This is a genomic window from Streptomyces sp. NPDC059861 (assembly GCF_042731435.1).
In the GTDB taxonomy this organism is placed as follows: domain Bacteria; phylum Actinomycetota; class Actinomycetes; order Streptomycetales; family Streptomycetaceae; genus Streptomyces.
This window is the reverse complement of the sequence record NZ_JBHWJQ010000033.1, coordinates 1-56142: the sequence shown is the minus strand read 5'-3', so window position 1 is coordinate 56142 and position 56142 is coordinate 1. Positions and strand designations below refer to the sequence as shown.

Genomic DNA, 56142 nt, shown 5'->3' with positions numbered 1-56142 from the left:
GCTGGTCGAACTTCTGCATTCCGATGCAGTGTCCGTCACCGACGGTGGTGGCAGGTCTACGCGGCGCGCAAGGGCATGCACGGTGGGACACGCATCGCCGACGTCATGATGCACGTGGCGACCTTGTGTCACCCGGACCGCATTGACTTCCCAGAGATGGGCGCGAAGCGGCGTTCGTGTACCGCCGGCAGGGCCGCGTGCACTCCGTCGACACCGTGCAGGCCGAGACCGGTCTCCTCACCGCCTACCGCAGGTCATCAACCCAGACGAACTCCGCGACATCGAGGCCACTGCATCAGCGGTACTCACGCTGATTCGTGCCTGACAAAGGCTTGCGTGCAGCGTGCCACCCCGGAGCCGGATGCGGGGACGGCGATGCGGTCACGCCACTGCGTCGCGTTCGGTGACATGCTCTCCGACGTTGTCGGCCACGCTCGCGGACAGCAAGGCCGACAGCAGGCCGGGAAAACGGGCGTCAAGAATATCGCGTCGCAATTTCACAAAGCACCGCGTACCCTCCTCGCGGGTCTGCGTCACACCAGCCTCACGCAGCACCTTCAGGTGATGACTCAAAGTGGACTTGGCGACAGGGGCACACAACTGACCCCATCCGCGCTCACGGCCGTCGGACAGCACGCGCACGATCCCCAACCGCGTCGGATCACTCAGCGCCCCCAACAAGCGCGGAAGCTCGATCTCACGGTCGGCGGGTGACGAATGATTGCGCATGTCAACCATGCTACCGCCCGTTCGGCGCAGGCCGAAGGCCGCGGCCGCTGGTCAGACACCACCCTGTGCTGTCACATCCCACAGGGCTGTCCAGTCTGAAGTACGTACCGGCCGCGCGAACCGGAGACTGTCATGGGGCCAGTGGTCATCGGGCAAGTGGCGGTGTCCCGCGCCAGGGTGGCCCACGCTGCCGCCGGCATCCTGCGGCGGACACCTCGGTGTCGTCCCGGGCCTGATGTCGGCATACGGTGTCACACGCCGCCGATCGACGCGTACACATGCTGTGTAAGGTGCCATATGCCGGATCAGGCGGATCCACGAGTGCGTGGCCGCCCTCGGCGCGATCCCACAGGAGACGGGAAAGACGGCACATGAACACGGTTCGACTGGGCAGCCAGGGACTGACGGTATCGGCGCAGGGCTTCGGCGCGATGAGCATGAGCGGGGCGTACGGCGCGAGTGACGACGAGAAGGAGTCCATCGCCACCCTCAACCACGCCGCGGACCTCGGCATCACCCTGTTCGACACGGCCGAGTCCTACGGCCCCTTCGAGAACGAGCGGTTGCTGGGCCGCGCGCTGGGACACCGGCGTGATGAGATCGTCCTGGCGACCAAGTTCGGTCTCGACTTCACCGACGACGGACAGCCCGGCCCGCTGGACGGCCGGCCGGAACACATACGCCGCGCCGTGGAGCGCTCGCTGCGCCACCTGAACACGGACCGTATAGACCTGTATTACATGCACCGCCTCGACCCGGACACCCCGGTGGAGGAGACGATCGGTGGCATGGCCGAGTTGGTCGCCGCTGGGAAGGTCCGCTACATCGGCTTGTCGGAGGTCTCCTCGGACACGATCCGCCGTGCCCACGCGGTGCATCCGCTCACCGCGGTCCAGTCGGAGATGTCGCTCTTCAGCCGGGACCTGCTGGAGTCGGGCATCAAGCAGACCCTGGAAGACCTGGGCATCGGCCTGGTGGCCTATTCGCCCATTGGACGGGGGTTCCTCTCGGGCGCCATCCGCAGCGTGGACGACATGGACCCCGACGACTCCCGCCGAGGGCTTCCCCGGTTCTCTCCCGAGAACATCGCCGCCAACCTGGAACTCGTCGATTACGTGCGGGGCATCGCCGAGCGCCATGGCGCCACCCCGGCCCAGGTCGCGCTGGCCTGGGTGGCCGCGCAGCGGGCGGTGCCCATCCCGGGCACCAAGCGCCGCAGCTACCTCGCCGAGAACGCCGCCGCCACCGACCTGATGCTCACCGAGGAAGATCTGACCTCCCTGGACGCGGTGGTCCGCCCCGACACCGTCCACGGCGCCCGCTACACACCGCAGCAGCTCGCCTCGACCAACCGCTGACTCCGAGGCGACGCGCCGGCTCGCCACTGCGACGTAACGGTCCCGCGTCTGGGACATCCCGGCCGTACCGGGTGTCACGGCCGCGGGGCGTCTCGTTGCGGCGCCCACTCCACGAAGTACGAGTCGTGCTTGTCGAAGAACGCGGCCCGCTCCTCCTCCGGGGCATGGCCACCTGCGACACCTGCTCGAAATACTCCTCACGCGGCGCGCCCGGGGTGAACAGCAGCAGCCCACCCGACGGCGCGTGCACCGCCCACCCGGATGTCAGTCGACGGCGCGAGCCGCGAACCACTCCTCGGCGAGCAGGCATAGAGGCCGGACGCATAGTCCGGCCCTGAACTATGTTGTCCCACCACATGTGCGCCTGACCTGCGTCTTCCTACGGTGTGCCGACACGTACCGTCCCCACCGCACACGAGGAAGTGGCGCACATGGCCTCCGCAGCATCCGCTCCACCGACGCAGAACAACCTGAAGCGCATCGTCGCCGCGTCCCTCATCGGAACCACCATCGAGTGGTACGACTTCTTCCTGTACGGCTCCGCCGCCGCGCTGGTGTTCAACCAGTTGTTCTTCCCGGACTCCGACCCGCTCGTCGGCACGCTCCTGTCGTTCCTGACCTACGCCGTCGGCTTCGCGGCCCGGCCGCTCGGCGCGCTGGTCTTCGGGCACTACGGCGACCGGCTCGGGCGCAAGAAGCTGCTGGTGCTGAGCCTGTTGCTGATGGGTGGCGCGACCTTCGCGATCGGCCTGCTGCCCACGCACGCCACGATCGGCAGCGCGGCGCCCGTGCTGCTGACGGTGCTGCGGCTCGTACAGGGCTTCGCGCTCGGTGGTGAGTGGGGCGGCGCCGTCCTGCTGGTCTCGGAACACGGCGACGCCCGACGCCGTGGCTTCTGGGCGTCGTGGCCGCAGACCGGCGCGCCCGCGGGGCAGTTGCTCGCCACCGGTGTGCTGTCCTTCCTGACCGCCGTCCTGTCCGAGAGCGCCTTCAACAGCTGGGGCTGGCGGATTCCCTTCCTGCTCTCCGGTGTGCTGGTGATCGTGGGTCTGTGGATCCGGCTGTCCGTCGACGAGTCGCCCGTGTTCCAGCAGGCGCTCGCCCAGGCCGAGGCGCGCAAGGCCGACCGCACCGCGCAGGCCGAGAAGATGCCGCTCGTCGCCGTGCTGCGCCACCACTGGCGTGACGTCCTGGTGGCGATGGGCGCCCGCATGGCCGAGAACATCAGCTACTACGTCATCACCGCCTTCATCCTCGTCTACGCCACCACCGCCGCCGGCATCTCCAAGCAGACCGCCCTCAACGCCGTGCTCATCGCGTCGGCCGTGCACTTCGCGGTGATCCCGCTGTGGGGCGCGCTCTCCGACCGGATCGGCCGCCGTCCCGTCTATATGATCGGCGCGGTCGGCGTCGGCCTGTGGATGTTCCCGTTCTTCTCGCTCATCGACACCGGCGGCTTCGGCAACCTGATCCTCGCCGTGACCGTGGGCCTCGTGCTGCACGGGGCGATGTACGCGCCGCAGGCCGCCTTCTTCTCCGAGATGTTCGCGACCCGGATGCGCTACTCCGGCGCCTCCATCGGCGCCCAGTTCGCCTCCGTCGCCGCGGGGGCCCCGGCCCCGCTGATCGCCACTGCCCTGCTGTCCGAATACGACAGCTCGACACCGATCGCCCTGTACGTGATCGCCGCCGCGCTCCTCACGGTCGTCGCCGTCGCGGTGGCCAAGGAGACCCGTCACCGGGATCTGGCCGACTTCGAGCCCGACACCGGCACGGCGTCCTCCACGGTCAAGGCAGCCGACGCGCACACCGTCTGACCCGCCCACCCGGGCCCCCGTACGCCGCGTGCGTGCGGGGGTCAGGTGCGTATCGGGGAGGCCGCCAAGCGGTGCAGGCGCAGGGCGAGCTGGATCTCCAGGGCGCGCGAGGGGGTCTGCCAGTCGTCGCCCAGGAGGCGGCCGACGCGCTCCAGACGCTGGGCCACCGTGTTGACGTGGACGTGGAGTTCGTCCTTGGTGCGGGCCGGGCTCATCCCGCACGCGAAGTAGGCGTCGAGCGTACGCAGCAGGTCGGTGCCACGGCGTTCGTCGTACGCGACCACCTGGCCGATCGTGCGGTCGACGAAGCCACCGATGTCCCGGTCGCCTGCCAGCAGCAGGCCGAGGAAGCCGAAGTCCTCGGCGGCGGCGCCGTCCCCTCTGCGCCCGAGCAGGCGCAGGGCGTCCAGGCAGCGCCGTCCCTCGTCATAGGCGGCGGCGACCGCGTCCGGGTGGGCGGTGAGGTCCTCGACCGGCGCGGACGCGCCCACCGTGACCGCCTCGTGGACGGCCGTGCCCAGTTGCCGGGCGGCGCGGCGGGCCAGGCCCGTCGCGGTGTCACCGGCGTCCAGGGGCAGCAGCAGGACAGTGCCGCCGTCACGGGCGGCGGCCAGGCCGTGCCGGGTGGCGGCGAGGTGGGACGCGGCGGACCACAGGCGCCGTCGGGCGTCCGCCTCCTGGTCGGCGTCGGCCGCGGGGCCGTCGAGGCGGGCGGCGAGCACGACATGGGTGGCGTCCAGGTCGGCGTGCAGCCGGGTTGCGCGTTCGCGCAGCAGGCGCGGGTCACGGTCGCGGGCGTCGAGCAGGTCGTCGAGGAGTTCGCCCCGGACGCGCTGCTCGGCCTCGGCCGCGGACCGCCGGGCGAGGAGCAGCAGCGAGGTGACCATCGCGGCGCGCTCCAGGGTGCGCTGGTCGACGGGGTCGAGGCCGGGATGGCCGCGCAGCACGAGCGCGCCGAACAGTTCACCGCCGGCGGCGACGGCGGCGATCCAGTCGTCGCCGTGCCGTACCGCGTGTCCTTCCGTGCGGAAGGCCTCCAGGGCCTGCGCGGGTGCCGCGGTGGCGTCGGTGAACTCGACCGTGCCGTCCAGGACTTCGGAGACGGCGGCGGCCACGTCGTGCACCCCGCCGCCGCGCAGCACCAGTTCGGCGAGCCGGTCGTGCACGTCGGAGGCGCGTTCGATCACGCCGCTGCGGTCGCGGATGATCTCGTTGGCGCGCTCCAGGCCGGCGAGCGCCGAGCGGGTCTCGGTGAGCAGGTTGGCGGTGTCGATCGCGGCGGCGGCCAGGGCGGCGAAGGAGCCAAGCAGCGCGATCTGCTCCCGCTCGAAGACCCGGGCGCGCCGGTCCGCTGCGAAGAGCACGCCGATCACGTGGTGCCCGAGCATCAGCGGCACGCCGAGGATGGCGACGAGGCCCTCGTCACGCACACCCGTGTCGATGGAGTCGGTGTGCTGGAAGCGGTCGTCCTTGAAGTAGTCGTCGGTGACGTACGGCCGGGCCGTCTGCGCGACCAGGCCGCCCAGGCCCTCCCCCATGCCGAGCCGCAGCTGCTGGAAGCGGGCGGCGACCGAGCCCTCGGTCACCCGCATGTAGGTGTCGCCGCGGGCCGGGTCGTTCAGGCTGAGGTAGGCGACATCGGTGCCGAGCAGCGACCGGGCGCGCTGCACGATCGCCTGCAGCACGGCGTCCAGGTCACGCAGTCCGGCCAGGTCGTGGGCGGTCTCGAAGAGCGCCGACAGCTCGGCCTCCCGGCGCCGCCGCCCCTCGAGCTCCGACCGCACGCGCAGCGCGAGCAGCTTGGCGTGTTCGAGCGCCGCGATCCACGATGCCGGCCGGCCCTGGGCGCGGGCCAGCAGCACGGGCTGCTCGTAGGCGTCGGCGGACGCGCCACGGGCCAGGAGCTTCAGGAACGGCGCCTCGGCACCGTCCAGGAATGCCTCAGGGGCGCCGGTGGGGCGCTCGGCGGACTGCACGTGATCGCGGGACATGGTCACAGGATTCCTCATCGCCGGGCCGCCCCGTCAGCCCTGTGGAAAACTCCGGGCACCCCGAACACGGGTCGAACTAGTGCGCGGTCCAGCCGCCGTCGAGCACGAGCGACGCACCGGTCATGAAGGACGCCTGGGGTCCGCACAGGTAGGCCACGGCCTCCGCGACCTCCTCGGGCTCGATGAGCCGCTTGACCGCGCTGTCCTGGAGCATGACCTCCGAGAGCACGCGCTCATGAGGGATGCCGTGCGCCCGGGCCTGGTCGGCAATCTGCTTCTCGACCAGGGGCGTGCGCACATAGCCGGGGTTCACGCAGTTCGAGGTCACACCGTGCGGTGCGCCTTCCAGGGCGGCGGTCTTGGAGAGCCCCTCCAGGCCGTGCTTGGCGGCCACGTACGCCGACTTGAAGGCCGAGGCGCGCAGGCCATGCACCGAGGAGATGTTCACGACGCGGCCCCAGCCCTGCCCGTACATGTGCGGCAGCGCCCCCCGGATGAGCCGGAAGGGTGCCTCCAGCATCACGGTGAGCACGGTGTGGAAGACCTCGGGCGGAAAGTCCTCGATGGGTCGGACCAGCTGCAGTCCGGCGTTGTTCACCAGCACGTCGGTGCCGGCGGCCGCGGCCTCGGCGGCGTCCAGGTCGGTGAGGTCGAGGACGCGCGGTTCGAGGCTGCCCGGCAGGCCCGCCGCCTGCTCGGCCAGCGCCTCCAGGCCGGCGTCGTCCCGGTCGACCGCTCTGACCTTGGCGCCGGCGGCCGCGAGCCGCAGGGCACAGGCACGGCCGATACCACTGGCGGCGCCGGTGACGAGGGCCGTGCGGCCGCCGAGGTCGAGCAGAGGGGCGTGGGGGCCCGGGAGGGCACGGGACGCGGTCATGGGACCGACCCTAGGCAGCCCTCGCCCCCCGACCCATGTGGTCATCCCCCATACTTCGCTAGAAAGCCGTGGGGTCGAACCATGTGGGGGAGTCCGACAGGGACTGCTTGATCCGCTGCAGCCCGAACTCGTGGAGATCCGGCAGGGCGTCGACGTCGAACCACGCGACGTCCAGTGACTCGTCGTCGTTCACGCGTGCCTCGCCGCCGACGGCCCGGCAGCGGAACGTGATGTCCATGTACTGGCAGATGTCGTCGTTGTCGTACGTGACCGCCTGCAGCGCCTGGACCATCACCACCCGCTCGGGCCGGCAGTGCACCGCGGTCTCCTCGTGGACCTCCCGCACGGCGCAGGCGGCGGGCTGCTCCCCGGGGTCCGGGATGCCGCCGATCAGCGACCACCGTCCGGTGTCGGAGCGGCGGTTCAGCAGCACTCGGCCGTCGTCGTCGAAGACGACCGCGGTGACCCCGGGGAGCCACAGCAGCTGGTGCCCGGCGGACGCCCGCAGGGTGCGGATGAAGTCAGGAGTAGCCATGGGGCGACCCTAACGGGCGGTATCCGCGGTCCCGGACGGACTCCGGGAGAGTACGGCGGGCTTACCGCTAGACATCACCGGCGCGCCGTCCGCGCGCGACGGTCGCGCTCACCCATCCGAGGCCACCCGCCGCGACCAGCACCAGGGCGATCTCCGGCAGGATGCCGAACCGGGTCGCGGGCGTCTGGGAGGAGCGCAGCGGCACCTCCTGGACCAGCGAGTCGGCGACGAACATGCCGGTTCGCCGGGTGATCGTCCCGTCCGGCATGATGATCGCGCTGACGCCGCTGGTCACCGGCACCGCGACGGTCCGACTGTGCTCGACGGCGCGGACGCGGGACATGGCGAGCTGCTGGTAGGTCATCTCGCTGCGGTCGAAGGTCGCGTTGTTGCTCGGCACGGAGATCAGCTGCGCGCCGTCGACGACCTCGGAGCGCACGGCCCAGTCGAACGCCGCCTCGTAGCAGGTGACGAGGCCGACCTTGGCGCCGTCCATGGCGAACACGCCCGGCTCGCTGCCCCGGCTGAAGTCCTGGCGGACCATCGACGTCCAGCTCTCGTTGATCATGTCGAGCACCGAGCGCAGCGGCAGGTACTCGCCGAACGGCTGGATCTGCCGCTTGTCGTAGGTGTCGACGGGCCCCTTCTGCGGGTCCCACAGGATCTGCTCGTTGAGGAGCTTGCCGTCGCGCTCGACGACACCGCCGACCGAGATGGGCACACCGATCGACTTGGCCGCCGCGTCGATCACCGCGTAGGCGTCGGGGTTGGCGAAGGGGTCGATGTCGGAGGAGTTCTCCGGCCAGAGCACGAAGTCCGGCTTGGCCACCTTGCCCGCCTCGACCTCGGCCGCCAGGCGCTCGGTCTCGCGCGCGTGGTAGTCGAGTACGGCCCGCCGCTGGGAGTTGAAGTCGAGTCCCGCGCGCGGCACGTTGCCCTGGACGACGGCGACGGTGGTGGTGCCGTCCTCGGCCCGGTCGCTCACCAGGGAGCGCGCCGCGAAGGCACCGATCAACGGCACGGCCACACTGAGCAGCGCCACGGCCGCCGCACCCCGCCGTACCACGCGCGTGCGCCGCGCCTTCAGGCCCAGGCGTACGACGTCGTACAGGCCGAAGCCGCACAGGACCACCGCGAAGCCGAGCACCGGTGTGCCGCCGACCGCGGCCAGCGGCAGGAAGACGCCGTCCGCCTGCCCGAAGGCGATCCTGCCCCAGGGGAAGCCGTTGAAGGGCACGCGCGCGCGTGCCGCCTCACCGGCGATCCACACGGCGGCCGCCCATACGGGCCAGCCGGGCAGCCTGGACACCGCCGCGACACCCACGCCCACCAGGGCGACGAAGATCGCCTCGATCACCACCAGGGCGAGCCAGGGGCCGGGACCGACCTCCACGCCGGTCCACACCAGCAGCGGCAGCAGGAAGCCGAGGCCGAAGACGTAGCCGAGACCCAGGGCCGCCTTCCAGCTCCGGCCGCGCAGCACCCAGCCGAAGACGGCGAAGGCCGGCAGGGCCAGCCACCACAGGGTGCGCGGCGGGAAGCTGACGTAGAGGAGCACTCCGGAGAGCGCCGCGGCGGCGGCCGGGACGAGGCGGCGCAGCGACCGCGCGGCGCGCGAGTCGGGCGCGGTTCGCGGGGTGGGGGCGTCCGACTCGTCCACGGAGGTTGCGGTGACGGTCACTCCGGGAGTCTACGGCGGCCCGCCGCGCAGCCGACAACGCGGTCGGGACGCTCCGGACGCCGCCGCCACATCGTTTCTGCACAAGTCGGTGACACACATCCACAAACCGCCCACAAGCGGTTACGGTGTGGCCGAGCCCAGGTCGCGCGGCGGGACGGCCCGGGCCCGTACAGGTCGAGAACGGCCGGTTGCGGGGGGACGGGTGGGGTCCACGGGAGTGACGTCTGTGGCCGATGCGCATGCCGACGGCGGAAGACGCAGCGCGTCCGACGCGGCGGGTGTCGTCGCGCTCGGCGCCTGTGCCCTCTGGTCGCTGATCACGGCGGCCGTGCACGGCGGGCGCCCCGAAGGCGTGCTGCTGGCGGTGCTGGCCGTGACGGCCGGTTACGCCGCGGGCCGCATCTGCGGGGCGATCGCGCCGGTCGCCGCGCCCTTGACGGGGGCGCTGGCGGGAGCCGTGCTGACGATCACCGTTCCGCACCTCTCCCCGGGGCCGCCGCCCGGTGTGCCGTTGGGACACGCAGGTGCCACGGCCGCCCTGCTCACGCTCGCGACCGGCGCCGCGTGCTGCGCCGCCTGGTCCACGGCCGTACCGGCGCTGCGTCCGGCCCTGTGGGCGCTGGCGGCCGGCATCGTGGCGACCGCGGCCGTGCTCGGCACGATCACCGGGGTCGTCGCCTGTGCCGGAGTCCTGCTCTGCTCGCTGGCGGCCGGGCGCATGGGTCACCGTGGGATCGGCCTCGCCGGCCTGGCCGCGGTGGCGGCGTCGGTGACCGGCCTGACCTGGGCGGTCGCGCGCGGCGTGCTGCCCGCGGGGCTCGCCTCCGCCCTGGAGGGTCCGCTGACCGGGCACCGGGTGGAGCTGTGGCGCGACGCGCTGGCGATGGCCCGCCGGGACCCCACCCTCGGGGCCGGCCCGGGGCGGTTCGGGGAGCTCAGCACGACCTCGGCGGCGTCGCCGCTGTCCGACGGCAAACCGCACTCCGCGGTGCTTCAGCAGGCCGCCGAACAGGGGGCCATTGGAGTGACGCTGCTCGCGGCGGCCTTCTGCTGGCTGCTGTACGCCCTGTGGCGCACCGCGCGGCCGACGCCGGTCGCGCTGAGCGCGGGCGCGGCACTGACGGTGCTCGCGGCCATCGCCGCGGTGGGCAACGCGCTCAGCTTCACGGCGGTGTCGGTGGGAGCCGGTCTGCTCGCGGGGCTGGCCACCGCACGACCGCTGATGGCGGAGCCGACGCACCAGGTGGACGTCGTACCCACGGATCGTCCGGTGCCGTGATCCTCGCCACGCTGTCCGCGAGGTCGCCACGCCGCACCGGCGTCGTGAACAGGGCAGCCGCTCACGGCGGCCCTCGGCCTCAGCGCACGGCCCCCGGCGTGGTCGGCCGCAGGCGCTCCTTGATGACCCGGACCGCCGCCTCCGCGTCGTCCACGGTGATCGTGAACGTGTGGCCGTCCCACAGCCGCAGTTCCACGCCCTCGCCGCGCCGCACGACGACCGCGGTGCCCTTCTCGGGCCGCCAGCGGTAGCCCCAGCCGCCCCAGTGGCGCGGGGTGACGTGCGGCACGAACTCCGCGCCTGCGACCTGCGACAACGGGATGCGGCGGCGCGGCACTCCGATGTGGCCGCAGCGCACTTCGAGGCACTCCTTGTCCACCCGCAGGGCGACGTGCACGAAGGCGAGCGTGCCGAACAGCACCAGCAGTCCGGCGGCGATGCAGCCGACCACGGACATCACCAGCGGTGCCAGACCCTCGTCCGTCCACGCGGAAGCGACGGCCAGCTGGATGCCGAGCGCCAGGCAGGCGGCGCCGACGAGCGCCAGCAACCACTGGACCCGGTTGGTCGCCCGGCCGGTCCAGATGTCGGGATGCGAGGTGCGCTTGCCGTGGGGGTGGTGCCTCATGCCATCGAGACTACTCAGGTTTCGCTGAGCGGGTAGGGGGTCGCACACAGTGACGAGCAAGGGCAGGGCTCGGTGCGGACCGAGGGATTCCGGTCAGTGACCGGCGGTCACCGTACGGGGCTGGCGGCGGCGAGCAGGCGGCCTTCCTCGTACGTCAGGGCGGCTGCCGGCAACGCGCCCTCGCGGCCGCTCAGCAGCACCGTCACTGCGCCGAGAGGCGTGGCCGACGGGTCGGGACGCGTGCCGATCCGCCGCAGCGCCTGGGCGGCCACCGCCCCGGCGGAGCCGTGCAGGACGAGCGGGGGCAGACCGGGGCGCTGCACGGCGGCGCGGATGCGCTCGGCGACCAGTTCGTAGTGGGTGCAGCCCAGCACGACGGTCGTGACGTCGTCCGGTGTCAGCGCCGCGGCGGCGGCGACGGCGGCGTCGACGGCCGTCTCGTCGGCGCGTTCCACCGCCTCCGCGAGTCCCCAGCAGGGCACCTCGGCGACGTCGACGCCGTCGGCGAAGTTCTCGATGAGCCCGCGCTGGTAGGGGCTGCCGGTGGTGGCGGGCGTCGCCCAGATCGCGACCGGTCCCCCGCCCGCCGCCGCCGGCTTGATCGCCGGGACCGTGCCGACGACCGGCAGGGCGGGCTCCAGGCGGGCGCGCAGGGCGGTCAGGGCGTGCACGGTGGCGGTGTTGCAGCCGACGATGAGCGCGTCGGGACGGTGGGCGGCGGCCGCCTCGGCGACGGCCAGGGCGCGCTCGGTGAGGTCCTGTGGCGTGCGGGGTCCCCAGGGCATGCCGTCGGGGTCGAGGGAGAGCACGAGATCGGCGTCGGGTCGCAGGCGCCGTACCGCTGCGGTGGCCGCCAGCAGACCGATTCCGGAGTCCATGAGCGCGATCTTCACCCGGTCACGATAGACGATGGCCCTCCTGCGGCCGGTCCGGTGGGGCAGACTGCGCGGGTGAGCGCCCTCCTGTGGATCGTCGCCGGATCTCTCGCCGCCTGGCTGTGGCTGCTGCTCTGTCAGGGCTTCTTCTGGCGCACGGACGTTCGTCTGCCACCCCGGACGCCACCCGCCGTCTGGCCGTCCGTCTGCGTCGTCGTACCCGCGCGCGACGAGGCCGCGGTGCTCCCGGCGGGCCTGCCGTCCCTGCTCACGCAGGACTATCCCGGGCGGGCCGAGATCTTCCTGGTGGACGACGGCAGCACGGACGGCACCGGGGAGCTGGCGCGCGCGCTGTCACGCCGGTACGGGGGGCTGCCGCTGACCGTGGACTCACCGGGCGAACCGCCCGCAGGCTGGACCGGCAAGCTCTGGGCGGTGCGTCACGGCATCGGCCTCGCCCGCGCGCGTGACCCCGAGTACCTGCTGCTCACCGACGCCGACATCGCGCACGCGCCGGACAGTCTGCGCGAGCTGGTGGCGGCGGCGCGCACCGGCGGCTTCGACGTCGTCTCCCAGATGGCCCGGCTGCGCGTCGAAAGCCTGTGGGAGCGGCTCGTCGTACCGGCCTTCGTCTACTTCTTCGCGCAGCTGTATCCGTTCCGCCGGATCGGCCGGGAGCGCGCGCGGACCTCGGCCGCGGCGGGCGGCTGTGTGCTGCTGCGCACCGAGGCCGCCGAGCGGGCGCGGATCCCCGACGCCATCCGGCACGCCGTCATCGACGACGTGGCTCTCGCGCGGGCGGTCCGGAGCGGCGGCGGGCGGATCTGGCTGGGGCTCGCCGAGCGGGTGGACAGCGTGCGCCCCTGTCCCCGGCTGCACGATCTGTGGCGCATGGTCTCGCGCAGTGCCTACGCGCAGCTGCGGCACAACCCCCTGGTGCTGGCCGGGACGGTCGCCGGGCTCGCGGTGGTGTACCTGGTGCCGCCCGTCGCGCTCGTCGCGGGCCTGGCCCTGGGGAGTACCGCGACCGCGGTGCTGGGCGCCCTGGCCTGGCTCGTGATGACGGGGACGTACCTCCCCATGCTCCGCTACTACGCGCAGCCGCCGTGGCTCGCTCCGCTGCTGCCGTTCACCGCGTCCCTGTACCTCCTCATGACGGTCGACTCGGCGGTGCAGCACTACAGGGGACGGGGTGCGGCCTGGAAGGGCCGCACCTACACGCGTCCGGACGCCGTTCCCGACGAGGGGTGAGCCGGCCGCGGGCTCACTTGCGGCCGGGCGTCCAGTTCATGCCCCACCCGTAGGCGTGGTCGACGGCGCGCTGCATGCTCACCCCGCGGTCGGGGACCAGGTAGCGGGCCTCGCGCCGGACGACCAGGTCCTGGCCGGTGTTGGTGATGAGCGCGAGCGCGCACACCGGGGAGGGGACCGTGCACTCGTCAAGGGAGAACTCGATCGGCGCGCCGAACTGCGGATGCAGGGTGACGGTGGCGTGCAGGTCGGCGAAGGAGCGGGCGCCCTCGTAGATGGTGACGAAGACGAGGATGCGCCGGAACGCCTGCTTGTGGTCGAGGTTGATGGTGAGGTTCTCACCGCTCGCCACGGCACCGGTGCGGTCGTCGCCGTCCAGGTGGATGTACGGCGGCTGGTGCAGCGACCCAAAGGTGTTGCCGAGGGCCTGCACGACGCCCTTGCTGCCGTCGTTGAGTTCGAACAGGGCGCACAGGTCGAGGTCGAGGTCCGCGTGCAGGGCGACCGCCCGGCCGCGCTTGCTGCCCCACCCCGAGAACTGTTTGCGCACCTGCCAGTTGAGGTTCACACGCATGGCACCCGACGTTCCGCCCTGCTTGGTGAGCGAGACCGACGGGGACGCCTTGGTGAGCGTGACCTTGGTGAGCTGGACGGGCGCGGGTGGGGCGGGAGGAGCCGGACGGGAGACCGGCGGCGCCGCCGGGACGGGCCGGGGGACGGTCGCCGGCCGGACCGGGGTGACCGGCGGCGCGCTGGGCGCGGTGTGCTGCGGCTCGTCCACCGTGATGCCGTAGTCCGTCGCCAGGCCCTCCAGGCCGCTGCTGTACCCCTGCCCGACGGCACGGAACTTCCAGGCGCCCTGGCGCCGGTAGAACTCGCCGAGCACGAACGCCGTTTCGACGGTCGCGCCCGCGCTGTCGAAGCGCGCCGCCACCGTTCCCCGGCCGGCGTCCTTGACCTCGATGTACAGGCCCGGCACCTGCGCGAACGTCCCGCCGTCGGCGGACGCGACGAGCACCACCGTCTCGATGGCCGGCTCCACGCGCGTGAGGTCGACGATCAGGGTGTCCGTGACCTGGCCGCCGGCCTCCCGCTTGCCCTCGTGCCGGATCGCTCCGGAGGAGTGCTGTGGCTGGTTGTAGAAGATGAAGTCCGCGTCCGAGCGGACCTTGCCGCCGACCAGCAGCAGTGCCGAGGCGTCGGTGTCGGGCACTCCGGGCCCGGAGCGCCACCCCAGTTCGACCCGCAGCGCCGTCGTCGGCACCGGGACGTTCGATCCCTTCGGCATTGGCATGTCCGCCCCCATCAGCTGTCACCACGCCAGGTCTCGCGCCCCGGCATCCCGTCGCGTTCTTCGTCTCCCAACGTATTGCCCAGGACGCCGGACGCCCATGAGGAGTGCGAGAAGACGAGTGGTCAACCGCCGGTAACCCCCTGGGAACTGAGCTTTTACACGATCCGACCACCGTCTGGTGCCCTTTTTTCCCAAGTTCGCTCGCATTGGGGATCCCACGTCACCGCCGACACGGAAAACAACCCTCTTATCGGTCTCCCCAACCAGCACATCGTGGGCTTAACTTATGTGCCATGACCTCCCCCCGCTCCACCTATGGCGGCGGCTACTACTCCGCCTCCTTCCCGGACACCCCGATCTACGACTCGCTCGTCGCCGAACGGGGCACCCCGCAGATCGCCCCGATCCGGGTCCCCGCCGCGTACGACACCCCGGGCGGCCACCTGCCCGCCCTCCCGTCCGCGCTGCCCGCCCTCCCGGCGGCCCCCTCCCAGCCCGCGTACGGCTACCCGCAGGCGCAGCACCACGCTCCGCTGCAGCAGGCGCCGACGGCGTACATCCCGCAGCAGGCCGGCCCGCCGCGCGGTTATCCCGGCCCGCAGCAGCCGCGCCCCGCGGCGCCCGGCGGCACGGGTTACGAGGCGATGCGCCCGGCGGCTCCCCGGCCCAACCCGGCGCCGTACCAGGACCCGTACAACAACCAGCAGTACCGGGGTTACTGATCTCTCGGTGAGGCCGTCGGCGCCGACTGGCACGATGGCCTCATGGGGAACGCGGAGCTGCTGTCGATTCATGTCCATCCGGTCAAGGCGTTCCGGGGCCTGGCGCCCCGTGAGGCCGTCGTGGAGCCCTGGGGGCTGGCCGGGGACAGACGCTGGGTGCTGATCGACGACGGGGGAAAGGTCGTCACCCAACGTCAGCAACCGCGCCTCGCGCTGGCCGCCGCCGAGCTCGTGCCCGGCGGCGTCCGGCTGTGCGGCCCCGGCCTGGAGCCGCTGATCGTGCCCGTCCCGGAGGCGGCGGGCACGGTCACGCTGGACATCTTCGGCAACAAGGTGGAGGGGGTCCTCGCCGGCGAGTCCGCACACGCCTGGTGCAGCGCGTACCTCGGTGTGCCCGCGCGTCTGGTCCACATGGACGACCCGGCCACGCGCCGGCCGGTCGACCCGGACTACGCGCTGCCCGGCGAGACGGTCTCGTTCGCCGACGCCTGCCCGCTGCTGCTCACCTCGGCCGCCTCGCTCGACGCCCTGAACTCGCTGATCGCCGAGGACGGTCCGGCCGAGGAGGGCCCCCTGCCGATGAACCGGTTCCGGCCGAACGTGGTCGTCGGGGGCACCGCGCCCTGGGCCGAGGACCACTGGAGGGGCATCGCCGTCGGCGAGGTCGAGTTCCGTGTCGCCAAGATGTGCGGCCGGTGCGTCGTGACGACGACCGACCAGGACACCGCCGAGCGCGGCCGGGAGCCCCTGCGCACCCTCGGGCGGCACCGCCGGATCGGCGGCAGCCTGGTCTTCGGACAGCATCTCGTGCCCCGGTCCCTGGGCACGATCCGCGTCGGTGACCCGGTGCGCGTCCTCGAATGAGCGATGCCGCCGGGCAGTGCGGCCGGTCGGGAACCCGGTGGCGCGACCCGGGCGTTGGATTCTTCGTGAGGCGTTCGTGCGGCGTTCGTGAGGGGTCCGGGGCACAGGTGATGTCGCTCTCTCTTCGACCGGTACCGCGGGTGAACGGCTCCGCCGGGGGTTGTCATGGAGCGGGAAGGGGGGTGGGCGGAAGATGCGCGCTGTTCGCGGCCTGTGGCGCTGGCGGCACAATCCGCTGTGCCGCACGACCGATCTCATGGAGGCCTGGGTGGCACTGGCCGCCCTGCTGCTGATACTCCTCGTCGCGCCCGTGATCGGCACCCTCTCCGGATCCGCCGCCCAGGACGACCTGCGGCGGTCCGTCCGGGAGCAGGAGGAGTCCCGGCACCTGGTGACGGCCACGGTGGTCCGGGAGCTGGAGCGGTCCACACTCGCCGCCGACCCCGAGACGGCCGTGCGGGACAACAGGACGCGGGTGCAGGCCCACTGGACCGCCCCGGACGGCACCGGGCGCAGCGGTCCGGTCGTCGCCCGGCTCAAGGACCCCGAGCCGGGCGACCGGTTCGCGCTCTGGACCGACGAGCAGGGGCGCACGGTGGCCCGTCCGCTGGACCCCGCCACGGCGACGACCCACGCCGTGCTCGCCGGTGTCGGCGCGGCACTGCTGACCATGTGCCTGGCCGAGGGCGGCAGACGGCTCGTCGTGCGGCGCATGCTCCTCCGCCGGTACGCGCGTTGGGACCAGGCATGGGACCGGGCGGGCCCGGACTGGGGCAGGACCGGCACAGGCAGCTGACGGCCTTCCGGCTCCGGTCAACCCGGCGTCCGCGCGCACGCTACGGTGGACCGGCCGAAGCGAATTTCGGCATCGACCTGCGCGCGAGCTAGCTTCAGGGGCGCGCCGGTGTCGAGCGCGCGAGCGCGCGACGGCTTCAGCGGCCGGGCGCGATCGCGGGTCGGCACCGGCTGTGGTGCCCCGAGGGCGAACGAGCCATCAGTACGACCGAGGTGGGGGCACAGCAACGCCATGGCACAGGGCACGGTCCAGGTGACGCACGCCGGCACCTCGCGGTGGCGGCGCCGCACAGGTGAGTACGCCTCGCTCGCCGCCGCCCTGGAGGCCGCGGCCGACGGTGACGTCCTCACCGTCGCCCCGGGGACCTACCGGGAGAACCTCGTCGTCCAGCGGGCGGTGACCCTGCGCGGACCCGAGGGTTCCCCGGGCTCGGTGCGGATCGCGCCCGTCGACGGGGTGCCGCTCACCGTGCGCGCCTCCGCGGTGATCCAGGACCTGCACGTGGAGGGCCAGGACGCGGCGGCGCCCGCGCTGCTCGTCGAGGAGGGCACACCGGAGCTGACCGACGTCCGGGTCGTCACCCGGTCCGCCGCCGGCATCGAGGTGCGCGGCAGCGCCCGGCCGACCGTGCGGCGGTGCACCGTCGACAACCCGGCGGGCATCGGGATCGCCGTGGTCGACGGCGGCGCCGGGGTGTTCGAGGACTGCGAGGTCGTCGCCGCCGGGCAGGCCGGCGTGGCCGTGCGCGGGGGCGCGCATCCGCGTCTGGAGCGCTGCCGGGTGCACCACGCCGCCGGTTCGGGCCTCACCGCGACCGGGGAGAACTCCGCGCTGGAGGCGGTGGGTTGCGAGGTGTACGAGGTCCGCGGCAGCGGTGTGCAGATCACCGGCCGGGCCACGGCCCACCTCACCGACTGCGACGTCCACCGCACCACGGCCGACGGTGTCACCCTCGACACGGACGCCGTGCTCACCCTCGCCGACTGCCGTATCCACGACATCCCGGAGAACGCGGTCGACCTGCGCTCCCGCTCCGTCCTGACACTGACCCGCACCAGCGTGCGGCAGTTCGGACGCAACGGCCTGTCGGTGTGGGACCCGGGCACCCGCGTGGACGCCAACCAGTGCGAGATCTTCGACAGCACCGGCGACTACCCGGCGGTCTGGGTCAGCGACGGCGCCACGGCGGTGCTGGACTCCTGCCAGGTGCACGACGTGCCCGACGCGCTGTTCGTCCTCGACCGCGGCTCGCGCGTGGACGTCGTCGACAGCGACCTCTTCCAGGTGCGCAACACGGCCGTGTCGGTGAGCGACGGGGCGACGGCGCAGCTCGACGACTGCCGGATCAGGGACGCCGCGACCGGCGCGTGGTTCCGCGACCACGGCAGCGGCGGCACCCTCGGCAACTGCACGCTGGACGGCACCCAGACCGGCGTGATCGTCACCAAGGGCGCCGACCCCACCATCGAGCGGTGCACCGTCGACTCCCCCGCCGAGGCCGGGTTCTACGTCTCGGCCGGCGGCCGCGGCAGCTTCCTCGACTGCCGGGTGCGGGGCAGCGGCGGCTACGGCTTCCACGTGCTCGACGGCTGCCGTACGACGCTCCGCAAGTGCCGCACGGAGCGGTGCGCGCGTGGCGGTTACGAGTTCGCGGACGGCGGACCCGACACCGAGTCGGGCACGGGACCGGTCGTGGAGGACTGCACCAGCGACGAGAGCGCGGGACTGCGCACCCCCACGGCGCCCCCCGAGCCCGCCGTACAGAGCGCCGGTCAGACGCCGGGGCTGCTGGGCACGATCCCCGGCCAGCGCACGACCGAGCAGGAGCCGCTCGTCACCTCCGAGCAACCGAAGACACCTGCCCGGACCTCCAAGGCCGTCATGGGTGAACTGGACGCCCTGGTGGGCCTGGACAGCGTCAAGCGCGAGGTGCGGGCGCTCACCGACATGATCGAGGTGGGCCGGCGCCGGCAGCAGGCGGGCCTGAAGGCCGCGTCGGTCAAGCGGCACCTGGTCTTCACGGGCTCCCCCGGCACCGGCAAGACCACGGTCGCGCGGCTGTACGGCGAGATCCTCGCCTCGCTCGGGGTGCTGGACAAGGGCCACCTGGTCGAGGTGTCCCGTGTCGATCTGGTCGGCGAGCACATCGGCTCGACGGCCATCCGCACCCAGGAGGCGTTCGAACGGGCCCGGGGCGGCGTGCTCTTCATCGACGAGGCGTACGCGCTGTCCCCCGAGGACGCGGGCCGGGACTTCGGCAAGGAGGCCATCGACACGCTGGTGAAGCTGATGGAGGACCACCGGGACGCGGTCGTGGTGATCGTCGCGGGCTACACGGCCGAGATGGAGCGCTTCCTGTCCACCAACCCCGGGGTGGCGTCCCGCTTCTCACGCACCATCACCTTCAGCGACTACGGCCCCGAGGAGATGCTGCGGATCGTGGAGCAGCAGGCGGAGGAGCACGAGTACCGGCTGGCGCCGGGTGCCGCGGAGGCCCTGCTGAAGTACTTCACGGATATCCCGAAGGGCCCTGCGTTCGGCAACGGCCGGACCGCGCGGCAGACCTTCGAGGCGATGGTGGAACGCCACGCGAGCCGCGTCGCCCAGGTCGACGAGCCGAGCACGGACGAGTTGACCCTGCTGTACGCGGAGGATCTGCCCGACCTCACCTGAGCGTGGGCGGTCGGAGCGTGTCCCCGGGGCGCTGGCCCGGCAGCCCTGGGTGGAGCCGGTCGAGCAGGTGGCCACGCTCCCGGTCGAAGGTCGGGTCGGCCTGGTAGTCGGAGTGGCCGAGGATCGGGGCGGGCAGCGGATGGAGCTCACTGCGGGCGTGGGCCAGGGGATCCCGCATCGGCTCGCAGTCGACCTGCGGACCGTCGCCGTCGGACACCTGCACGGGGCCGCCGATCGGGTCGGTGAGCCGGTACAGGTTGCGCCAGCAGTCGACCTCCTCGTGCAGCGCGGCGAGCGAGGCCGGGCCGAAGTGGGCCGGGAACCAGCGGCCGTACAGGCGCTCCAGCGGTGAGCCGTACGTCAGCAGCGCGACCCGTCCGCGCACGGCCGGCGGCAACTGCCAGGCAGCGGCGGCGGCGAGGACGCTGCCCTGGGAGTGGCCCGAGATCACCAGCCGGCCGCCCGTCGTGCGGGTCCAGGTGGTGATCCGCCAGGTCAGGTCGGGCACCGCGCGCTCGGCGTAGCAGGGCGGTGCGAAGGGATGGGCGGCGCGCGGCCAGAAGGTGCCGACGTCCCACAGGACTCCGACGGTGCGCCGCGCGGACATGTCCTTGTAGGCGCGCCGGCCCAGGGTGACGAACAGTATGAAGCCGAAGCCGACCAGCCAGGAGCCGAGCGCCTGGGCGGTGTCCGCGGCGCCGTGGACGAACGGGTGGGTGTGCTGGGCGGCCGCGCTGGGGGTCTTGTCCGTCGCCATCGCGCCGACCAGCGCGGCCGTGCCGAGGATCAGGGAGACGGTGGAGACTGCCGCGATGAAGAGGGGGCCGCGGTCGGTGAGCGTGGCCATCGCGCGCGTGCGGGCGATCCGGCGGGTGCGGTCGGGGTCCGTGGCCTCTCCCGCGTAGTCCTCCTCCACGACGGCGCGTTCGGCGCGAGCCAGCCGCAGGGTGCGCCAGGCCTGCCCGCCGGCGAGCAGCAACAGGACCACGAGCAGGGGCGGGATCACCGACGCCTGCCAGGTCAGCACGACCGGCGGGCCGGGAAGGGAGGCCCGGGTGCCGTCCACCCAGTCGGCGACGCGTTGGGACACGCCGCCGGACATCACGCCGCCCAGCGCGCAGGCCAGCATCGCGACGGCGGGCCCGGCGAGGCCCCGCATCGCGGCGCGGGGGTCGGGGTCGCTGCGGTACAGCAGGTGGGCGACGACGGCGAGGACGATCACCAGCAGGCCCTGGGCCAGGGCGATGCCGCCGAAGGCCGCGTCGCCCGGCAGCCGGCCGCCCGACTCCCATGCCGGGCGGTCCCAGCAGGCGTAGGCCAGGGTGATGGCGAGCAGGACGAGGGTGGCGAGCGGCAGGTGCCGTACGAAGGTGGCGTCGATCTCCCGGTCGAGGTGCTTCTCGGTGCGGCCGCGCCGGCAGACCACCACGACCACCGCGACCGCGGCGAGGACGAGCGCCGCCTCCAGCACCCGGCCCACCGTCGCCAGGGCGGCCGGGCCGCCCGACTCGCGGTCGTACCGGGCGGCGGCCTGGACGACGGCGGCGGCGACCGTGAGCAGACCGGCGGCGGTGTGGGCGCCGCGCAGCCGCGCCACCAGGCGCCTGCCGTACCAGAAGCCGGGACGGCCGAGCGCGCTGCGGGCGGGGTCCTCGTCGGGTTCACGGACGAGCGGCTGCTCGGACTCGTACGCGCTCCAGGTGCGCCGGGAGAGGTACCAGAGCAGGCCGACGAGGGCGGCGGGCACCAGGGACGCGAGGGCCAGGCGGCGGCCCGGCGGGCTCCACCAGCCGTCGCCCGACGCGGTGGGCGACAGGAAGCCCAGCCAGGTGTGCCGTTCCGCGCACGCGCGCGTGCCCGCGCACTGCCAGGCCGTGAGGTCCAGGGCGACCTCGCACGCGGCCGCGGCCAGCAGCACGGTCAGGCTGAGCCCGACGAGACGCACCAGCAGCCCGTAGAGACGGATCGTGCGGGCGCGGTCGCGGGCCGAGGGACGCATCCAGTGGGCGAGGTTGGCCACCATGAACGGCAGTAACAGCAGCCACAGGGCTCGGGCGCCGTTCCCGGAGGTGAGGTTGCACCAGACGTACGCCTCGGGCACCGGGCGGCCGTCGGTGCCGGTCTCGTGGTCGGCGGGGCGGTTCTCCGCGTCCACGTCGTCGGCCCGGCGGAAGACGGCCGCCGTGTCGTCGCCGGAGACCCGCACGGTGCGCGGATCGTCCAGCATGTGCTCGGGCGTGGCGCCGCCCACGCCGTGGACCAGAAGTTCCAGGGTGGCCCCGGTTCCCGCCGGCCGTGCCGTGGGGCCCGTCGCCCCGGCGTCCAGGCCACTTTCCTGCGCGCTTTCCACTCTCCGCACTTCCCCCGTGTCTTCCGCACTTCCCCCGGGACGCGCCGTCGGCATGTCCATGCGGCACCAGGATCTCCCGTGGAGAGGCGTTGCACACCCCTCGTCACGGAATCTCCCCGATCCGTGTGAGGGGCGAGCAACGGATGAGACCGAGGTGACATGTGCGCGTCGGGCAACCGGTGGCGCGACTCGGGCCAAGCCGTGCGAATATGGGACGCCCACGCACCGGGGGCGCGAGAACGTCCTAGTGGGAGCAGGTGCGAGGGTGTGCAGGACGGCTTGAGGAAAGGACCGGAGCGTACGTGAGTGAGAATCAGAACCTCCTCGCGGAGCAGCGGCGCGCCCTGATCCTGGACGAGGTGCGGCGGCGCGGCGGCGTACGCGTCAACGAGCTGACCCGCAAGCTCGGCGTGTCCGACATGACCGTGCGCCGCGATCTGGACGCGCTGGCCCGCCAGGGCGTCCTGGAGAAGGTGCACGGCGGTGCGGTGCCGGTGCTGGAGGCGAGCACCCACGAGCCGGGCTTCGAGGCCAAGTCGGGTCTGGAGCTGAGCGCCAAGGAGGACATCGCGAAGGCCGCCGCCCAGCTGGTGGCTCCGGGTTCCGCGATCGCGCTGTCGGGCGGTACGACGACGTACGCGCTGGCGCATCATCTGCAGGAGGTCGCCGACCTCACCGTGGTCACGAACTCGGTGCGGGTGGCCGACGTCTTCCACGCGGCGCAACGTTCCTCGGGCCAGCGGCAGGGCGCCGCCACCGTCGTACTGACCGGCGGGGTGCGCACGCCCTCCGACTCCCTGGTGGGGCCGGTCGCCGACCAGGCCATCGCCACGCTCCACTTCGACGTGCTGTTCCTCGGCGTGCACGGGATATCGGCGGAGGCCGGTCTGTCGACGCCGAACCTCGCGGAGGCCGAGACCAACCGGCGCCTGGTGCAGTCGGCGCGGCGGGTCGTGGTGGTCGCCGACCACACCAAGTGGGGCACGGTGGGGCTGAGTTCGTTCGCGACGCTGGACCAGGTCGACACGCTGGTGACCGACTCCGGGCTGGCCGAGGAGGCGCGCGAGGAGATAGCGGAGCATCTGCGGCAGCTGATCGTGGCGGGTGAGGACGAGAGCGCCGACGAGCTCTGATCCCGTGCGCGGCGCAGACACGCGGCGGAGCGCCGACTAGGGTGAGCGGCCCTGTCCCTGCCCGACGCACAGGGGGTTCCGCATGGCGCGCCGACTGCTTCCGGTGGACGTCGACTTCGTCCGGTCCGCTCCGGTACGGCTGGTCTTCGTACGGCAGCTCGCCGCTTCCCCCGCGTCCGTCTTCCGCGCGCTGGCAGAGGACGTGACCGACTGGCCGCAGTGGTTCTCGGCGGTGACGCTGGCCCGGCCGGCCGGCGACGGGACCGGGCGGGAGATCAGGCTGCGGGGCGGTACGCGGTTCGCGGAGACGATCCTGGTGGCGAAGGGGCCCGAGGTGTACGCGTACCGCATCGACGAGACCAACGCCCCGGGCATCCGTGCGCTGGTCGAGGAGTGGCGGCTGACACCCGCCGGCACCGGTACGCGGGTGCAGTGGACGTTCGCGGCCGACGGACCGCCGCCCTTCCGCGCGGCGCTGAGGCTGGCGCGGCCGGGCTTGGGACGGGCGTTCCGCAACGCGGTGGCGGCACTGGACCGGCGGCTGACGCGGTAGGGAGCCTCGGCCGGACCGGACGCGCTGGACCGGCGGCCGGCGCGACAGGGCGCCTCGGCCGGACCGGCAGCGGCGACGGCGACAGCGACGGCCTGGGCGGTACACCTCAGTCCGGCCGGACGCCCGTGGCCGGCAGGGGGCCGAAGGCCGGGGGCACGGCCGCCGCGCTACGCCTCAGTCCAGGCCGGACACCCATGACCCGCAATGGGTCGAAGACCGCGGCGGCACGCCTTCCGGACCGGACACCGGTGGCCGGCGCGTCGAAGGCCGCGGGGCACGGCCGCCGCGCTACGCCTCAGTCCAGGCCGGACACCCATGACCCGCCGTGGCGGTACGCCTCACTCCGGCCAGACGCCCGTGGCCAGCAGTGATTCGATGGCCGCGCTGTACGGGGCGATGTCCAGGCCCTGATCGGCCAGCCAGACGTCCGAGTAGTACTTGTCGAGGTAGCGGTCGCCCGGGTCGCACAGCAGGGTGACGACGCTGCCGGTACGGCCCTCGTCGACCATCTCCGCGACGATCTTCAGAGCGCTCCACAGCCCGGTGCCCGTCGAGCCGCCCGCCTTGCGGCCGATGCCCTGCTCCAGGGCGCGGACGGCGGCGACGCTCGCCGCGTCCGGCACCTTCATCATCCGGTCGATCGCGCCGGGCACGAAGCTCGGTTCCATCCGGGGGCGCCCGATGCCCTCGATACGGGAGCCGCAGTCACACGTGACGTCCGGATCGCCGGTCGTCCAGCCTTCGAAGAAGCAGGAGTTGTCCGGGTCGGCGACGCAGACACGCGTGTCGTACTGCATGTAGTGCACGTAGCGCGCGATGGTCGCGGAGGTGCCGCCGGTGCCGGCCGTGGCGACGATCCACGCGGGCTCCGGGAACCGCTCCAACTCCAGCTGGCGAAAGATGGATTCGGCGATGTTGTTGTTCCCGCGCCAGTCCGTGGCCCGTTCCGCGTAGGTGAACTGGTCCATGTAGTGGCCGCCGGTCTCGGCCGCGAGGCGGGCGGATTCCTCGTACATCCTGCGGGAGTCGTCCACGAAGTGGCAGCGGCCGCCATGGAATTCGATCAGGCGGCACTTCTCGGCGCTCGTCGTGCGGGGCATCACCGCGATGAAGGGGACGCCGATCAGCTTCGCGAAGTACGCCTCGGAGACGGCCGTCGAGCCGCTGGACGCCTCGATCACCGGGCGGTCCGGACGGATCCAGCCGTTGCAGAGGCCGTAGAGGAACAGCGAGCGGGCGAGGCGGTGCTTGAGGCTGCCGGTGGGGTGGGTCGACTCGTCCTTGAGGTAGAGGTCTATGCCCCAGTGTTCCGGCAGCGGGAAGCGGAGGAGGTGCGTGTCGGCCGAGCGGTTGGCATCGGCCTGGACCTTGCGGACGGCGTCCTTCAGCCAGGCGCGGTAGGCGGAGTCGGTGCGGTCGACGTCGAGGGTGGCGCCGGTCCGGGTCTGCTGGGGGGTGGTCACGGCGGAACTCCTTAGGGCTGCGCGCCGACGGCGGGTCGCGCGGCCGACACACCGATCATAAGCAGCTTGCGCACGCTTCTCACCTGCATAAACGCATCTTTGGGGCACTCAAAGGGGGCCATGGGGGCGGGGCATCAGCGCGCCGCGGGCCGTCCGCCCGGGCATCTCCCCTCGGGCCGGCGTCATTCACCGCACCCGCGGCGGACCGTGACCGCACCCCACCCACGGCGGCCGGGAACGCCTCCCCGCCGACCGCGCCCGGGGGCGCATTCGCGTGAGTGCACCGGGTGGCCTATGCCTCGGTGACGTGCGCACTGGTGCGCGACTGCGGGGCCGTGCAGACTGCACCGGGTGGGACGGACACCCGGAAGAGGACCCGCGGGCGACGAGGGGGCGGGAGGGCATGGCGGAGCCGGAGTTCACGGCCTTGGGCGTGCGGATCGGGAAGGGCCTGCGCTCCCTCACCCGGGCCGGGCAGGTCCGGATCAGCGGCGGCCGGGTGGAACTGCTCACCAGCTACGGCAGCGAGATCGACAGCGCGCCGGTACAGGCCGTGCGGGCGTCGAAGCCGTGGTTCGCCTCAGGGGACCGCGCGCTGGCCGACCTCAACGGCAAGCGCTACGTGCTGACCCTGGGCGAGCAGGACCCCGCCCCCGGCGAGCCGGGGCCGCCTGCGGCACGCCGGTTCATCGAGGCCGTCCGCAGGGCGGCGGGGCGTGGCACCTGACGGGTGACGCAGGCACCGCGCCGAGGCGGACCAGCTCCTACGGGCGGCACCGGCCGGGACGAACCGGCTCCGACGGGCGGCGCGAGCCAGGGCGGACCGGCTCAGACGGGCGGCGCGCACCGAAGTGGCCGAGACCCAACCGTGCCACCCCCGTCCGGAACACCGCGAGTTGCGGCCCCACACCCCTTGCGCCACTCTGGTCTCACGTCACTCTGGGTTTACCGGCGATAACGCTGCGAACCAGCCCGCCGGACACGACAGCAGGCGGCCGTTTTCACGCAGGCGCTGCTGGATCCGAACTCCGTGTTCTTCCGGACCTCACGTCGGGGAGTCGCAGCCGTGATCAGTCACCCAAGCAGGCACTGCACGGTGGAGCTCCAAGCCCTGCCGTCGCGGATCGGCCAGGTCCGCAGAATCGTATCTGCGCAGTTGCGCTACTGGCATCTGGATCCCCTGATAGACCGAGCGGCGCTCGGTGTGACGGAGTTGCTCTCCAACGTCCACCGGCATGCGCAACCCGACAAGACATGCACCGTCGAGATCGAGCTCCTGCTCGACCGGCTCACCGTGTCGGTGCACGACCGCGACCCCCGTCTGCCCGTCGTGGCCGACGCGGATCCGCTGGCCACCTGCGGACGCGGGCTCGCCATGGTGGCGGCGCTGAGCGAGAGCTGGGGCGTTCGGCCGGACGGCGACAACGGGAAGATCGTGTGGTTCACGCTGCCCACGACGGCCCCCGCCATGAAGGCACCGCCGCACCCGGCCCGCCGTACGGTCACGGAACCGGTGCGCCGGTTCGCGGAGGTCGAGCCTGTCGGCCGCGCGCCCGAACACACTCCCGCCCGGTCGGCCGTTGCCGGCTGACCGGGCGGTGAGCGAGTCACGCGGGACGCGCTGAACGGCGTCGCTCCGTGGCACCGTCCCGCCGTACGTCGCGCCGGGCCGGACACTCACCCCGTCCGGGCCCGCACGGCCGCGCCCCCGGAGCCGTGCGGGCGGACGGCGTTCTGAACGGCGGCACGGATCGAGGTGGTCACGCTGCTCCGCCCTTGCCGGTGCGGCCGAACTGCTCGTCCAGGACGCACAGTCGGCGCCAGTACTCGTCCTCGTCGATCTCGCCGGAGGCGAAGCGCCGGCCGATGATGGCGATGGGCGAGTCGCCGGTCGGGCGGCCGTCGTCCGTCGCGCGCCACGGCGCCCGGCGGCCGCGCCCCAGGGTGCGACGCACCATGGTGACGAACCCGAGGATCACGGCGGCCCAGATCAGCGGGAAGAGCGGGATCCACGGGCCGGGGCCGCCGTCCCAGTGTGCGAGGGTCTGCATCGCGAGTCATCTCCAGTCGTCTCGGCGGTCGTTCGTCGACGCCTCCGAGACTCGCGCGCCAGGGGGGTCCGGGTCGTCGTGCGGCCGGCGGCAGTGTGGGTACCCCGCGGGGAGTGGATGAGCGTCCGGCGGCTGCTTCCGCACGGCGTCGGGCGGGGCCTGGCAGGGTGGCGCCCCGCCGCTGCGACCGGCCGGTCTAGGCCTCGGCCAGGGCTCCCAGCGGATCGTCCAGTACCGGCTGCCACGCCAACTCGGCGGCTCCCACGAGGCTGTTGTGGTCCAGGGAACAGGCGAGGATCGGCACCCCCCCGCTCTGGCCCCACAGGCTGCGATCGGCGACCACCGCCCGCAGCCGCTCGGGGTCGGCGTCGAGGAGGGTGCGGTGCAGGCCGCCCAGGATGATCCGGTCGGGGTTGAGGATGTTCACCAGACCGGCGAGACCCAGTCCCAGCCGGTCGATGAGGGCCTCGGTGGCCGTGCGGACGGCGGGATCCGTGTACTCGTGCCGGATCAGGTCGTCGGCCTGCTTCAGCAGGGACACCTCGGGGCCGGGTTCGAGGCCGGCCGTGGTGAGGAAGGCGAGCGGGTCGGCCTCGACGTCGAGGCAGCCGCGGCTGCCGCAGTGGCAGGGGCGGCCCTCGGGGTTGACGGTGAGGTGCCCGACCTCCAGCGCCAGGCCCGAACTGCCGGTGTGCAGCCGCCCGTCGAGCACCAGCGCGCCGCCGACGCCGCGGTGCCCGGTGGCCACGCACAGCAGATCGCGGGAGCCCCGCCCGGCGCCGTGCCGGTGCTCGGCGAGCGCGGCGAGGTTGACGTCGTTGGCCGCGAACGCGGGGCCGGTGATCCCGGCCGCGCGCACGCACTCGGCGAAGATCTCCCGCACCGGCGCTCCCGCCGGCCACGCCAGATGCAGCGGATTCAGCGCCAGCCCCGCCGGCTCGGCGACCGCCGACGGTACGGCGAGCCCGGCGCCCACGCACCGCCGGCCGGTCTCGCGCAGCAGCTCGGCGCCCGCCTCCACCACCGAGCCCAGCACCTTCGCCGGGTCGGCGTCGACGGTCTCGCAGCCGGGCGCGGTGGCGACGATCCGCCCACCGAGACCGACCAGCGCGGCCCGGAAGCCGTCGGCGTGCACCTGTGCGGCGAGGGCCACGGGGCCGTCCTCGGCGAGGTCCAGCCGGTGCGAGGGGCGGCCCTGGGATCCGGCGGCGGCGCCGGGGCGGGCGTCGACGCGGATCAGGCCCAGCGCCTCCAGTTCCGCGGCGACCGCGCCGGCCGTCGCGCGGGTGACGCCGAGTTCGGCGGTGAGGACGGCGCGGGTCGGGGCGCGCCCGGTGTGCACGAGCTCCAGCGCGGGCCCGAGCGCTCCTCGCCCCCGGTCCAGCCGCGTTCTCGAGGTGGTCCCTTCCCCCGCCGTCCGGGGGTCCGCCTTGCCACTCATGAGGGCGAGTCTCCCATGATCCGCTGCTGCGCCGGCGGTGGCCTAGAAGCCGCTCACGCGCAGGGTCACGTTCAGCCGCCCGGTCAGCCCCAGCACGCCGGGCGCCGTCCCCGGGCGTACCCGGGGCACTCCGTGGTGGGCGAGCCGTGACGGTCCTCCGAACACGAACAGGTCGCCGCTGCGCAGCTCGACGTCGGTGTACGGGTTCGTCCGGGTCTCGGTGTTGCCGAAACGGAAGACGCAGGTGTCGCCGAGGCTCAGGGACACCACCGGCGCGTCGGACCTCTCGTCGCTGTCGCGGTGCATGCCCATGCGGGCGTCGCCGTCGTAGAAGTTGATCAGCGCGATGTCGTACGCGGCTCCGGTCGCCGACTTCGTGCCGAGCGCCTCGGTCACCGCGCGCCGGCCCAGGTCGCCGAGCCATGCCGGGAAGGGCTTGACCGGGGAACCGTCGCCGTCGGCGACCGTGCGGGCGTAGGCGTACGGGTACCAGTGCCAGCCCAGGCAGACCTGCCGGGCGGTCATGGTGCCGCCGCCCGGGGTGCGGACCGTGCGCAGCCCCGCGGGCGGCCGCGCCCACTCCCGGCAGGCGCGCAGCAGCTCACGCTGGGCGTCCTCGTCCAGCCAGTCCGGCACGTGCACCGCGCCGGGCGCGACCTCCGTGCGCTCCCGGGGGAACAGTTCGGCGTCCATGCCCTCCATCCTCGCGCACCGGCCATGAGCTGCGGCGGCCGTGAGCTGGCGGCGGCCAGGGCCCGTCCGGCGGATCAGGCCGCGGACGCGGGGGCCGGCACCAGCTCGTCGTGCCGGCCCCCGCTCACCTACCTCGATGAGGCATCGCAGACTCCCCGCGACCTGACCCGCCGGACAGGCCCTAGCCTGGACGACACCATGAACGACCGTATGACGACGCCCTGGGGCGAGCTCGCGCTGGCCCGTTTTCCCGAGGACCCACGTGACCGCCTGCGCGCGTGGGACGCCTCGGACGAGTATCTGCTCAGGCACCTCGCGGACCAGGACGTCCCGCTGTCGGGCACGGTCGTGGTGGTCGGGGACCGCTGGGGCGCGCTGGTGACGGCGCTCGCGCGGCACGCTCCGGTGCAGATCACCGACTCGTACCTCTCCCAGGAGGCCACCCGGGCCAACCTCGCCCGCGCCGGCGTCGAGCCGGGCACGGTGTCGCTGCTCACGACGCAGGACCCGCCGCCCGAGCGGGTCGACGTGCTCCTCGTACGCGTCCCGAAGAGCCTGGCGCTCCTGGAGGACCAGCTGCTGCGACTGGCGCCCGCCGTGCACGAGGGCACGGTCGTCGTCGGCACCGGCATGGTGAAGGAGATCCACACCTCGACGCTGGACCTGTTCGAGCGGATCCTCGGCCCGACCCGTACGTCGCTCGCGGAGAAGAAGGCCCGGCTGATCCTGTGCACGCCGGATCCGTCGCGCGAGCGGCCCGCGAACCCGTGGCCGTACCGCTACGCGCTGCCCGAGGGCGTCGGCCCGGTGTCCGGGCACACGGTCGTCAACCACGCGGGCGTGTTCTGCGCGGACCGGCTCGACATCGGTACGCGGTTCTTCCTCGCCCATCTGCCGCGGACCGGCGGGGCGGCCCGGGTGGTGGACCTCGGGTGCGGCAACGGTGTCGTCGGTACGGCGGTGGCGCTGGCCGACCCGGCCGCCGAGGTGCTGTTCGTGGACGAGTCGTTCCAGGCCGTGGCGTCGGCGGAGGCGACGTACAAGGCGAACGGGGTGCCCGGGCATGCCGAGTTCCGGGTCGGCGACGGGCTGGCCGCAGTGGCGCCCGGCAGCGTCGATCTGGTGCTGAACAATCCGCCGTTCCACTCGCACCAGGCGACGACCGACGCGACCGCGTGGCGGATGTTCACGGGCGCGCGGCGGGCGTTGCGGCCGGGCGGTGAGCTGTGGGTGATCGGCAACCGGCATCTCGGGTACCACCTGAAGCTGCGGCGGCTGTTCGGGAACAGCCACCTCGTGGCGAGCGACCCGAAGTTCGTGGTGCTGAAGGCCGTCAAGCGGTAGGCCCTGCGAGCGTACGCAGGATCGCCGCGACCGTCCGCACCATCGCCTCCCGGCCCACGCCGAGGTACTTGCGCGAGTCGACGGCCTCCGGATGCGCGGCGAGGAACTCCCTGACGGCGCCGGTCATGGCGATGTTGAGGGCGGTGCCGACGTTGACCTTGGTGATGCCGCCCGCGACGGCCGCCGTCAGCTCGCCGTCCGGGACTCCGGAGGAGCCGTGCAGGACGAGGGGGACGTCCAGGCTGCCGGAGAGGCGTTTGAGGAGGGTGTGGTCGAGGGTGGCCGTGCGGGTCGTCATGGCGTGGCTGCTGCCGATGGCGACGGCCAGCGCGTCCACCCCCGTGTCGGCGACGAAGGCGCGGGCCTGGGCGGGGTCGGTACGGGCGCCGGGCGCGTGGGCGTCCAGCGGCGGCCGGCCGTCCTTGCCGCCGACCTGGCCCAGCTCGGCCTCGATCCACAGCCCTTGGGCGTGCGCCCAGTCGGCGGCGGCGCGGGTCGCGGCGAGGTTCTCGGCGTAGGGCAGACGCGCGGAGTCGTACATGACGGAGCTGAATCCCGCGTCCGGTGCCTGGCGCAGCAGGCTGTCGCTCTGGATGTGGTCGAGGTGCAACGCGACGGGCACGGCGGCGCGTTCGGCGGCGGTGACGGCGGCGCGGGCCAGCGGGAGCAGCCGGCCGTAGCGGAAGGTGACGGCGTTCTCGCTGATCTGGAGCACGACCGGGCTCGCGGTGGTCTCGGCGCCGGCGACGACGGCCTCGATGTGTTCCAGCGTGATGATGTTGAAGGCGGCGACGGCGGAGTGGGCGCCGGCGGCGCGCGTGACGAGCTCGCCGGTGGTCACGAGGGGCACGGCTTCTCCTTGCTGGCGCTGCTCGGAGGATCACGCGGGTAAGGGGCGGGGCGGCCCCTCCTTGCGGGCGCGTCTCAGAGGATCACCGAGCGGGTGAGGTGGCGGGGCCGGTCGGGGTCGAGGCCGCGGGCCGTCGCCACGGCCACGGCGAGGCGCTGGGCGCGGATCAGTTCGGCCAGGGGGTCGAGGCCGCTCGGCACCCACTGTCCGCCGGTGGCCCGCACCTGCTCGGCGAGGCCTTCCGGCGCGGGTCCGAGCATCCAGGTCGCGGTGCCCTCGGTGGTGATGCTGAGGGGGCCGTGCCGGTACTCCATCGCGGGGTAGGACTCGGTCCACGCCTGGGCCGCCTCGCGCATCTTCAGCGCGGCCTCGTGGGCGAGCCCCACGGTCCAGCCGGTGCCGAGGAAGGTGAACTGGCCGCGCTCCACGAGCCCTTGTGGCAGCTCGGCGTCGAGTGCGGTGCGGGCGTCCGGGACGACTGCGTCGGTGTGCAGGCCGAGGTGGGCGCGGAGCAGGGTGAGCGCGGTGGTGGCGAAGCGGGTCTGCACGACCGACCGTTCGTCGGCGAAGTCGAGGAGGACGACGTCGTCGGCCGCCTCCATGACGGGCGTGTGCGGGTCGGCGGTGATCGCCGAGGTGCGGGTGCGTCCGTTCACCTTGCTCAGGAGGTCGAGCACCTCGGTGGTGGTGCCGGAGCGGGTCAGGGCGAGGACACGGTCGTAGCCGCGGCCGTACGGGAACTCCGAGGCGGCGAAGGCGTCCGTCTCGCCCTGGCCGGCCTCCTCGCGCAGCGTCGCGACGGACTGCGCCATGAAGTACGAGGTGCCGCATCCGACGATCGCGACCCGCTCTCCCGCGCCCGGCAGCGCCGCGCGGTGCTCCGGCGCGAGTGCGGCGGCCCGGGTCCAGCACTCGGGCTGGCTGCGCAGCTCGTCCTCGACATGCGTCATGCCGTACCCCTCCCTGCGTACTGATTGTTGCTGCAAGATACAGCGCCTTTTCGAGCAGAATCAAGCATTCTGCTGATCGGGGGCTGCGCTAGGGTCTCGGGTACCGAGGAACGTGCAGGGAGGTGCGGATGTCGCGGGACGCCCGCTGGAAGGCGCTGCTGGAACTGCTCGTCGAGCGCGGCCGGCTGGACGTCGAGGAGGCCGCCGCCGAACTGGAGGTGTCGGCCGCGACGATCCGCCGGGACTTCGACCGGCTCGCCGAGCAGCAGATGCTGGTCCGCACCCGGGGTGGCGCGGTCGTGCACGGAGTCTCGTACGAGCTGCCACTGCGCTACAAGACCGCCCGCCGCGCCTCCGAGAAGCAGCGCATCGCCCAGGCGGTCGCCGACCTGATCGCGCCCGGCGAGGCGGTCGGGCTGACCGGCGGCACGACCACCACCGAGGTGGCGCGGGCCCTGGCCGTGCGCGGCGACCTCGCCGCCGGCACGCCCGCGCTGACCGTCGTCACCAACGCGCTGAACATCGCCAACGAGCTGGCCGTGCGTCCACAGTTCAAGATCGTGGTCACGGGCGGGGTCGCGCGGGCCCAGTCGTACGAGCTCATCGGGCCGCTCGCGGACGGCGTGCTGAGCCAGATCACGCTGGACGTGGCGGTACTCGGGGTCGTCGGCCTGCACGTCGCGGACGGAGCGGCTGCGCACGACGAGGCGGAGGCCGCGATCAACCGGCTGCTGTGTGAGCGCGCCGAGCGGGTGATCGTGGCGGCCGACTCCAGCAAGCTGGGGCGGCGCGCCTTCGCCCGGATCTGCGGCACCGAGCTGGTGGACACGCTGGTCACGGACACGGCGGTGGACGCGGAGACGGTGCGGCGCTTCGAGGAGGTGGGGGTGACGGTCGTGGCGGTCTGAACACCCGCTCACCCCTGCCCGGCAGGCACCCACCCGGCACCCATGTCCGATCCATCCGGTACGCCCATCTCGTCCCGCCACCCTGTTCGATCGCGCCTAAGCTGGAAAGGCGCTGTACGGGCGGTTCTGGGAGGCGGCGATGGACGGAACATCAAGCGACGCGGCGCCCGGTCGCGGCAGGTATCTGCCGATCTCCGAGCACGGGCTGATCGGCGATCTGCGCAGCGTCGCCCTGGTGGGCTCCAACGGCACGATCGACTGGTACTGCTGTTCGGCGTTCGACGCGCCCAGCGTGTTCGCGTCGATCCTGGACAAGGAGCGCGGCGGCTGCTTCGAACTGGCGGCGTCCGTGCCCGCGCGGACCAAGCAGTTCTACTTCCCCGACACCAACGTCCTCATCACCCGCTTCTTCACCGAGGACGGCGTCGGCGAGGTGCAGGACTTCATGCCGATCACCGGCGAGTCCGCCGAGGCGGAGCGGCACCGGCTGATCCGGCGGGTGCTGTGCGTCCGCGGTGCCATCCCGTTCCACGCGCGGGTGGCCCCGCGCTTCGACTACGGCACCAAGCCGCACACCCTGCGCATGGTGTCGGACGTGGCGGTGTTCGAGTCCGCCGACCTGTCGCTCGGCCTCACCTCCACGGTGCCCCTGGACGCCGCCGGTCTCGACGCCCACGCCGACTTCAAGCTCTCCGAGGGCGAGTCGGCGGTGTTCGCGCTGGACCAGGTCGGCGACGAAGTGGCCCCGCGCTGCTGCCCGAGCCAGGAGGCGGAGCAGCAGTTCTCGGCGACGGTGGCGTACTGGCGGCGCTGGCTGTCCGCCTCCAAGTACCGCGGCCGCTGGCGGGAGATGGTGCACCGCTCCGCGCTCACGCTGAAGCTGCTCACCTACGCGCCCACCGGCGCGATCGTGGCCGCGCCGACCACCAGCCTGCCCGAACAATCGGGCGGCGAACGCAACTGGGACTACCGGTACGTCTGGGTACGCGACGCCGCCTTCTGCGTGTACGCCCTGCTGCGGCTGGGCTTCACCGGTGAGGCGGACGCGTTCATGAAGTTCGTGACCCGGCACATCACCCCGGGCGACGGCAAGCCGTCGGGGCCGCTCCAGATCATGTACGGCATCGACGGCCGCACCGACCTGCCCGAGCGCGAACTCGACCATCTGGAGGGGCACGAGGGCTCGACCCCGGTGCGGATCGGCAACGCCGCCGCCGACCAGCTCCAGCTCGACATCTACGGTGCGCTGATCGACTCCATCTACCTGTACGACAAATGGGCGCGGCCGATCTCCAGCGCCCAGTGGGACGACGTGTGCGCGCTGGTCGACTGGGTCTGCGAGCACTGGCACCAGCCGGACGAGGGCATCTGGGAGACCCGCGGCGGCCGCAAGAGCTTCCTGTACTCGCGGCTGATGTGCTGGGTGGCGATCGAGCGGGCCATCCGGATGGCCAACCGGCGCGGCCTGCCCGCCGACATCGTGCGGTGGCGGGACGTCCGCGACACGATCTACCGGCGGATCATGAGCGAGGGCTGGTCCGAGCGGCGTCAGGCCTTCGTCCAGCACGAGGACGACGAGGTGCTGGACGCGGCGGTGCTGATGATGCCGCTGTCGAAGTTCATCGCGCCCACCGACCCCAAGTGGCTGTCCACCCTGGACGCCCTCACCCAGGACCTGGTGTCCGACTCGCTGGTCTACCGCTACGACCCACGGGCCAGCCCCGACGGGCTGCGCGGCGACGAGGGCACGTTCTCGATCTGCTCGTTCTGGTACGTCGAGGCGTTGGTGCGCGCCGGGCGGGTGGAGGAGGCACGGCTGGCGTTCGAGAAGATGCTCACCTACGCCAACCATCTCGGCCTGTACGCCGAGGAGATCAGCCACACCGGCCAGCAGCAGGGCAACTTCCCGCAGGCGTTCACCCATCTCGCGCTGATCAGCGCCGCGTTCAACCTGGACAAGGCCCTCGGCTGACCGGCCGACCGCGAAGGCCGGCCGGTCAGCGAGACGGACAGCGGGGTTCAGCCGCGGAGGATCAGGGCGTCGCCGACCAGCCGCTCGGCGGTGCCGCTCGGCCTGTTGACCAGTTCGCCCCGGACGGACATGGCGGTGGAGCCGCCGCCGTCGAGGTTGACCGCGTCGTGCATGCCGAGCGCCTGGGCGACGGCGGCGGTCTCGTCCATGGTGGTGCCGACGCTGCTGGTCATCCGGCCGTCGATGGTCGCGAGGACGATCCGGCCGTCCTTCGTCGTGCCGCCGACGGTGCGGGGGTTGCGGTCGAAGAAGCTGCCCGTACCGTCCGGGACGACGATCCGGCCGTCGGCCGTGAGCCGGTAGCGGCCGTTGACGCCGGTCAGGCCGCTGTGCAGCGGGACCCGCTGGCCCTTCTCGTTCACCAGGTCGGACTTCGTCCGCAGGCAGCCCTCGCCCGCGACCTGCAACAGCGAGGCCGTCTCACGGCCGGTCGCCTGGAGGGAGGTCTGACCGGTGGTCAGCTCCGTGCCCCGGCTCGTGGCGGTGCGGACCACACAGCCACGCCGGTCGAGGACGACCTCGGCACCGGCGCCGGACGGGGTGGCCGCGGCGAACTCGGGCGTGAAGCGGACGACGTCACCGGGCTGGGTGCACTGCGTCTGGTCCGGGAGCGCCGTGCACCCGGCGGGGATCACCGGCGGGTGGTTGATGAACTCCAGTGGCAGGCTCGCCCCGGTGTCCCGGTGGTGCACGCTGCCGGACCAGCTCAGCTTGCCCATGACGACCCGGTCGGTGCGGGAGTCCACGACGAAGTTGACCTCGGCGGGATCGCTGGACGGCTCGCTGAGCAGCTTGCCGCCGTACAGGCCGAGCCCCACGGGGTCGCCCGGGTACTGCGCGTTGGCGGTGAAGGTGAAGAAGGAGGCGTTGACGCCCACGAGCGCACCGGAGGCGCGGACCAGGTCGGTGGTCTTCTCGGTGCGGGCGAGGTCGGGGCCGTAGGTGGCCTCCAGGTGGCCGCGCGCCTTGCGGGGGTCGATGGTCAGGACGTTGACCACCCAGGGGCCCCGGGTCGTGGTGTTGATCTCGTCGGCCGGGGCGGGCTCGGTGCCACGGACGATACGGGTGAGGGTCACACCCCGGGCCAGGGTCTGGCTCGTACGGGTCTCCACCAGGTCGGCATCGCCGAGGGGCAGGGTCCGGGCCGCGAGGGTGGCCTGCGCGGCAGTGGCGGCCTGCGCAGGAGGGGCGGCCTGGGCGGAGGGGGCGGCCAGGATGGCCAGGGCTGCGGCGGTGGCCGCGGCGACACGGGACAGTCCGGCTCTGGTCGTTGTCATGCTCGCGAGGGTCCGAGCCACAGGCAACAGCCACCGCTTCGCCAGTTGACCCCATACCACCGTGTGGGTTAACAACCGCCCCCTCGGCGGGACATGTTGGCCGGGAGGTGACGGCCACGAGGTACGGCGCGTTGCCTGCCGGTGAAGAGCCTCGGCGTGGCCCGGTCTCGGGCGACGCGCCGTCAACTCCGTGCCGCCAGGCGCATTGTCGTCATCATGAGGGACAGGGTAAGGACGTGACGGGGCGCGTCCAGTACCTGATCGGCCAAGCCGTGTTCGACGAGTTGGCCCGCGTCCAGGACGGCGATGCGGTGCCCCAGGCGAGCGGTGTCCCGGTCGTGGGTGATCAGGACGAGGGAGATGTCACCGCGGTGGCGCTCGCCGTCGCGTTCCCGGTGATGGCTTCCGTGGCCGTCGCGGAGAAGGCCCGCGAGGACGTCGAGGATGCCGCGGCGGGTCACGTGATCCAGCCCGGAGGTGATCTCGTCGCAGATCAGGACCCGCGGGCGGGCGAGCAGGGCGCGGCCCAGGGCGGCGCGCTGGAACTCACCGCCGGACAGCCGCCCGGGGCGGCGCCCGGCCAGGTCCTCGGGGAGGCCGAGGCGGGCGAGGGTGGCGAGCGCCTCCGCCCGGGCGGTCGGCCCGTCGGCGCTGCGCAGGCGTACGGCCGTGCGGGCGACCTGCGGAAGGACGGGCCGGAACTCGTCGAAGGCGGACCGGCCTCGGCACACGACCCGGTCACGCCCGTCGAGGGCGCGCGGGAGCTACGGCGGCTGCTGCCCGGCTCACGCCTGGTGACTCGGGAGAACGACTATCCCACGGGGTGTTCGCCGGCCGAGGCGAGGCGTGCGTCGACGACACGGTGGCGGCGTACCTGGTCGACGGGAGGGTCCCGGCGGCGGATGTACGGTGCGTGGGGCCGGGACTGCCGGAGCCGTCGGGCCGCTGAGAACGCCGACGCCCGGACCACAGGTGAGCAGGGTCCGGGCGTCGCGACGGCGTGCGGTGGGTCAGGCGACCGGTGCCGGGTAGGTCGGGTACTCGACGCCGGAGACGTACTGGACGACGCGGACAACCTGGCAGGAGTAGCCGAACTCGTTGTCGTACCAGAGGTAGAGGATCGCGTTGTCGCCCTCGACCTTGGTGGCGCCGGCGTCGACGATCGAGGCGTGACGCGAGCCGATGAAGTCGCTGGAGACCGCGTCGGGGGCGCTGGTGAAGTCGATCTGGCGCTTGAGCGGCGAGGTCAGCGACACCTCACGGAGGTGGTCGAGGACCTCCTCGCGGGTGGTCTCGCGGGCGAGTTGGAGGTTGAGGATCGCGATCGAGACGTCCGGCACGGGGACGCGGATCGAGTTGCCGGTGATCCTCGCCTTGAGGTCGGGCAGCGCCTTGGTGACGGCCGAGGCGGCGCCGGTCTCGGTGATGACCATGTTCAGCGGCGCGGAGCGGCCGCGGCGGTCGGCCTTGTGGTAGTTGTCCAGCAGGTTCTGGTCGTTGGTGAACGAGTGGACGGTCTCCACGTGGCCGCGCAGCACACCGAACTCGTCGTCCATCGCCTTCAGCGGCGGGACGATCGCGTTCGTGGTGCAGGACGCGCAGGACAGGACGGTCTCGTCCGGCTTGAGCATGTCGTGGTTGACGCCGTGCACGATGTTGGGCACGTCGCCCTTGCCGGGGGCGGTCAGCACGACCTTGGCGATACCCGGCTGCAGGTGCTTGGACAGGCCCTCGCGGTCCCGCCACCTGCCGGTGTTGTCGATGAGGATGGCGTTCTTGATGCCGTACGCCGTGTAGTCCACCGACGTCGGGTCGTCGGAGTAGATCACCTTGATCTCGTTGCCGTTGGCGAAGATCGTGCTGCTCGCCTCGTCGACGGTGATCGTGCCCTGGAACTGACCGTGGATGGAGTCCCGGCGCAGCAGCGAGGCCCGCTTGACGATGTCCTGGTCACCGCCGCCCCGGACCACCACGGCGCGCAGCCGCAGGCCGTTGCCGGAGCCGGCCTTCTCTATCAGCAGACGGGCGACGAGGCGGCCGATGCGGCCGAAGCCGTAGAGGACGACGTCGCGCGGCTCGCGGCGCTCGGCCCGGTCGTCACCGGTGGCGCCGGCGACGGCCTCGGCGGTGAACTCCTCGACGCTCAGGCCGCGGTCGTCGGCCGTGTACGTGGCCGCGAGCATGCCGATGTCGATCTGGGACGGGCCGAGGTCGAGGGTGGTCAGCGCCTGCAGGAAGGGCACCGTCTCGGTGACCGAGAGCTCCGCGCCGGCGATCTGGCGGGCGAAGCGGTGGGCCTTGAGGATGCTGATGACCGACTTGTTCACCAAGGAGCGGCTGTGCAGCAGGACGGTGACGTCCCGCTCGCGGTGCAGCTTCCCGATGATCGGAATCATCGACTCCGCGATCTCCTCGCGGTTCTTCCAGTTGGTGAACGAGTCGTCGTTGATCGTCACGGGCCTATCTTTCGAGCTAGGTGGCGCTCATATGCTAACCACACCGCCGTTTCGATCATTCACCGGGTGGTTGCGTGGGGTTCTCCGGCCGGCCCGGTCGAAAAGACGTGACGACCCGATCGAGGCGGCGTTACGCTCACCGGCGACTCACTCCCTTGGGAGATTGGGGATCCCGTCCGCGCAAGGTGAGTGCTGACGCGCCCTCCCACCGCGAACGGCGAATCCCGCCTTTCCCTCTGGCTGCGCGTGCGAGAGTTCGCCGTGCCGCCGTCGATGACCGATACCGCCACCGCCCGCCGCCGTGCCGGGGACCGGGCCGGGGCGTGCGCCGCCGCGGGCATCGGCGTCGACCTCAACCTGCGTGCCGCGGCGCGTACTTACGGCCGCGGGCCGGCGAGCCTGCTCCGCGCCGACCTCCGTCATCTGGTCGAGCTCCGGGTGCCGACCTATCCACCGTGCGTCGAGAGCCCGCTGCCGACCTATCCACCACGCGCCGAGAGCCCGGTACCGACCTATCCACCACGCGCCCAGAGCCCGGTACCGACCTATCCACCACGCGCCGAGAGCCCGGTGCCGACCTATCCACCACGCGTCGAGAGCCGGTTCGACCCTGTCGCCGTACGGCGAGCCCCGGGCCCGCCTGCCATCAAGCCGCGTCGGGCCCCTGACACCCCTCCCGCTGCTCCCCCTGCCCTTGCCTCCCTCCCCGTCATCGACCTAACCTCATTTTGTGCCGCTAATAAACAAACTCCGCTCGCACAGCGCCGTGCCGGGCAAGGGCAACGACCTCACCCGCCTCCGCATCGCCCTGACCACCTTCTTCGCCCTCGACGGCTTCATCTTCGCGGGCTGGGTCGTCCGCATCCCCGCGATCAAGGAGCAGACCGACGCCACCGCCAGCACCCTCGGGCTGGCCCTGCTCTGTGTCTCCGCCGGCGCGGTGGTCACGATGACGCTCACCGGACGCCTGTGCCGCCGCTTCGGCAGCCACCCGGTGACCGTGGTCTGCGCGGTCCTGCTCTCCCTCAGCGTCGCCCTGCCGCCGCTCCCCCACTCCGCCCCGGCCCTCGGCGCCGTCCTCCTGTTCTTCGGCGCGGCCTACGGCGGCATCAACGTCGCCTTCAACAGCGCCGCGGTCGACCTCGTCACCGCGCTGCGGCGCCCGGTGATGCCGAGTTTCCACGCCGCCTTCAGCCTCGGCGGCATGGTCGGCGCCGGCCTCGGCGCGCTGGTCGCGGGGTCCCTCTCCCCCACCCGGCATCTGCTCGGGCTCACGGTCGTCGGCCTGCTGGTCACCGCCCTGGCGGGACCGGCGCTGCTGCGCATCGAACCGCCGGCGCCACCGGAGCGGATCCCCCACGACGCCGAGGCCCGCCGCCGGATGGCCCCCCGCACCAGGGGCCTCGTGTTCGTCTTCGGCCTCATCGCCCTGTGCACGGCCTACGGCGAAGGCGCGCTGGCGGACTGGGGTGCCCTGCACCTGGAACAGGATTTGGACGCCTCGGCCGGAGTGGCGGCGGTGGGCTACTCCTGTTTCGCCCTCGCCATGACGGTGGGCCGACTGAGCGGGACGGCACTGCTCGAACGCCTCGGCCGCACCCGTACCGTCGTCGCCGGCGGCGCGACCGCCGCGGCAGGGATGCTGGTCGGCGCGCTCGCGAACTCCCTGTGGGCGGCACTCCTCGGCTTCGCGGTCGCCGGACTCGGTCTCGCCAACCTCTTCCCCGTCGCCGTGGAACGCGCGGGCGCGCTCGCCGGCCCCAGCGGCGTCGCCACCGCCTCGACACTCGGGTACGGCGGCATGCTCCTCGGCCCGCCCGCCATCGGGTTCATGGCCGACTGGTTCTCCCTCCCGACCGCGCTGACCAGTGTGGCGGTGCTGGCGGGGATCGCCGCGGTGATCGGCGTCGCCACCCGCAAGGTCGGCGGAGGGTGAGGGTGCCGAGCGCCCCGCACGGCGCCCGAAAGTTTCCCTGCCGGACATACGGACATGCGCAGAGCCACCGGACAGGCGCCCCGACTCCCCCGTGCGCCCTCTCCATACGGCAGACTCACCCGCATGGAGACCGCCGACTTCATCAACACCCTCGACCGCGAGGGCCGGTTGCTCGCCACGGCCGCCGCCGAGGCCGGGACCGGCGCCAAGGTGCCGACCTGCCCGGACTGGCAGGTCAGGGACCTGCTGCGGCACACGGGCATGGTGCATCGCTGGGCGTGCGTCTTCGTCGCCGAGGCGCGGACCTCCTACCGACCTGGCGGTGAACTGCCCGGCCTGGACGGCGAGGACCTGCTGAACTGGTACGAGGAAGGGCACCGCCGGCTCGTCGACACGCTCGCCGCCGCCCCTGCCGACGTGCGGTGCTGGCAAGTGCTGCCCGCGCCGTCCCCGCTGGCGTGCTGGGCACGGCGGCAGGCGCACGAGACGACCGTGCACCGCGTCGACGCGGAGGCGGCACGCGGCGGTACGGGCACGGAGATCGCTCCCGAGTTCGCGGTGGACGGCATCGACGAGCTGCTGCGCGGCTTCCATGCCCGCCGCAAGAGTGCCGTGCGCACCGAGGAGCCACGGGTGCTGCGGGTGCGGGCGACCGACAGGGACGACGCGGTGTGGACCGTACGGCTGTCCGCGGAACCGCCGGTGACGGAGCGGGGCGACGCAGGTGCCGCCGACTGCGAGATCGGCGGACCGGCCGTACAGCTCTATCTGTCACTCTGGAACCGGCTGCCGTTCCCCAGGATCGACGGGGACACCGCGCCGGCGGATCTGTGGCGGGAGAAGTCCGGGATCGTCTGGAGCTGACGCCCCATCCGGCCGGGGGTCAGTCCGTCAGCATCCGGGTCAGCACCGCCCGCTGTACCGGCAGCACCTCGCCGTGCAGCTCGCGCCCCTTCGCCGTGAGCGCCACGCGGACGCCGCGCCGGTCCTCGGGGCACATCGCGCGCTCCAGGAGCCCGTCCTTCTCCAGCCGGGCGATCAGCCGGGACAGCGCGCTCTGGCTGAGGTGGACCCGCTCGGAGATCTCCTGGACCCGCAGGGCACAGGAGCCGGTGTCGGCCGTGGAGCCGGCGGCGAGCACGTCGAGCACCTCGAAGTCGCTGGCGCACAGGCCGTGTTGATGCAGTGCACGGTCTATCTCGCACTGCGTGCGCGCGTGCAGCCCCAGGATGTCCCGCCACTGCTCCTCAAGCGCCTGCTCGGCCTTCTTCGCCGCCATGACCGCACCGTAGCAGAGTAGTGCATTCATTGCACCGGCATTAAATGTACTTGCATTGAATGCATGCGCATGTAGTGTCTCTGCCATGACCTCTCCGCTCACCACTTCGGCGTCCGAGGGACGCTGGACCCCGCGGCTGTGGGGCACCCTCCTCGTGCTCTGCGCCGCGATGTTCCTCGACGCGCTGGACGTGTCGATGGTCGGCGTCGCCCTGCCGTCCATCGGCGCCGACCTCGGCCTGTCCACCTCGGCCCTGCAGTGGGTCGTCAGCGGCTACATCCTGGGTTACGGCGGCCTGCTGCTCCTCGGCGGACGCACCGCCGACCTGCTCGGCCGGCGCCAGGTCTTCCTGGTGGCCCTGGGTGTCTTCGCTCTCGCCTCGCTGCTCGGCGGCCTCGTCGACTCCGGCCCGCTGCTGATCGCCAGCCGCTTCATCAAGGGCCTCAGCGCGGCCTTCACGGCCCCGGCCGGCCTGTCGATCATCACGACGACCTTCCCCCAGGGCCCGCTGCGCAACCGCGCCCTGTCCATCTACACCACCTGTGCCGCCACCGGCTTCTCGATGGGCCTGGTGCTGTCCGGCCTGCTCACCGAGGCCAGTTGGCGCCTGACCATGCTGCTGCCCGCGCCCATCGCCCTCATAGCCCTGATCGCGGGCCTGAAGCTGCTGCCGCGCAGCCCCCGCGAACGCGACCACAACGGTTACGACATCCCCGGCGCCATCCTCGGCACCGCCTCGATGCTGCTGCTGGTCTTCACCGTGGTCCAGGCACCCGAGGCCGGCTGGACCTCCGCCCGCACGCTGCTGTCCTTCCTCGCGATCGCCGTCCTGCTGACCGTGTTCGTCATGGTCGAGCGGCGCTCGCCCGGGCCGCTGATCCGGCTCGGCGTGCTGCGCTCGGGCACCCAGATCCGCGCCCAGCTCGGCGCCATGACCTTCTTCGGCTCCTACGTCGGTTTCCAGTTCCTCGTCACGCTGTACATGCAGTCCCTGCTCGGCTGGTCCGCGCTGCACACGGCGCTCGCGTTCCTGCCGGCGGGCGCGCTGGTGGCGCTGTCCTCGACGAGCGTGGGCTCGATCGTGGACCGGTTCGGCACCCAGCGGCTGCTCGCGGCGGGCTTCGCGCTGATGGTCGTGGGCTACGTCCTGTTCCTCGGCATCGACCTCGACCCGGCCTACGCGGCCGCCATCCTGCCGAGCATGCTGTTGATCGGCGCGGCCTGCGCACTGGTCTTCCCGTCGCTCAACATCCAGGCCACCAACGGCGTCGACGACCACGAGCAGGGCATGGTCTCCGGTCTGCTCAACACGTCCGTGCAGGTCGGCGGCGCGATCTTCCTCGCCGTGGTCACGGCGGTGGTGACCGCGGGCGCCCCGGCGGACCCCACACCGCAGGCCGTCCTCGACAGCTACCGGCCCGGTCTGATCGTGGTGACGGGCATCGCCGTCGCGGGACTGCTGATCGCCCTGTCGGGACTGCGTCGCACGGAGCAGGCACAGCAGACGGTCGTGGTCGCCCAGTCCGGCGCCCGACCCCTGGTGAAGGAGACGGACGCGGAGCGGGTACCCGTCCGCGACTAGCGGACCGGGGCTCGGTGCGCGGGTGGCGCAACCGGGACCGCGCCCCGGACTGGCGGAGCCGGGCCCAGCTCGCGAGTGGCGCGGCCGCCGGGCCGGATTCGCGGTTGTGGCACCGCGCCCCGTACGAGTGACAGCGCCGGGCGCTCACGACTGGTGGCGCCGGGACCGCTTCGCGACTGGTGGCGCCGGACCCTGGTCACGACCGGCCCAGCCGAGCCCTCTTCACCACTGATGACACCGAGCCCTGGTCACGACCGGCCCAGCCGAGCCCTCTTCACCACTGATGACACCGAGCCCTGGTCACGACCGGCCCAGCCGAGCCCTCTTCACCACTGATGACACCGAGCCCTGGTCGCGACTGGTGGCGCCGGGACCGCTTCGCGACTCGCGCGGAGCCGATGCCGGTCCGCGATCAGGGGGACGTCTCCGGTGTGCGCCCGGCGGGGCCTGCTTGCTCCGCCGGGCGCACGCATGTTTGATGCGGTCATGGAGAGCTACGGGGGCCGGCGGACGCAGGCCGAGCGCGACGCGATCACCGTCGAGATCGGATACGCGCTGTGCAGCGCGGCGTTCGCGGCGGTGGTGCTCCTCGGGGCGATCGCCGGTCCGGCGTGGCTCTTCGATCTGCCGCGCGTGGTGGAGACTTCACTGGTCCGGACGGGACTGGTCCTCGGGCCGGCACTGTTCGTCGTACGGGTGGTCGCCGTGCTCGTCCGCTTCCGGCAAGCGGGTCAGCCGAGCCAGCCCGGCCGTACCAGCCCCGACTCGTAGGCCAGCACAACCAGTTGAGCCCGGTCCCGCGCGCCCAGCTTCACCATCGTGCGGCTGACGTGCGTCTTCGCGGTCAGCGGGCTGACGACCAGGCGGCGGGCGATCTCCTCGTTGGACAGGCCGATGCCGACCAACGCCATCACCTCCCGCTCCCGCTCGGTGAGACCGGCGAGGGCGCCGGCGGCCGCGGGCTCCTTGGAACGGGCCGCGAACTCCGCGATCAGCCGCCGTGTCACACCGGGTGAGAGCAGCGCGTCGCCCGCGACCACCGCCCGTACAGCGCGCAGGAGTTCGTCCGGCTCGGTGTCCTTGACCAGGAAGCCGGAGGCGCCGGAGCGGATCGCCTCGAAGACATACTCGTCCAGCTCGAACGTGGTCAGCATGACCACCTTCACGTCCGTCAGGGTCGCGTCCTCGGTGATACGGCGGGTCGCGGCGAGCCCGTCGAGGACGGGCATGCGGATGTCCATCAGCACGACGTCGGGCCGCAGTTCGCGCACGGCGCGCAGCGCCTCCTCTCCGTCCGAAGTCTCGCCGGCGACCTCGATGTCGGGCTGCGCGTCCAGCAACGCCTTGAAGCCGGCCCGGACCAGTGCCTGGTCGTCGGCGAGCGTCACACGGATCACCGGTCGTCGTCCTTCCTCGGGAGCGACAGTGTGGCGAGGACGCGGAAGCCGCCGTCGGCCCGGGGTCCCGCCTCGATCGTGCCACCGAGCGCGGCGGCCCGTTCCCGCATCCCGGCCAGTCCGTTCCCGCTGCCCCCTGCGTCGGCCTCGGTCGCGGGCCCGTCGTCGTCGACACGCAGCCGCAGCGTGCCACCGCTGTGATCCAGCTGCACGCGCGCGTGCCGGGACCCGGAGTGCCGTACGACGTTGGTGAGGGCCTCCTGGACGATCCGGAACGCGGCGAGGTCCGTGCCGGGCGGCAAGCGGGGCGCCGCGCCGTCGACCGTCACCGTCAGTCCGGCGCTCGCCGCCTGTTCGACCAGCTCGGGCAGCCGGTCCAGGCCGGGCGCGGGGGCGCGCGGCGCGTCCCCCGGCGTGCGCAGGGTGTCGAGCACCTGGCGGACCTCGCCGAGCGCCTCCTTGCTGGCGTCCTTGATGGTGGTGAGCGCGGTGCGCGCCTGCTCCGGATCGCTGTCGAGGAGGGCGAGACCGACGCCCGCCTGCACGTTGATCACGGAGATGCTGTGCGCGAGGACGTCGTGCAGTTCGCGGGCGATCCGCAACCGCTCCTCGTCCGCCCGCCGCCGCGCCGCCTGCGCCCGCTCGGCCCGCTCCCGCGCCCACTGCTCACGCCGCGTGCGTACCAGCTCCGACAACGCCACGACCGCCACCACCCAGGTGGCGATCACGACCTCCTGGGTCCACGCGGCCGGCACGTCCCCGGAGGGCGGCAGCCACCGGTACAGCCAGTGCGCGACGAGCACATGCGCCGCCCACAGCATCCCCAGCGCCGCCCAGGCCGCCTTGCGGTGCCCCGCGACGATCGCGCTGAAGCAGGCGACGGCAACCGTGAACAGCACAGGCCCGTACGGATACCCGGCGCCCAGATACACCGCGACAGTCACGGCGTTCCCGAACACCACGACCACCGGGAACCGCTGCCGCCACAGCAGCACCCCCGCCGCCACCACGAGCAGCACCCGCGCGAAGGGGTCGAGCATCGCCCGCTGCCCCTCCTGGGCGTGCGCGGCGAATTGGGAACCGACGAGCACGAAGACGGTGAGCAGCACGGTGGAACCCCACGGCCACCGCCCAAACAACCCACCACCCCAACGCCCCCGCGACCGGTCACTGCGCCCGTGCCCTCGCGACTGCCCGCCGCCCCCGTGCCCTCGGGACTGGTCACTTCCCCGCTGACCTCGCTGCCGGTCACTTCCCCGCTGACCTCGCTGCCGGTCGCCTCCCTGCTGACCTTGCTGCCAGTCGTCGCCCCAGCGATCCCGCGGCTCGGCGTCCCGGCGATCCAGCGGCTTGTCGCCCCAGGGACCCTGGTGCTCGTCGTCCCAGCGGGCCCGCCGCTCGTCGCTCCAGCGGCCGCGCCAGGGCGGCCCATGGCGCCACCACCTGCCGCGAGGTCCCCACTGCTCTTCCATGCCAGCCACGCTAGACCGCACCCGCGGCGGAGGGCGTCAGCCGTGCGGCGTGATCACGGGTACTCCCGCGGAAGTACATCCACGCAGCGAAGTCCAAGGTGCCCCGCGCATCGGGCACGGGGTCGGGCCCCTATGGCTCGTCACCTTGAAAGACGCACATCATGCGGTGCGCCGGCGTCACGTGCTCACCGGGCATTGGGGAGGGAGACCCCACGGATCCGCACAGCCACGATCTCAGTGGTGATGCACGTACCACCCGGCACCTTGATCAAGCGCCAGCGGTACGCCTCGGGCACCTCTTTGGCGGGGAGTTCCGTCACGGCCGGGTTGCGGGCTGGCAGCTGGACAAACGGCCAACGTTCTCGTCGATCGGCACGGCACCCCACTCGCCGTATCACTGACCGGCCGCAACCGACACGACGTCACCCAGTTGATTCCACTGTTGGACGCCGTTCCCCGCATTCGGGACTGCGAGGACGTCCCGGCACCGGCCTCGACGGCCGTTCGCCGACCGCGGCTATGACTTCGACAAGTACCGGCGCCTGATCCGCAAGCGCGGGATCACCCCGAAGACCGCCCGCCTCGGCACCCCGCACGGCTCTGGCCTGGGCAAGACCCGTTGGATGGTAGAGCGCACCTTCGCCTGGCTCCACCAGTTCAAACGCCTACGGATCCGCTACGAGACACGCGCCGACCTCCACCAAGGACTTCTCGAACTCGCCTGCAACATCATCTGCTTGAGACGACTACGCATCGCAATCTGAGTCGATCAGTTAGGAGTTCGATCCCCCAGCCGTACGGATAGCCCTGGCTCGTACCCAACGGGCGGTCCGTAGTCCGTTTCCGATCGCCGGGATCCGCCGCCGTCCGATGACGTTGATGATGGCAGCGGGTGATGTCAGGCCGTGGAGTGTTCGTTCGGCAGGGGGGGCGCGCACGAACTGGGTGCATCGCTCGTCGCAAGCCCCCGGAGCGCGGAAGTTCCTTCGCGCTTCCGTGAGGCTCAGCCGGCCGTTGGGCGGCGCTGTTCAGCGCGTATGTGGGGATGCGCCGGTACCTTCGGCTCTCTTGCTGGAACTTCTCGATGACGCCGGCTACGTCTTCGCGGTGGAGACCACGCAGGTCGGCCAGCGGGGTTGAAGGCGAGCATTGAAGGCTCGTAAGGCGGCACGATTCGATTCGAGTGCATGTCGTTGAAAACGGCTGCTCGGCCGGACTGGTTTCCCAGCCGTGCGCCGACCGGTCAAGTGATCGCCGGAGTGGTCCCGTCAGGCAGCGCGCAGGCGTCGCCGGCGTAGGGGCGTGAAACGATCTGTCCGCCGGCGGCCATGCAGTCGTCTCTGGAGATGTTCGGAGACGAGGCGGCCCCGGCGCTGACAGCGCCGAAGGCGCTCACGCCGGCAAGGGTTGCCGCGGCCAGGGCGAGGCCCAGGATTCTTCGCATGCGCATGACTTCCTCCTCCTCTCAGGCGCCTTCGTTCGGCCTTCGGGAAGGACAAGTCTCAGGACGACGGCGCCCTCTTACTCAGCATGGGCGCTCCGCATGAGGGCCGCGAGGCGAGGCTGGGCGCCGCGCCCGCGCGGTGACTGCCCGGCCCCGGAGAGGCATGACGTCACCGACCTCGACCGGCCGCATCGGGCGTGCGCCTCGGCAGGAGCGGAGCGACGTCGATGTCCTTGGCGGTCGAGACTGCCCACCGGGGCCGCGTTGTGGTCCGGGCAGGCCGGGGGTTGAGGAGGAGACGGGCCGTACCTGCCTCCGACCGGTGCCGGCGGGCGGCTGCCGCGCGCGGTCCTCTAACGCGGTTCGTGGGCCGCCGCCCGGCAGGCACCGGTCGCGGCGCCGCCCGCCACTCCGGCCCCGGTCAGCCCGGTCACACAACTCTGCAGGTCTCCGACCACGCCACGGCTGCAAGCCGCTGTGACGGAGTCGGAAGCGGTGGCACCGGCCAGTTCGGCCATCCGTGTACAGGCGGGGATGTCGGCCCGGACCGCGGGAGCCGCGAGGACCGCACCGCCGAGGGTGAGGGTCAGGCCGGTGAGGGCACCGGTGATACGGGTCGACGTGCGCATGGGACGCACCTGGCACCCGGGGGGCCGCGCTGAGTAACTGCGACGATGGCCGCGAACAGGGTCTCATCGCGGGTGCCCCGCGTCCCTTCACCCTGAGGCCGCACCTTCGACGGCGGGATCAACGGCTTCGCAATCTCCTACAATCCGTCCGGAACAATCCGACTCCATGCACCCCGCCCCATGACGAGACCAACGACGCCTCACCGCGTAGGACATCGTCCAAGGGCGCGTTTCTGCAGGTCAACACGGCTTTAGCATTGGCCGGTTGCGGACGCCGCCCCTCCGGAACAACGAAGAGACCGCCCATCCGGCCGGGGTGGTCTCTTCGTTCCAAAGCCTGTCCGACGGGTCGCGTCACCGACCCCGCACCCGACAGCACCGTCACCCGAATGGCCCAATAAGACGTGCCACCCACATGGGTGAACGTCAAGCTGATTAGTGCCCCAACCGAGGCAATCCGTGAAAGGCGAACCAAATGCGCATTCGACGAATTTTCGCCGCCGTCATCGCCACGGCAGCCCTCGCCGGACTCGGCCTCACAGGCGCCGCCACCGCCACCGCACAGGGTGCCCCATCCGACGTCACCCCTTCTGAGTGCAGGCAGGGCGGAGGAACGGCCGATCTGGCGGACAACCGCTGCAAGGGCGGTACGCACGACGGGGAGCAGGTCGACTAAACCCTACAAGGCGCCCCGCAGCCACGCGCCGTGGGGCGCTCCCGCGCGAGCGTAGCCGGGAGGCCTGCGGCAAGGCGGGATCCTCGGCCTGTCCGTCGATGACATCGACGGCGGCACCCTGCAGGTGGTGCAGCAACACGAGCTGAGCCTGAGCAAGGCCGTGTTCACGCCTCCAAAGGGCGGCAAGTTCCGTGACGTACCCCTGCCGGACCCCGCGGCCGACGCGCTCAAGGCGCACATGAAGCGGTTCCCGCCTGTGGAGATCAGCTCCCCTCAAGGCCCTCGCGGCTGCTGAGTGACACCATCCGGGCTGCTGCCATCGCCGCGCATGTCTCCGGTCCGGAGATCGACGGCCGAGCGCACAGTTTCGCCTTCGTCGACAGCTCGACGTCCGCCCGATCCGCTCCGCCGGAACACGCCCGCCTTGGTTCTAGTCAGCCCCTCCGCCCCAGGCGCGCCGACCAACGCGATGGGTACGGGACGAGGCCAAGCCGGCTCGGCTGGTGCCGGCATGCGCCGGACCCGCGTCAGGACCCCGGCCTGCTGCCCTTACCGCTGCCTCCGGCGCCCCGGCGGGACTGCGCCGCACCGCCCTCCTGCGGGTACACGAGGCCGACCGTCTGGGCGAGTTGGCCGACCGCTTGACGGAAGAAGGGTTCGCGGTCCTCCACGACTCTGGTGAACTGCCCGAACACCTCGAAGCCGACCAGCCCGTACAACTGCGCCCACGCCGCCACCAGCGTCACCACCACCTCGGGCGGCAGATCGGGTGCGAGATCGGCGGCCATCCGTACCGCTTCCGGCCGCAGTTCCTTCGCCAGCCGCGGCTTCGCCACACCTAGCCCTCCGTGCGCGTCCCGGGCGATGCCGAGGAGCAGGTACCCGACCCGCGCGGCGGACGGGACGGTGGTCCGGGGCGCCGTGTAGCCGGGGACCGGGGAGCCGTAGATCAACGCGTACTCGTGCGGATGCGTCAACGCCCAGCCGCGCACGGCCTCGCACACCCGCATCCAACGCTCCACCGGGCCGGCGTCCGCCACCTCGCGGTGCGCGGCCTCGGCGGCGGCGCCCAGGGAGTCGTAGGCGTCGATGATGAGCGCGGTGAGGAGGTCGTCGCGGCTGGGGAAGTATCGGTAGACGGCGGAGGAGACCATGCCGAGTTCGCGGGCCACGGCGCGCAGGGAGAGCTTGGCCGCGCCCTCGGCCGCGAGCTGTCTGCGAGCCTCGTCCTTGATGGCCGCGGTGACTTCGATCCGGGCGCGGGCCCGGGCGCCGAGGGGGGTGCTGCTGGTGGTCATGGGAAGAGTTTTCCATGTTTTGGAGCACTGCACACGCGAGTGAGCGCTGCTCTCGGGGTGGATCGGCGCGCATGGATTGGAGCGGTGCTCTCAAAGTCCCCGGAGCTCGCGGAACCCACTCGCGCGGGACTCACGCGGGACGCACGCGGGACTCACGCGGGACGCACGCGGGACTTATGAAGTGGAGCAGGGCTCGCGATCTGGAGCGGTGCTCCCCACGCCCACTCCATCCCCGACCACCTCCCCTGCTCCTCTTCACTCCACCTCGCCCGCCATCACCTCGATCCAAGAGCGCCGTACACAAAGCAGAGCACCGCTCTTGCTTTAGAGCGCCGCTCTGCCGCAAACTTGCCCAAGCGAGAGCGAGAGCACCGCTCTCCCTTCCCACCCAGGAGCCCCGCATGTCCACGCATGTCCAGAAGCCAGGCTGGTTCACCGTCAACGTCTTCAACCGGGCGATCGCCTGGCTGACCCGCCGCGGCATCAGCATCTGGGGCTCCCGCGTCCTCGCCGTCCGCGGCCGCAAGAGCGGCGCCCTGCGCACCACCCCCGTCAATCTGCTGACCGTCGACGGCCGGCAGTACCTCGTCGCGCCCCGGGGCCACGTCCAGTGGACGCACAACATGCGGGTCGCGGGCGGTGGAGAGCTGTGGCTCGGCAAGAACGTGGACACCTTCGCCGCGACCGAGGTCGGCGACGACGACAAGCCCGCACTGCTGCGTGCCTACCTCAAGCGCTGGAAAGCCGAAGTGGGCGTCTTCTTCAACGGCGTCGGCCCCAGCTCCTCCGACGAGGAGCTGCGCCGTATCGCCCCCGACCACCCCGTCTTCGCGATCACCTACACGAACGCGACAAGCCCCTCGGACCTCAGAAGCTGACCTCGCCGAGCGCCACGGACCGCAGCCGGGCCTCTGAGACTGACTCCGCCGACCGCGACAGACCCCTGGTCAGCCTCCGACCTGCCGCAGGCCGGCCTCAGCCAGACCTCAACCGGAACTCAGCCGGATCTCAGGAGTCGGCCTCGCCGGCCTCAGCGGTACCGCCGGCAGCCGTACCCCCCACAGCCGCTCCGGCCTCCACCGCACCGGCCTCCCCAGCCGTCCCACCCTCACCCCTGCGGTCCAGCGCGGTCAGCGCGCGCTGGGCCATCGGGTGGGTGCGGACGAGTTCGCCCAACGACGTGGCGCCCCGCGTGATGTCCCGGAACGTCTTCCACGCCGGCCGGAACCCGGTGAGCGCCGCGTGGAAGATCCCGGGCCGCCGTTCGAACGCCGTCAGCATCCGCTTGCCGACCGCCATCTCCACGCCCAGCCCGGCCTTGACGGCGAACGCGTAGTTGAGGGCCTGTCGGCGCGTGTCCACGGCGTCGTGCGCCTCCGCGATCCGAACCGCCCACTCCCCCGCGAGCCGCCCCGACCGCAGGGCGAACGAGATGCCCTCCCTCGTCCACGGCTCCAGCAGCCCGGCCGCGTCCCCGCACACCAGCACGCGCCCGCGCGACAGCGGTGAGTCGTCGGCGCGGCAGCGGGTCAGGTGCCCGGAGGAGATGCTCGGCTCGAAGCCGGCGAGTCCCAGCCGTCCGACGAAGTCCTCCAAGTACCGCTTGGTCGCGGCGCCTTCTCCGCGCGCCGAGATCACGCCGACCGTGAGCGTGTCGCCCTTGGGGAAGACCCACCCGTAACTGCCCGGCATCGGCCCCCAGTCGATGAGGACCCGGCCCTTCCAGTCCTCCGCGACGGTGTCCGGCACCGGGATCTCCAGCTCCAGGCCGAGATCCACCTGGCCGAGCTTGACCCCGACGTGCGCGCCTATCCTGCTGGCGCTGCCGTCCGCACCGACCACGGCCCGGGCCAGCAGCGTCTCACCGCCCTGGAGCACGACGGCGACAGTGCGCCGGTCCGGCACCGCCGACCCGTGCTGCTCGACCCGCGACACCGTGACGCCCGTACGCAGCTCGGCGCCCGCCTTCTGGGCGTGCTCGACGAGCTGCTGGTCGAACTCGGGCCGGTTGATCAGGCCGAACAGCATCTGCTTGGAGCGCCGCGTACGGCTGAAGCGGCCGTTGTTGGAGAAGGTGACCGCGTGCACCCGGTCCTTGAAAGGCAGTTCGAACCCGGGTGGCAGGGCGTCGCGCGAGGGGCCGATGATCCCGCCGCCGCACGTCTTGTAGCGGGGCAGTTCGGCCTTCTCCAGCAGCAGTACACGTCGTCCCGCGACCGCCGCCGCGTAGGCCGCCGAGGCCCCCGCGGGTCCCGCGCCCACCACGACGACGTCCCACACCTGCTGCCCGTCGTCCGCCGAAGAGTTCTCGCTGCTCACGATGGTCTACTGCTCCCGATCCGCCGCCTGCCGATCTGTCCCCCGCATCCTACGGCGGTGATCGCCGCAGGCCGCTGTGGGAGGATCGGCACCGTATGCGCCCCGCACTCCAGGGCGCGCCTACACTCACGCGGTCGGTGCAGCACCTGCGGCAGCCGCCGACCACGCGGACCGTACAGGTCCGGTACAGACAGACCCGTACAGAACCCGTACACAGAAGTACAACGTCGCACCTACGAGGAGCGTGCCCATGACGTCGAATCCGGTTGCCGAGACCGTCGCCTCGCTGATGCCGAGGGCGAAGGAGGAGCTCGCCGAACTGGTGGCCTTCAAGTCGGTGGCCGACTTCGACCAGTTCCCGCGCAGTGAGAGCGAGGGCGCGGCGTGCTGGGTCGCGGACGCCCTGCGCGGCGAGGGCTTCGAGGACGTGGCGCTGCTCGACACCCCGGACGGAACGCAGTCGGTGTACGGCTACCTGCGGGGACCGGAGGGCGCGAAGACCGTGCTGCTGTACGCCCACTACGACGTGCAGCCGCCGCTGGACGAGGCCGGCTGGACGACCCCGCCCTTCGAGCTGACCGAGCGCGACGGCCGCTGGTACGGCCGGGGTGCCGCCGACTGCAAGGGCGGCGTGATCATGCACCTGCTGGCGCTGCGCGCCCTGAAGGCCAACGGCGGCGTGCCGGTGCACGTCAAGGTGATAGCCGAGGGCTCGGAGGAGATGGGCACGGGTGGCCTGGAGCGGTACGCCGAGGAGCACCCGGAGCTGCTGGAGGCCGACACGATCGTGATCGGCGACGCGGGCAACTTCCGCGTCGGGCTGCCGACGGTGACCTCGACCCTGCGTGGCATGACCCTCCTACGGGTGCGGGTCGATGCGCTGGAGGGCAACCTGCACTCGGGTCAGTTCGGTGGTGCCGCGCCCGACGCGCTGGCGGCGCTGATCCGCGTACTGGACTCGCTGCGCGCGCAGGACGGGTCGACCACGGTCGACGGGCTGACCTCCGAGGCGCGGTGGGAGGGTCTGCAGTACGAGGAGGAGCAGTTCCGCAAGGACGCCAAGGTGCTGGACGGCGTCGGGCTGATCGGTTCCGGCACGGTCGCCGACCGGATCTGGGCGCGTCCGGCCGTGACCGTGCTCGGCATCGACTGCCCGCCGGTCGTCGGCGCCACCCCGTCCGTGCAGGCGAGCGCCCGCGCGCTGGTCAGCCTGCGGGTGCCGCCGGGCGTGGACGCGGCGGAGGCGACCAAGCTGCTCCAGGCGCACATCGAGGCACACACGCCGTGGGGTGCGCGGGTGAGCACCGAGCAGATCGGCCAGGGGCAGGCGTTCCGGGCGGACACGTCCAGCCCGGCGTACGAGGCGATGGCCGCCGCGATGGCCGTGGCGTACCCGGGTCAGGAGATGCAGTACGCCGGCCAGGGCGGCTCGATTCCGCTGTGCAACACCCTCGCCGCTCTCTACCCGCGCGCGGAGATCCTGCTCATCGGCCTGAGCGAGCCGGAGGCCCAGATCCACGCGGTGAACGAGAGCGTCTCGCCCGAGGAGCTGGAGCGGCTGTCGGTCGCGGAGGCGGAGTTCCTGCGCAACTACGCGGCGAGCTGAGCACCCGGCCCGTAGCCTCACGCCCCGGGCGACCAAGCCCCGCGCCCGGCTACGGGCCTACCCGCGACCGGAATGCCCCGCCGGATCCGGCCGGCCGCACACCCCGCCGCCCTACTCCGGCTACGAACCCGCACCCCGACCCGAACGCCCGCGCCAGATCCACGCCTGACCGCCGACCCCACGCCTGGCACGGCCTACGGGCCCATCCCGACCGAAATGGCCCCCACCCGGGTTCGGGCCGGCCGCAGGGCCGGCCGCACACCCCGCCGCCCTCCTCCGGCCTACGGGCCCCGCCCGACACGTGAATCTCCGCGTCCCGCCACGGGCGTACTCTCCGACCGAATTGCCCGCCTCCAGGTCCGGGCCACCCCGCCGAGGCGTCCCGCCACGGCTCACCCCTCGACCGGAACCCCTGCCTCCAGATATAGCGCCTTCCCGCGTTCCCGAGCCCGCAGGGCCCACCGGAGCCGCTCGTAGCGGACGGGTGGCAGCAGGCCCGCGGCCTCCTCCTCGGCGACGAAACGCCACCCACGCAGTTCGGGGCCGGGCAGCAGCAACTCCCGTGCCGCCGCGGAGTCGAGGCTTCCGCCGTCGAAGAGGAGGCGCAGACCGCCGTACCCGGGAGGGGCGGGCGGCTCCCAGTCGACGACGAGCAGGCGCGGTACGTCGTCCAGGTGGAGCCCGGTCTCCTCGGCGACCTCACGGATGCCGGCGCGGGCGGGCGCCTCGCCGGGTTCGACGACGCCGCCGGGAAACTCCCAGCCGGCCTTGTAGGTCGGGTCGACGAGCAGCACGCGGTCCTGCTCGTCGAAGAGCAGGACGCCGGCGGCGAGGGTCTCGGCGGTGGGTTCGGGCGTCTGCACGATGTCGCACACGGGCACCGCACCCGAGCCGACGGCCTCGGCGATCCGGGCCGCGGTCTCGAACGGGGTGAGGGTGCCGTTGTCGACGGGATGGGCGTCGGTGGTGAGCCAGGAGGCGAGCGCGGCCTTGTACGGCTCTATGTGGTCGTACGACCACTGCCGGACCCTTATCTCGCCGTCGGTCAGCTCCTGCGGTATCTCGCGGGCGGCTATTCGCTCGCGCAGGATCGTTTCGGCCGGGGCGAGCAGCACATGCCGGACCGTGATCCGGCGGGCGGCGAGGCCGCCGAAGATCTCGTCGCGGTACTCCTGGCGCAGCAGGGTCATGGGCACGACGAGCGTGCCGCCGAGTTCGGCGAGCATCGCGGCCGCCGTGTCGATGACGAGGCGCCGCCAGATCGGCAGATCCTGGAAGTCACCGACCTCGGCGAGGCGTTTGGCCGGCAGCAGATGCGTGAGTGTGCCGCCGATGACCTCGGGGTCGAAGAGCGTGCTGTTCGGGATCAGGTCGATCAGTTCCCGTGCGGTGGTGGTCTTCCCCGCACCGAACGCGCCGTTGATCCAGACGATCACGGTTCCCCCTCTTCTGTTGGCCCCCTGTGCCTTGCCCGCTCCACCCTGCCACGGAAACCAGCCCCAGTTGAGGGTGCACAAACGGAAGCGGCGGCACCCCGTTGCCCCGGGGCGGCGCCGCCCCCGATGGGTGGAGCCCCCCCCCGGTGGCCGTGGTGAGCGGGATGGCCACGGCCCTTGCGCCCCGGGGGCCCCGC

The 56142-nt window shown here is 72.3% G+C and carries 49 protein-coding genes and 5 pseudogenes; 26 read left to right on the top strand and 28 right to left on the bottom strand.

The annotated features are described in order from the left end of the window. Nucleotides 1–381 precede the first annotated feature (381 nt). Nucleotides 382–738, bottom strand: a complete 357-nt coding sequence (locus tag ACFV6X_RS26110; protein WP_385387301.1) for an ArsR/SmtB family transcription factor — start codon at nucleotides 736–738, stop codon at nucleotides 382–384. Between the two features lie 362 nt (nucleotides 739–1100). Between ACFV6X_RS26110 and ACFV6X_RS26105 the strand changes: the two genes are divergently transcribed. Beyond that, nucleotides 1101–2087 (top strand): aldo/keto reductase, encoded by a 987-nt coding sequence (locus ACFV6X_RS26105; protein ID WP_385387299.1) that lies wholly within the window; start codon nucleotides 1101–1103, stop codon nucleotides 2085–2087. Nucleotides 2088–2518: 431 nt separating this feature from the next. Then, entirely contained in the window at nucleotides 2519–3904 is a 1386-nt protein-coding gene (locus ACFV6X_RS26100; protein ID WP_385387297.1) for an MFS transporter, read from the top strand. Nucleotides 3905–3945: 41 nt separating this feature from the next. Here the strand turns inward: ACFV6X_RS26100 and ACFV6X_RS26095 are convergent, their stop codons facing one another. The 4 genes from ACFV6X_RS26095 to lnt all read right to left on the bottom strand — a co-directional run bounded on the left by ACFV6X_RS26095 (nucleotide 3946) and on the right by lnt (nucleotide 8988). Continuing rightward, entirely contained in the window at nucleotides 3946–5895 is a 1950-nt protein-coding gene (locus ACFV6X_RS26095; RefSeq protein ID WP_385387295.1) for a helix-turn-helix domain-containing protein, read from the bottom strand. A gap of 76 nt (nucleotides 5896–5971) precedes the next feature. After that, nucleotides 5972–6772, bottom strand: coding sequence for a 3-hydroxybutyrate dehydrogenase (locus tag ACFV6X_RS26090; protein ID WP_385387293.1), 801 nt, complete (start codon nucleotides 6770–6772; stop codon nucleotides 5972–5974). Between the two features lie 58 nt (nucleotides 6773–6830). Further along, entirely contained in the window at nucleotides 6831–7307 is a 477-nt protein-coding gene (locus ACFV6X_RS26085; protein WP_385387291.1) for an NUDIX domain-containing protein, read from the bottom strand. A gap of 67 nt (nucleotides 7308–7374) precedes the next feature. Then, complete coding sequence (gene lnt, locus ACFV6X_RS26080) at nucleotides 7375–8988, bottom strand: apolipoprotein N-acyltransferase (protein ID WP_385387289.1); 1614 nt, start codon at nucleotides 8986–8988, stop codon at nucleotides 7375–7377. Between the two features lie 226 nt (nucleotides 8989–9214). Here lnt and ACFV6X_RS26075 point away from each other — a divergent pair, with 226 nt between their 5' ends. Then, a complete protein-coding gene (locus ACFV6X_RS26075; RefSeq protein WP_385387287.1) occupies nucleotides 9215–10267 on the top strand; it encodes an O-antigen ligase family protein in 1053 nt (350 codons plus the stop codon). 79 nt (nucleotides 10268–10346) lie between these two features. On the opposite strand, the gene ACFV6X_RS26070 is transcribed toward ACFV6X_RS26075, so the two are convergent. Then, a complete protein-coding gene (locus tag ACFV6X_RS26070) occupies nucleotides 10347–10895 on the bottom strand; it encodes a hypothetical protein (protein WP_385387286.1) in 549 nt (182 codons plus the stop codon). A 107-nt stretch (nucleotides 10896–11002) separates the two neighbouring features. Next, nucleotides 11003–11788: a glutamate racemase gene (locus tag ACFV6X_RS26065; protein ID WP_385387284.1), complete on the bottom strand. Its 786-nt coding sequence runs from the start codon at nucleotides 11786–11788 to the stop codon at nucleotides 11003–11005. A gap of 39 nt (nucleotides 11789–11827) precedes the next feature. Here ACFV6X_RS26065 and ACFV6X_RS26060 point away from each other — a divergent pair, with 39 nt between their 5' ends. Then, nucleotides 11828–13021, top strand: a complete 1194-nt coding sequence (locus tag ACFV6X_RS26060) for a glycosyltransferase (RefSeq protein ID WP_385387282.1) — start codon at nucleotides 11828–11830, stop codon at nucleotides 13019–13021. Nucleotides 13022–13034: 13 nt separating this feature from the next. Here the strand turns inward: ACFV6X_RS26060 and ACFV6X_RS26055 are convergent, their stop codons facing one another. Further along, nucleotides 13035–14309, bottom strand: a complete 1275-nt coding sequence (locus ACFV6X_RS26055) for a TerD family protein (RefSeq protein WP_385387370.1) — start codon at nucleotides 14307–14309, stop codon at nucleotides 13035–13037. A gap of 299 nt (nucleotides 14310–14608) precedes the next feature. On the opposite strand from ACFV6X_RS26055, the gene ACFV6X_RS26050 reads away from it, so the two are divergent. The 4 genes from ACFV6X_RS26050 (at nucleotide 14609) to ACFV6X_RS26035 (ending at nucleotide 19370) form a co-directional block, all read left to right on the top strand. Then, nucleotides 14609–15037, top strand: coding sequence for a DUF6643 family protein (locus ACFV6X_RS26050; RefSeq protein WP_385387281.1), 429 nt, complete (start codon nucleotides 14609–14611; stop codon nucleotides 15035–15037). A gap of 42 nt (nucleotides 15038–15079) precedes the next feature. After that, entirely contained in the window at nucleotides 15080–15901 is an 822-nt protein-coding gene (locus ACFV6X_RS26045) for an MOSC domain-containing protein (RefSeq protein ID WP_385387279.1), read from the top strand. Between the two features lie 193 nt (nucleotides 15902–16094). Further along, the gene (locus ACFV6X_RS26040) at nucleotides 16095–16697 is read left to right on the top strand and encodes a hypothetical protein (protein ID WP_385387277.1); all 603 of its coding nucleotides are present in this window, start codon (nucleotides 16095–16097) and stop codon (nucleotides 16695–16697) included. Between the two features lie 231 nt (nucleotides 16698–16928). Further along, nucleotides 16929–19370, top strand: coding sequence for a right-handed parallel beta-helix repeat-containing protein (locus ACFV6X_RS26035; RefSeq protein ID WP_385387275.1), 2442 nt, complete (start codon nucleotides 16929–16931; stop codon nucleotides 19368–19370). On the opposite strand, the gene ACFV6X_RS26030 is transcribed toward ACFV6X_RS26035, so the two are convergent. After that, a complete protein-coding gene (locus tag ACFV6X_RS26030; protein ID WP_385387273.1) occupies nucleotides 19363–21720 on the bottom strand; it encodes a hypothetical protein in 2358 nt (785 codons plus the stop codon). The genes ACFV6X_RS26035 and ACFV6X_RS26030 overlap by 8 nt on opposite strands. A 302-nt stretch (nucleotides 21721–22022) precedes the next feature. Here ACFV6X_RS26030 and ACFV6X_RS26025 point away from each other — a divergent pair, with 302 nt between their 5' ends. Then, the gene (locus ACFV6X_RS26025) at nucleotides 22023–22853 is read left to right on the top strand and encodes a DeoR/GlpR family DNA-binding transcription regulator (protein WP_385387271.1); all 831 of its coding nucleotides are present in this window, start codon (nucleotides 22023–22025) and stop codon (nucleotides 22851–22853) included. A gap of 82 nt (nucleotides 22854–22935) precedes the next feature. Then, nucleotides 22936–23406, top strand: a complete 471-nt coding sequence (locus ACFV6X_RS26020; protein ID WP_385387270.1) for an SRPBCC family protein — start codon at nucleotides 22936–22938, stop codon at nucleotides 23404–23406. Nucleotides 23407–23744: 338 nt separating this feature from the next. On the opposite strand, the gene ACFV6X_RS26015 is transcribed toward ACFV6X_RS26020, so the two are convergent. Beyond that, nucleotides 23745–24869 (bottom strand): PLP-dependent cysteine synthase family protein, encoded by a 1125-nt coding sequence (locus ACFV6X_RS26015; RefSeq protein WP_385387268.1) that lies wholly within the window; start codon nucleotides 24867–24869, stop codon nucleotides 23745–23747. A 403-nt stretch (nucleotides 24870–25272) separates the two neighbouring features. Here ACFV6X_RS26015 and ACFV6X_RS26010 point away from each other — a divergent pair, with 403 nt between their 5' ends. Then, complete coding sequence (locus ACFV6X_RS26010) at nucleotides 25273–25596, top strand: hypothetical protein (protein ID WP_365443548.1); 324 nt, start codon at nucleotides 25273–25275, stop codon at nucleotides 25594–25596. Between the two features lie 339 nt (nucleotides 25597–25935). Beyond that, nucleotides 25936–26460 carry an ATP-binding protein gene (locus tag ACFV6X_RS26005; RefSeq protein ID WP_385387266.1) on the top strand — a complete coding sequence of 175 codons (525 nt, stop codon included), beginning with the start codon at nucleotides 25936–25938 and terminating at the stop codon, nucleotides 26458–26460. A 169-nt stretch (nucleotides 26461–26629) separates the two neighbouring features. On the opposite strand, the gene ACFV6X_RS26000 is transcribed toward ACFV6X_RS26005, so the two are convergent. The 3 genes from ACFV6X_RS26000 to ACFV6X_RS25990 all read right to left on the bottom strand — a co-directional run bounded on the left by ACFV6X_RS26000 (nucleotide 26630) and on the right by ACFV6X_RS25990 (nucleotide 29054). Continuing rightward, nucleotides 26630–26920 carry an SHOCT domain-containing protein gene (locus ACFV6X_RS26000; RefSeq protein WP_385387264.1) on the bottom strand — a complete coding sequence of 97 codons (291 nt, stop codon included), beginning with the start codon at nucleotides 26918–26920 and terminating at the stop codon, nucleotides 26630–26632. 196 nt (nucleotides 26921–27116) lie between these two features. Continuing rightward, nucleotides 27117–28361 (bottom strand): ROK family protein, encoded by a 1245-nt coding sequence (locus ACFV6X_RS25995; RefSeq protein ID WP_385387263.1) that lies wholly within the window; start codon nucleotides 28359–28361, stop codon nucleotides 27117–27119. 42 nt (nucleotides 28362–28403) lie between these two features. Further along, nucleotides 28404–29054, bottom strand: a complete 651-nt coding sequence (locus ACFV6X_RS25990) for an alpha-ketoglutarate-dependent dioxygenase AlkB family protein (RefSeq protein WP_385387261.1) — start codon at nucleotides 29052–29054, stop codon at nucleotides 28404–28406. Between the two features lie 210 nt (nucleotides 29055–29264). Between ACFV6X_RS25990 and ACFV6X_RS25985 the strand changes: the two genes are divergently transcribed. Further along, entirely contained in the window at nucleotides 29265–30398 is a 1134-nt protein-coding gene (locus ACFV6X_RS25985; RefSeq protein ID WP_385387368.1) for a methyltransferase, read from the top strand. Here ACFV6X_RS25985 and ACFV6X_RS25980 read toward each other — a convergent pair. Together ACFV6X_RS25980 and ACFV6X_RS25975 are read right to left on the bottom strand one after the other, a co-directional pair. Next, complete coding sequence (locus ACFV6X_RS25980; RefSeq protein ID WP_385387259.1) at nucleotides 30388–31248, bottom strand: class II fructose-bisphosphate aldolase; 861 nt, start codon at nucleotides 31246–31248, stop codon at nucleotides 30388–30390. The two genes, ACFV6X_RS25985 and ACFV6X_RS25980, sit on opposite strands and share 11 nt — an antisense overlap. Nucleotides 31249–31322: 74 nt before the next feature. Continuing rightward, nucleotides 31323–32198 (bottom strand): SIS domain-containing protein, encoded by an 876-nt coding sequence (locus ACFV6X_RS25975; protein WP_385387257.1) that lies wholly within the window; start codon nucleotides 32196–32198, stop codon nucleotides 31323–31325. Nucleotides 32199–32326: 128 nt separating this feature from the next. Here ACFV6X_RS25975 and ACFV6X_RS25970 point away from each other — a divergent pair, with 128 nt between their 5' ends. Beyond that, on the top strand, nucleotides 32327–33106 hold the full coding sequence (locus ACFV6X_RS25970) for a DeoR/GlpR family DNA-binding transcription regulator (RefSeq protein ID WP_385387256.1): 780 nt from the start codon (nucleotides 32327–32329) through the stop codon (nucleotides 33104–33106). Nucleotides 33107–33245: 139 nt separating this feature from the next. Continuing rightward, nucleotides 33246–35078: a glycoside hydrolase family 15 protein gene (locus tag ACFV6X_RS25965; protein WP_385387254.1), complete on the top strand. Its 1833-nt coding sequence runs from the start codon at nucleotides 33246–33248 to the stop codon at nucleotides 35076–35078. Between the two features lie 47 nt (nucleotides 35079–35125). Here the strand turns inward: ACFV6X_RS25965 and ACFV6X_RS25960 are convergent, their stop codons facing one another. Beyond that, nucleotides 35126–36415 (bottom strand): phosphodiester glycosidase family protein, encoded by a 1290-nt coding sequence (locus tag ACFV6X_RS25960; protein ID WP_385387253.1) that lies wholly within the window; start codon nucleotides 36413–36415, stop codon nucleotides 35126–35128. 182 nt (nucleotides 36416–36597) lie between these two features. Then, nucleotides 36598–37179: pseudogene (locus tag ACFV6X_RS25955) on the bottom strand (ATP-binding cassette domain-containing protein); the annotation flags it as partial. 59 nt (nucleotides 37180–37238) lie between these two features. Here ACFV6X_RS25955 and ACFV6X_RS25950 point away from each other — a divergent pair. After that, nucleotides 37239–37364 carry an alpha/beta hydrolase gene (locus ACFV6X_RS25950; RefSeq protein ID WP_385387251.1) on the top strand — a complete coding sequence of 42 codons (126 nt, stop codon included), beginning with the start codon at nucleotides 37239–37241 and terminating at the stop codon, nucleotides 37362–37364. A gap of 61 nt (nucleotides 37365–37425) precedes the next feature. On the opposite strand, the gene ACFV6X_RS25945 is transcribed toward ACFV6X_RS25950, so the two are convergent. Beyond that, on the bottom strand, nucleotides 37426–38871 hold the full coding sequence (locus tag ACFV6X_RS25945; protein ID WP_385387250.1) for a glyceraldehyde-3-phosphate dehydrogenase: 1446 nt from the start codon (nucleotides 38869–38871) through the stop codon (nucleotides 37426–37428). Between the two features lie 189 nt (nucleotides 38872–39060). Between ACFV6X_RS25945 and ACFV6X_RS25940 the strand changes: the two are divergent. From ACFV6X_RS25940 to ACFV6X_RS25930, 3 genes and pseudogenes are all read left to right on the top strand, one after another. Further along, nucleotides 39061–39297 (top strand): annotated as a pseudogene (locus tag ACFV6X_RS25940) (hypothetical protein); the annotation flags it as partial. Nucleotides 39298–39637: 340 nt separating this feature from the next. Further along, nucleotides 39638–40807, top strand: coding sequence for an MFS transporter (locus ACFV6X_RS25935; RefSeq protein WP_385387366.1), 1170 nt, complete (start codon nucleotides 39638–39640; stop codon nucleotides 40805–40807). 123 nt (nucleotides 40808–40930) lie between these two features. After that, nucleotides 40931–41671 (top strand): maleylpyruvate isomerase family mycothiol-dependent enzyme, encoded by a 741-nt coding sequence (locus tag ACFV6X_RS25930; protein WP_385387248.1) that lies wholly within the window; start codon nucleotides 40931–40933, stop codon nucleotides 41669–41671. A 19-nt stretch (nucleotides 41672–41690) separates the two neighbouring features. Here the strand turns inward: ACFV6X_RS25930 and ACFV6X_RS25925 are convergent, their stop codons facing one another. Beyond that, nucleotides 41691–42086: a MarR family winged helix-turn-helix transcriptional regulator gene (locus ACFV6X_RS25925; RefSeq protein ID WP_385387246.1), complete on the bottom strand. Its 396-nt coding sequence runs from the start codon at nucleotides 42084–42086 to the stop codon at nucleotides 41691–41693. An 85-nt stretch (nucleotides 42087–42171) separates the two neighbouring features. On the opposite strand from ACFV6X_RS25925, the gene ACFV6X_RS25920 reads away from it, so the two are divergent. Both ACFV6X_RS25920 and ACFV6X_RS25915 read left to right on the top strand, forming a co-directional pair. Continuing rightward, nucleotides 42172–43668 carry an MFS transporter gene (locus ACFV6X_RS25920; RefSeq protein ID WP_385387244.1) on the top strand — a complete coding sequence of 499 codons (1497 nt, stop codon included), beginning with the start codon at nucleotides 42172–42174 and terminating at the stop codon, nucleotides 43666–43668. A 486-nt stretch (nucleotides 43669–44154) separates the two neighbouring features. Next, nucleotides 44155–44439, top strand: coding sequence for a DUF6332 family protein (locus ACFV6X_RS25915; RefSeq protein ID WP_385387243.1), 285 nt, complete (start codon nucleotides 44155–44157; stop codon nucleotides 44437–44439). Here ACFV6X_RS25915 and ACFV6X_RS25910 read toward each other — a convergent pair. After that, the gene (locus tag ACFV6X_RS25910) at nucleotides 44400–45065 is read right to left on the bottom strand and encodes a response regulator (protein ID WP_385387241.1); all 666 of its coding nucleotides are present in this window, start codon (nucleotides 45063–45065) and stop codon (nucleotides 44400–44402) included. The genes ACFV6X_RS25915 and ACFV6X_RS25910 overlap by 40 nt on opposite strands. Beyond that, a complete protein-coding gene (locus ACFV6X_RS25905; protein WP_385387240.1) occupies nucleotides 45062–46204 on the bottom strand; it encodes a histidine kinase in 1143 nt (380 codons plus the stop codon). The genes ACFV6X_RS25910 and ACFV6X_RS25905 overlap by 4 nt, the downstream gene beginning before the upstream one ends. A gap of 706 nt (nucleotides 46205–46910) precedes the next feature. Here ACFV6X_RS25905 and ACFV6X_RS25900 point away from each other — a divergent pair. Further along, nucleotides 46911–47301, top strand: a pseudogene (locus tag ACFV6X_RS25900) (transposase); the annotation flags it as partial. A gap of 9 nt (nucleotides 47302–47310) precedes the next feature. Here ACFV6X_RS25900 and ACFV6X_RS25895 read toward each other — a convergent pair. From ACFV6X_RS25895 to ACFV6X_RS25880, 4 genes and pseudogenes are all read right to left on the bottom strand, one after another. Next, on the bottom strand, nucleotides 47311–47544 hold the full coding sequence (locus ACFV6X_RS25895) for a CPCC family cysteine-rich protein (protein ID WP_385387364.1): 234 nt from the start codon (nucleotides 47542–47544) through the stop codon (nucleotides 47311–47313). A 236-nt stretch (nucleotides 47545–47780) separates the two neighbouring features. Continuing rightward, on the bottom strand, nucleotides 47781–47987 hold the full coding sequence (locus ACFV6X_RS25890; RefSeq protein ID WP_385387238.1) for a hypothetical protein: 207 nt from the start codon (nucleotides 47985–47987) through the stop codon (nucleotides 47781–47783). Between the two features lie 347 nt (nucleotides 47988–48334). Then, a complete protein-coding gene (locus ACFV6X_RS25885; protein ID WP_385387237.1) occupies nucleotides 48335–48610 on the bottom strand; it encodes a hypothetical protein in 276 nt (91 codons plus the stop codon). Beyond that, nucleotides 48607–48744 (bottom strand): annotated as a pseudogene (locus ACFV6X_RS25880) (IS5/IS1182 family transposase); the annotation flags it as partial. The gene ACFV6X_RS25885 and the pseudogene ACFV6X_RS25880, both read right to left, overlap by 4 nt. Before the next feature lie 341 nt (nucleotides 48745–49085). Here ACFV6X_RS25880 and ACFV6X_RS25875 point away from each other — a divergent pair. Then, on the top strand, nucleotides 49086–49286 hold the full coding sequence (locus ACFV6X_RS25875) for a hypothetical protein (protein ID WP_385387236.1): 201 nt from the start codon (nucleotides 49086–49088) through the stop codon (nucleotides 49284–49286). A 61-nt stretch (nucleotides 49287–49347) separates the two neighbouring features. Further along, a pseudogene (locus ACFV6X_RS25870) lies at nucleotides 49348–49560 on the top strand (site-specific integrase); the annotation flags it as partial. Nucleotides 49561–49813: 253 nt separating this feature from the next. Here ACFV6X_RS25870 and ACFV6X_RS25865 read toward each other — a convergent pair. After that, nucleotides 49814–50584 (bottom strand): TetR/AcrR family transcriptional regulator, encoded by a 771-nt coding sequence (locus ACFV6X_RS25865; RefSeq protein WP_385387234.1) that lies wholly within the window; start codon nucleotides 50582–50584, stop codon nucleotides 49814–49816. Between the two features lie 401 nt (nucleotides 50585–50985). Here ACFV6X_RS25865 and ACFV6X_RS25860 point away from each other — a divergent pair, with 401 nt between their 5' ends. Then, nucleotides 50986–51462 carry a nitroreductase/quinone reductase family protein gene (locus ACFV6X_RS25860; protein ID WP_385387232.1) on the top strand — a complete coding sequence of 159 codons (477 nt, stop codon included), beginning with the start codon at nucleotides 50986–50988 and terminating at the stop codon, nucleotides 51460–51462. 130 nt (nucleotides 51463–51592) lie between these two features. Here ACFV6X_RS25860 and ACFV6X_RS25855 read toward each other — a convergent pair whose 3' ends face one another. Further along, a complete protein-coding gene (locus ACFV6X_RS25855; protein WP_385387231.1) occupies nucleotides 51593–52903 on the bottom strand; it encodes a geranylgeranyl reductase family protein in 1311 nt (436 codons plus the stop codon). Nucleotides 52904–53153: 250 nt separating this feature from the next. On the opposite strand from ACFV6X_RS25855, the gene ACFV6X_RS25850 reads away from it, so the two are divergent. Continuing rightward, a complete protein-coding gene (locus tag ACFV6X_RS25850; protein WP_385387229.1) occupies nucleotides 53154–54509 on the top strand; it encodes a dipeptidase in 1356 nt (451 codons plus the stop codon). A gap of 392 nt (nucleotides 54510–54901) precedes the next feature. On the opposite strand, the gene ACFV6X_RS25845 is transcribed toward ACFV6X_RS25850, so the two are convergent. Next, nucleotides 54902–55945 carry an NUDIX domain-containing protein gene (locus ACFV6X_RS25845; protein ID WP_385387227.1) on the bottom strand — a complete coding sequence of 348 codons (1044 nt, stop codon included), beginning with the start codon at nucleotides 55943–55945 and terminating at the stop codon, nucleotides 54902–54904. Between the last annotated feature and the right edge of the window lie 197 nt (nucleotides 55946–56142).

What these genes read in the sequence shown, in the direction of transcription:
- ACFV6X_RS25920 (WP_385387244.1), top strand. Translation starts at nt 42,172, where the DNA reads ATGACCTCTCCGCTCACCACTTCGGCGTCCGAGGGACGCTGGACCCCG.
- ACFV6X_RS25995 (WP_385387263.1), bottom strand. Translation starts at nt 28,361, where the DNA reads ATGAGTGGCAAGGCGGACCCCCGGACGGCGGGGGAAGGGACCACCTCG.
- ACFV6X_RS26085 (WP_385387291.1), bottom strand. Translation starts at nt 7,307, where the DNA reads ATGGCTACTCCTGACTTCATCCGCACCCTGCGGGCGTCCGCCGGGCAC.
- ACFV6X_RS26110 (WP_385387301.1), bottom strand. Translation starts at nt 738, where the DNA reads ATGGTTGACATGCGCAATCATTCGTCACCCGCCGACCGTGAGATCGAG.
- ACFV6X_RS25975 (WP_385387257.1), bottom strand. Translation starts at nt 32,198, where the DNA reads ATGACGCATGTCGAGGACGAGCTGCGCAGCCAGCCCGAGTGCTGGACC.
- ACFV6X_RS25965 (WP_385387254.1), top strand. Translation starts at nt 33,246, where the DNA reads ATGGACGGAACATCAAGCGACGCGGCGCCCGGTCGCGGCAGGTATCTG.
- ACFV6X_RS26000 (WP_385387264.1), bottom strand. Translation starts at nt 26,920, where the DNA reads ATGCAGACCCTCGCACACTGGGACGGCGGCCCCGGCCCGTGGATCCCG.
- ACFV6X_RS25925 (WP_385387246.1), bottom strand. Translation starts at nt 42,086, where the DNA reads ATGGCGGCGAAGAAGGCCGAGCAGGCGCTTGAGGAGCAGTGGCGGGAC.
- ACFV6X_RS25990 (WP_385387261.1), bottom strand. Translation starts at nt 29,054, where the DNA reads ATGGACGCCGAACTGTTCCCCCGGGAGCGCACGGAGGTCGCGCCCGGC.
- ACFV6X_RS25930 (WP_385387248.1), top strand. Translation starts at nt 40,931, where the DNA reads ATGGAGACCGCCGACTTCATCAACACCCTCGACCGCGAGGGCCGGTTG.
- ACFV6X_RS25885 (WP_385387237.1), bottom strand. Translation starts at nt 48,610, where the DNA reads ATGCGCACGTCGACCCGTATCACCGGTGCCCTCACCGGCCTGACCCTC.
- ACFV6X_RS26070 (WP_385387286.1), bottom strand. Translation starts at nt 10,895, where the DNA reads ATGAGGCACCACCCCCACGGCAAGCGCACCTCGCATCCCGACATCTGG.
- ACFV6X_RS26045 (WP_385387279.1), top strand. Translation starts at nt 15,080, where the DNA reads ATGGGGAACGCGGAGCTGCTGTCGATTCATGTCCATCCGGTCAAGGCG.
- ACFV6X_RS26050 (WP_385387281.1), top strand. Translation starts at nt 14,609, where the DNA reads ATGACCTCCCCCCGCTCCACCTATGGCGGCGGCTACTACTCCGCCTCC.
- ACFV6X_RS26010 (WP_365443548.1), top strand. Translation starts at nt 25,273, where the DNA reads ATGGCGGAGCCGGAGTTCACGGCCTTGGGCGTGCGGATCGGGAAGGGC.
- ACFV6X_RS26035 (WP_385387275.1), top strand. Translation starts at nt 16,929, where the DNA reads ATGGCACAGGGCACGGTCCAGGTGACGCACGCCGGCACCTCGCGGTGG.
- ACFV6X_RS26095 (WP_385387295.1), bottom strand. Translation starts at nt 5,895, where the DNA reads ATGTCCCGCGATCACGTGCAGTCCGCCGAGCGCCCCACCGGCGCCCCT.
- ACFV6X_RS26020 (WP_385387270.1), top strand. Translation starts at nt 22,936, where the DNA reads ATGGCGCGCCGACTGCTTCCGGTGGACGTCGACTTCGTCCGGTCCGCT.
- ACFV6X_RS26090 (WP_385387293.1), bottom strand. Translation starts at nt 6,772, where the DNA reads ATGACCGCGTCCCGTGCCCTCCCGGGCCCCCACGCCCCTCTGCTCGAC.
- ACFV6X_RS26040 (WP_385387277.1), top strand. Translation starts at nt 16,095, where the DNA reads ATGCGCGCTGTTCGCGGCCTGTGGCGCTGGCGGCACAATCCGCTGTGC.
- ACFV6X_RS25985 (WP_385387368.1), top strand. Translation starts at nt 29,265, where the DNA reads ATGACGACGCCCTGGGGCGAGCTCGCGCTGGCCCGTTTTCCCGAGGAC.
- ACFV6X_RS26055 (WP_385387370.1), bottom strand. Translation starts at nt 14,309, where the DNA reads ATGCCGAAGGGATCGAACGTCCCGGTGCCGACGACGGCGCTGCGGGTC.
- ACFV6X_RS25970 (WP_385387256.1), top strand. Translation starts at nt 32,327, where the DNA reads ATGTCGCGGGACGCCCGCTGGAAGGCGCTGCTGGAACTGCTCGTCGAG.
- ACFV6X_RS25915 (WP_385387243.1), top strand. Translation starts at nt 44,155, where the DNA reads ATGGAGAGCTACGGGGGCCGGCGGACGCAGGCCGAGCGCGACGCGATC.
- ACFV6X_RS26105 (WP_385387299.1), top strand. Translation starts at nt 1,101, where the DNA reads ATGAACACGGTTCGACTGGGCAGCCAGGGACTGACGGTATCGGCGCAG.
- ACFV6X_RS25860 (WP_385387232.1), top strand. Translation starts at nt 50,986, where the DNA reads ATGTCCACGCATGTCCAGAAGCCAGGCTGGTTCACCGTCAACGTCTTC.
- ACFV6X_RS25890 (WP_385387238.1), bottom strand. Translation starts at nt 47,987, where the DNA reads ATGCGCATGCGAAGAATCCTGGGCCTCGCCCTGGCCGCGGCAACCCTT.
- ACFV6X_RS25865 (WP_385387234.1), bottom strand. Translation starts at nt 50,584, where the DNA reads ATGACCACCAGCAGCACCCCCCTCGGCGCCCGGGCCCGCGCCCGGATC.
- ACFV6X_RS25875 (WP_385387236.1), top strand. Translation starts at nt 49,086, where the DNA reads ATGCGCATTCGACGAATTTTCGCCGCCGTCATCGCCACGGCAGCCCTC.
- ACFV6X_RS25850 (WP_385387229.1), top strand. Translation starts at nt 53,154, where the DNA reads ATGACGTCGAATCCGGTTGCCGAGACCGTCGCCTCGCTGATGCCGAGG.
- ACFV6X_RS25960 (WP_385387253.1), bottom strand. Translation starts at nt 36,415, where the DNA reads ATGACAACGACCAGAGCCGGACTGTCCCGTGTCGCCGCGGCCACCGCC.
- ACFV6X_RS26100 (WP_385387297.1), top strand. Translation starts at nt 2,519, where the DNA reads ATGGCCTCCGCAGCATCCGCTCCACCGACGCAGAACAACCTGAAGCGC.